The 57,671-nt window shown below is 46.3% G+C and carries 45 protein-coding genes (2 of these 45 cut by a window edge); 21 read left to right on the top strand and 24 right to left on the bottom strand.

Annotated elements, in window-relative coordinates:
- Positions 1–786, top strand: partial view of an HlyD family secretion protein gene (locus EKG38_RS15740; RefSeq protein WP_126521185.1) — the 3' portion only. 273 nt of this gene lie to the left of the window's left edge; the window shows 786 of its 1,059 coding nt (coding positions 274–1,059); the start codon falls outside the window, past its left edge; its stop codon occupies positions 784–786.
- Between the two features lie 209 nt (positions 787–995).
- Positions 996–2,084 (top strand): DUF2955 domain-containing protein, encoded by a 1,089-nt coding sequence (locus EKG38_RS15735; protein WP_126521252.1) that lies wholly within the window; start codon positions 996–998, stop codon positions 2,082–2,084.
- A gap of 152 nt (positions 2,085–2,236) precedes the next feature.
- On the opposite strand, the gene EKG38_RS15730 is transcribed toward EKG38_RS15735, so the two are convergent.
- Entirely contained in the window at positions 2,237–2,905 is a 669-nt protein-coding gene (locus EKG38_RS15730) for a Crp/Fnr family transcriptional regulator (RefSeq protein ID WP_126521184.1), read from the bottom strand.
- Between the two features lie 237 nt (positions 2,906–3,142).
- Between EKG38_RS15730 and deoD the strand changes: the two genes are divergently transcribed.
- A complete protein-coding gene (gene deoD, locus EKG38_RS15725; RefSeq protein WP_126521183.1) occupies positions 3,143–3,850 on the top strand; it encodes a purine-nucleoside phosphorylase in 708 nt (235 codons plus the stop codon).
- A gap of 183 nt (positions 3,851–4,033) precedes the next feature.
- On the opposite strand, the gene ushA is transcribed toward deoD, so the two are convergent.
- Positions 4,034–5,740, bottom strand: a complete 1,707-nt coding sequence (ushA, locus tag EKG38_RS15720; protein WP_126521182.1) for a bifunctional UDP-sugar hydrolase/5'-nucleotidase UshA — start codon at positions 5,738–5,740, stop codon at positions 4,034–4,036.
- A 421-nt stretch (positions 5,741–6,161) separates the two neighbouring features.
- Here ushA and EKG38_RS15715 point away from each other — a divergent pair, with 421 nt between their 5' ends.
- The 4 genes from EKG38_RS15715 to EKG38_RS15700 all read left to right on the top strand — a co-directional run bounded on the left by EKG38_RS15715 (position 6,162) and on the right by EKG38_RS15700 (position 8,762).
- Positions 6,162–6,581, top strand: a complete 420-nt coding sequence (locus EKG38_RS15715; protein WP_126521181.1) for a hypothetical protein — start codon at positions 6,162–6,164, stop codon at positions 6,579–6,581.
- A gap of 197 nt (positions 6,582–6,778) precedes the next feature.
- Positions 6,779–7,486, top strand: a complete 708-nt coding sequence (locus EKG38_RS15710) for a HupE/UreJ family protein (protein WP_126521180.1) — start codon at positions 6,779–6,781, stop codon at positions 7,484–7,486.
- Between the two features lie 87 nt (positions 7,487–7,573).
- Positions 7,574–8,269 (top strand): hypothetical protein, encoded by a 696-nt coding sequence (locus tag EKG38_RS15705; protein ID WP_126521179.1) that lies wholly within the window; start codon positions 7,574–7,576, stop codon positions 8,267–8,269.
- A gap of 190 nt (positions 8,270–8,459) precedes the next feature.
- Positions 8,460–8,762, top strand: a complete 303-nt coding sequence (locus tag EKG38_RS15700; RefSeq protein WP_126521178.1) for a YkgJ family cysteine cluster protein — start codon at positions 8,460–8,462, stop codon at positions 8,760–8,762.
- Between the two features lie 93 nt (positions 8,763–8,855).
- Here EKG38_RS15700 and EKG38_RS15695 read toward each other — a convergent pair whose 3' ends face one another.
- The 3 genes from EKG38_RS15695 to hypB all read right to left on the bottom strand — a co-directional run bounded on the left by EKG38_RS15695 (position 8,856) and on the right by hypB (position 12,833).
- Positions 8,856–9,197 (bottom strand): hydrogenase maturation nickel metallochaperone HypA/HybF, encoded by a 342-nt coding sequence (locus EKG38_RS15695; protein WP_012142277.1) that lies wholly within the window; start codon positions 9,195–9,197, stop codon positions 8,856–8,858.
- A 78-nt stretch (positions 9,198–9,275) separates the two neighbouring features.
- Positions 9,276–11,963, bottom strand: coding sequence for an FAD-dependent oxidoreductase (locus tag EKG38_RS15690; RefSeq protein WP_126521177.1), 2,688 nt, complete (start codon positions 11,961–11,963; stop codon positions 9,276–9,278).
- Positions 11,964–12,059: 96 nt separating this feature from the next.
- Positions 12,060–12,833, bottom strand: coding sequence for a hydrogenase nickel incorporation protein HypB (hypB, locus tag EKG38_RS15685; RefSeq protein WP_246033185.1), 774 nt, complete (start codon positions 12,831–12,833; stop codon positions 12,060–12,062).
- Between the two features lie 369 nt (positions 12,834–13,202).
- Between hypB and EKG38_RS15680 the strand changes: the two genes are divergently transcribed.
- Entirely contained in the window at positions 13,203–15,107 is a 1,905-nt protein-coding gene (locus tag EKG38_RS15680) for a diguanylate cyclase (RefSeq protein ID WP_126521176.1), read from the top strand.
- 33 nt (positions 15,108–15,140) lie between these two features.
- On the opposite strand, the gene EKG38_RS15675 is transcribed toward EKG38_RS15680, so the two are convergent.
- The 6 genes from EKG38_RS15675 to EKG38_RS15650 form a co-directional block, all read right to left on the bottom strand.
- A complete protein-coding gene (locus EKG38_RS15675) occupies positions 15,141–15,761 on the bottom strand; it encodes a DsbA family protein (RefSeq protein WP_126521175.1) in 621 nt (206 codons plus the stop codon).
- Positions 15,762–15,884: 123 nt separating this feature from the next.
- Complete coding sequence (locus EKG38_RS15670; RefSeq protein ID WP_126521174.1) at positions 15,885–17,315, bottom strand: alginate export family protein; 1,431 nt, start codon at positions 17,313–17,315, stop codon at positions 15,885–15,887.
- A gap of 30 nt (positions 17,316–17,345) precedes the next feature.
- Positions 17,346–17,918, bottom strand: a complete 573-nt coding sequence (locus EKG38_RS15665) for an ester cyclase (protein ID WP_126521173.1) — start codon at positions 17,916–17,918, stop codon at positions 17,346–17,348.
- Between the two features lie 42 nt (positions 17,919–17,960).
- Complete coding sequence (locus EKG38_RS15660) at positions 17,961–18,488, bottom strand: cytochrome b (protein WP_126521172.1); 528 nt, start codon at positions 18,486–18,488, stop codon at positions 17,961–17,963.
- Positions 18,489–18,513: 25 nt separating this feature from the next.
- Positions 18,514–19,125 carry a short chain dehydrogenase gene (locus EKG38_RS15655; RefSeq protein ID WP_126521171.1) on the bottom strand — a complete coding sequence of 204 codons (612 nt, stop codon included), beginning with the start codon at positions 19,123–19,125 and terminating at the stop codon, positions 18,514–18,516.
- A 226-nt stretch (positions 19,126–19,351) separates the two neighbouring features.
- Positions 19,352–20,242: a LysR family transcriptional regulator gene (locus tag EKG38_RS15650; RefSeq protein ID WP_185826875.1), complete on the bottom strand. Its 891-nt coding sequence runs from the start codon at positions 20,240–20,242 to the stop codon at positions 19,352–19,354.
- A gap of 193 nt (positions 20,243–20,435) precedes the next feature.
- On the opposite strand from EKG38_RS15650, the gene EKG38_RS15645 reads away from it, so the two are divergent.
- Positions 20,436–21,326 carry a glutathione S-transferase C-terminal domain-containing protein gene (locus tag EKG38_RS15645; RefSeq protein WP_126521169.1) on the top strand — a complete coding sequence of 297 codons (891 nt, stop codon included), beginning with the start codon at positions 20,436–20,438 and terminating at the stop codon, positions 21,324–21,326.
- 67 nt (positions 21,327–21,393) lie between these two features.
- Here the strand turns inward: EKG38_RS15645 and EKG38_RS15640 are convergent, their stop codons facing one another.
- The gene (locus EKG38_RS15640) at positions 21,394–22,275 is read right to left on the bottom strand and encodes a LysR family transcriptional regulator (RefSeq protein WP_126521168.1); all 882 of its coding nucleotides are present in this window, start codon (positions 22,273–22,275) and stop codon (positions 21,394–21,396) included.
- Between the two features lie 118 nt (positions 22,276–22,393).
- Between EKG38_RS15640 and EKG38_RS15635 the strand changes: the two genes are divergently transcribed.
- Positions 22,394–23,341, top strand: coding sequence for an NADP-dependent oxidoreductase (locus EKG38_RS15635; protein WP_126521167.1), 948 nt, complete (start codon positions 22,394–22,396; stop codon positions 23,339–23,341).
- A 92-nt stretch (positions 23,342–23,433) separates the two neighbouring features.
- Positions 23,434–24,090 (top strand): DsbA family oxidoreductase, encoded by a 657-nt coding sequence (locus tag EKG38_RS15630; protein ID WP_126521166.1) that lies wholly within the window; start codon positions 23,434–23,436, stop codon positions 24,088–24,090.
- Positions 24,091–24,130: 40 nt separating this feature from the next.
- Here the strand turns inward: EKG38_RS15630 and recD are convergent, their stop codons facing one another.
- From recD to recC, 3 genes are read right to left on the bottom strand one after another with little or no spacing between them, the layout of a single operon-like run.
- A complete protein-coding gene (gene recD / locus EKG38_RS15625) occupies positions 24,131–26,221 on the bottom strand; it encodes an exodeoxyribonuclease V subunit alpha (protein ID WP_126521165.1) in 2,091 nt (696 codons plus the stop codon).
- A complete protein-coding gene (gene recB / locus EKG38_RS15620) occupies positions 26,218–29,937 on the bottom strand; it encodes an exodeoxyribonuclease V subunit beta (RefSeq protein WP_126521164.1) in 3,720 nt (1,239 codons plus the stop codon). The genes recD and recB overlap by 4 nt, the downstream gene beginning before the upstream one ends.
- A 1-nt stretch (position 29,938) precedes the next feature.
- A complete protein-coding gene (gene recC, locus EKG38_RS15615) occupies positions 29,939–33,523 on the bottom strand; it encodes an exodeoxyribonuclease V subunit gamma (protein ID WP_126521163.1) in 3,585 nt (1,194 codons plus the stop codon).
- Between recC and EKG38_RS24975 the strand changes: the two genes are divergently transcribed.
- The 3 genes from EKG38_RS24975 (at position 33,522) to EKG38_RS15605 (ending at position 36,604) form a co-directional block, all read left to right on the top strand.
- Positions 33,522–33,731: a hypothetical protein gene (locus tag EKG38_RS24975; RefSeq protein WP_185826874.1), complete on the top strand. Its 210-nt coding sequence runs from the start codon at positions 33,522–33,524 to the stop codon at positions 33,729–33,731. The genes recC and EKG38_RS24975 overlap by 2 nt on opposite strands.
- Before the next feature lie 149 nt (positions 33,732–33,880).
- Entirely contained in the window at positions 33,881–35,155 is a 1,275-nt protein-coding gene (locus tag EKG38_RS15610) for an MFS transporter (RefSeq protein ID WP_126521162.1), read from the top strand.
- Positions 35,156–35,401: 246 nt separating this feature from the next.
- On the top strand, positions 35,402–36,604 hold the full coding sequence (locus tag EKG38_RS15605; protein ID WP_126521161.1) for a hypothetical protein: 1,203 nt from the start codon (positions 35,402–35,404) through the stop codon (positions 36,602–36,604).
- Positions 36,605–37,121: 517 nt separating this feature from the next.
- On the opposite strand, the gene EKG38_RS15595 is transcribed toward EKG38_RS15605, so the two are convergent.
- Positions 37,122–37,496 (bottom strand): VOC family protein, encoded by a 375-nt coding sequence (locus tag EKG38_RS15595; RefSeq protein WP_126521160.1) that lies wholly within the window; start codon positions 37,494–37,496, stop codon positions 37,122–37,124.
- Between the two features lie 395 nt (positions 37,497–37,891).
- Here EKG38_RS15595 and EKG38_RS15590 point away from each other — a divergent pair, with 395 nt between their 5' ends.
- A complete protein-coding gene (locus EKG38_RS15590; protein ID WP_126521159.1) occupies positions 37,892–38,740 on the top strand; it encodes an HDOD domain-containing protein in 849 nt (282 codons plus the stop codon).
- 237 nt (positions 38,741–38,977) lie between these two features.
- Here EKG38_RS15590 and EKG38_RS15585 read toward each other — a convergent pair whose 3' ends face one another.
- Positions 38,978–39,280, bottom strand: a complete 303-nt coding sequence (locus EKG38_RS15585) for a hypothetical protein (protein ID WP_126521158.1) — start codon at positions 39,278–39,280, stop codon at positions 38,978–38,980.
- 453 nt (positions 39,281–39,733) lie between these two features.
- On the opposite strand from EKG38_RS15585, the gene EKG38_RS15580 reads away from it, so the two are divergent.
- From EKG38_RS15580 to EKG38_RS15570, 3 genes are all read left to right on the top strand, one after another.
- Complete coding sequence (locus tag EKG38_RS15580; RefSeq protein ID WP_221767765.1) at positions 39,734–40,741, top strand: substrate-binding domain-containing protein; 1,008 nt, start codon at positions 39,734–39,736, stop codon at positions 40,739–40,741.
- Positions 40,742–41,499: 758 nt separating this feature from the next.
- A complete protein-coding gene (locus EKG38_RS15575; protein ID WP_246033184.1) occupies positions 41,500–42,558 on the top strand; it encodes an ATP-grasp domain-containing protein in 1,059 nt (352 codons plus the stop codon).
- Positions 42,559–42,589: 31 nt separating this feature from the next.
- On the top strand, positions 42,590–44,602 hold the full coding sequence (locus tag EKG38_RS15570; RefSeq protein ID WP_126521155.1) for a CocE/NonD family hydrolase: 2,013 nt from the start codon (positions 42,590–42,592) through the stop codon (positions 44,600–44,602).
- A 200-nt stretch (positions 44,603–44,802) separates the two neighbouring features.
- Here the strand turns inward: EKG38_RS15570 and EKG38_RS15565 are convergent, their stop codons facing one another.
- The 5 genes from EKG38_RS15565 to EKG38_RS24970 all read right to left on the bottom strand — a co-directional run bounded on the left by EKG38_RS15565 (position 44,803) and on the right by EKG38_RS24970 (position 47,326).
- Positions 44,803–45,105: a helix-hairpin-helix domain-containing protein gene (locus EKG38_RS15565; protein ID WP_126521154.1), complete on the bottom strand. Its 303-nt coding sequence runs from the start codon at positions 45,103–45,105 to the stop codon at positions 44,803–44,805.
- 101 nt (positions 45,106–45,206) lie between these two features.
- Positions 45,207–45,551, bottom strand: a complete 345-nt coding sequence (locus EKG38_RS15560) for a hypothetical protein (RefSeq protein ID WP_126521153.1) — start codon at positions 45,549–45,551, stop codon at positions 45,207–45,209.
- 73 nt (positions 45,552–45,624) lie between these two features.
- Complete coding sequence (locus EKG38_RS15555) at positions 45,625–46,125, bottom strand: Imm26 family immunity protein (RefSeq protein WP_126521152.1); 501 nt, start codon at positions 46,123–46,125, stop codon at positions 45,625–45,627.
- 103 nt (positions 46,126–46,228) lie between these two features.
- Complete coding sequence (locus tag EKG38_RS15550) at positions 46,229–46,549, bottom strand: hypothetical protein (protein WP_126521151.1); 321 nt, start codon at positions 46,547–46,549, stop codon at positions 46,229–46,231.
- A gap of 423 nt (positions 46,550–46,972) precedes the next feature.
- On the bottom strand, positions 46,973–47,326 hold the full coding sequence (locus EKG38_RS24970; protein WP_126521150.1) for a hypothetical protein: 354 nt from the start codon (positions 47,324–47,326) through the stop codon (positions 46,973–46,975).
- 316 nt (positions 47,327–47,642) lie between these two features.
- On the opposite strand from EKG38_RS24970, the gene EKG38_RS15540 reads away from it, so the two are divergent.
- Positions 47,643–48,602 carry an integron integrase gene (locus EKG38_RS15540; protein ID WP_126521149.1) on the top strand — a complete coding sequence of 320 codons (960 nt, stop codon included), beginning with the start codon at positions 47,643–47,645 and terminating at the stop codon, positions 48,600–48,602.
- A gap of 777 nt (positions 48,603–49,379) precedes the next feature.
- On the opposite strand, the gene narL is transcribed toward EKG38_RS15540, so the two are convergent.
- Together narL and EKG38_RS15530 are read right to left on the bottom strand one after the other, a co-directional pair.
- Positions 49,380–50,021, bottom strand: a complete 642-nt coding sequence (narL, locus tag EKG38_RS15535; protein WP_126521148.1) for a two-component system response regulator NarL — start codon at positions 50,019–50,021, stop codon at positions 49,380–49,382.
- 116 nt (positions 50,022–50,137) lie between these two features.
- The gene (locus EKG38_RS15530; protein WP_126521147.1) at positions 50,138–51,889 is read right to left on the bottom strand and encodes a histidine kinase; all 1,752 of its coding nucleotides are present in this window, start codon (positions 51,887–51,889) and stop codon (positions 50,138–50,140) included.
- A gap of 393 nt (positions 51,890–52,282) precedes the next feature.
- Between EKG38_RS15530 and EKG38_RS15525 the strand changes: the two genes are divergently transcribed.
- On the top strand, positions 52,283–53,887 hold the full coding sequence (locus EKG38_RS15525) for an MFS transporter (protein ID WP_126521146.1): 1,605 nt from the start codon (positions 52,283–52,285) through the stop codon (positions 53,885–53,887).
- 144 nt (positions 53,888–54,031) lie between these two features.
- Positions 54,032–57,671 carry the 5' portion of a nitrate reductase subunit alpha gene (locus EKG38_RS15520; protein ID WP_126521145.1) on the top strand. The gene runs 125 nt beyond the window's last position, so only the first 3,640 of its 3,765 coding nucleotides appear in the window; it begins with the start codon at positions 54,032–54,034; its stop codon lies beyond the right edge, outside the window.

Genomic DNA, 57,671 nt, shown 5'->3' with positions numbered 1-57,671 from the left:
GAGCAGACGCGAAAATCCAATGAAGAGCTGGATGCGTCTTTAGCAGCGGCTGAGGCTGATGTGAAAGCGATTAGTATCATAGCGTTACAGAAGCAAGCCGATGCCAAGCGGGTTAACTCTCTTTTCGACCGTCACGGTGTCTCACAGCAGCAAAAAGACAGCCTGGAAAGTGATGCTACGGCTGCGAAAGCGAACCTGCTGGCAAGCAAGGCCCGCCTGAAAGAGTTAACGGTACGCCGCGGCGAACTCGATGAAAATAACGTTAATCTTCGCGTTGCGTTAAATCAGCTAAAACAAGCTAAGTTAAATCTTTCTTACACTCAGGTCAGAGCCGAGCAAGATGGCACTGTGACTAACCTTCAACTTCAAGCCGGAGCCTACGCCAGCGCCGGACAACCTCTGCTTGCGTTGGTCTCATCAAAGATCGATATCATTGCCGATTTTCGTGAGAAGAGCTCAAGACGAGCAACAAATGGCAGCCGAGCCCTGGTCGCGTTTGATGGTGAACCCGGACGACTCTACCCGGCCCTTATTGCAAGTATGGATGCGGGGGTGAGTGTCGGTCAGTTTGATGCAAATGGGCAGCTTGCAACCCCCACAGAATCGAATCGATGGGTTCGTGATGCGCAGCGCATGCGCTTGCACCTGAATTTAGATGTGCCCTATCCGGACATGTTGCCATCCGGGGCGCAAGCCACGGTTCAGCTACTGCCAGATAATGCCGTTTTTGGTCTGCTTGCAAGAGTTCAAATTAGCCTGCTGAGTTACCTGCACTATATCTACTAGCGTACCCATTTTAAATTCCTGTTATTTGGTTGCAGTCTATTCCAGAACCGTGGGTTAACTCACTCTGGCTGCAGCCTTCTATCGGCTCAAAATAGTCCATGACTCATTCTCAGATGCGCCTTGTTCAGGCCCTTTAGAGAGACTCTTAAGATAAGGGGGGACTCGATGGGCTCATTTCTTACATTTATCAGTATTCCGGGAGAGAGATGATGAAATTATGGCATCACACGCTGTCTGAAAATGACATTCGCCAATGTCTTCGTATTGCGACGGGGGCGAGCATCGGCTTTTTCCTGTGCAAATTTTTTAACTGGAATTACGGCGTTTTCTTTACGGTAACCCCTATATTACTCTTGGGGATGATACCTAAAATGACTGGCCATGCCGCAAGGCAGTGCCTGGCTTCGGCGCTTGTGTGTGGGCTGGAGGTGGGGATATTAGGCGGCTTCTTTGGCGGTCACCCCGTGCAGATGTCTATCATCGTTTTCTTGCTGTTTTTATATAAATTTGCCTGCATGTCCAAGGGGAGTCTGTTTCTATTTGGTGCCAACGGTGCGTTGAGTTTAAGTATCATGCTGAACTTTGCCAGTTACCCCGGCACCGATCTCAACGAGCTGATTTTCACTAATCTCGGTGCGAGTATCTTAAGTGTGATGATCGCCTTCGCAATGACGGCGCTGATCCCCTGTATAGAAAACGATACTAGCACCAGTGCTAGCAACGACACAGCGACCATAGATCAGGCTAAAGCTCGACTTGTGCCAGAACCTAAGCCTCAGCCAAAAGCACGTAATCAGACTCGCCATGAAATGCTGATGGGCGCCACTATTGCGACCCTATCGTTTCTTATGTTTCAGGTGTTTAATTTAAGTGACTCGATGTCGGCTCAAGCCACAAGCGTGCTCCTGCTATTTCCTATGCATTGGAACGGAACCCTGGGATATGCAAGAAAGCGCGCCATGGGCACCATCTTAGGTGTGGCTGTCGGCCTGATAGGTTTGCTTCTCCTGTACAACTGGTCGGGAGAGCTGGTATTAGTTCTACCGGTATTATGGATAGGCTTAATGCTGTTTAGCTATACCCACGCCAAGGAGGGAGGGGGCTCTGGTGTCGGTTTCGGTGCGCTCACCACATTGGGTATTCTGTTTGGACAATATCTGACGCCGGATAACGATTTCTTCTTCAGTGCGCTATATCGGGTCAGCAGTATTCTATTTGCCATCGTAGCGACTCTGTTGGCGTGCTACCTTGTCCATCGTCTGCTTAACAGCTTCGAAGCGACTCGCTATGGTCAATGAAAGTATGGTTTTCGGGCTACGAGCCTGGAGTCGCGAGCTCTCTGGTTGATATGACCCCGTCGTGTGAGGTGGTGGACTAACGTGTACGGAACCTTATATGGAGTCCATGGATATCCTGGCAGGGGTGATTAAATCTATTGTGAGAATTTTGTCTAATTATTATTTTGGTTCATCGACAAAAAGGCGGTCAGTGCCTCAATGTCTTTAACATGTAGTTGATTATCAACCTTCTTAATGAGTGCCATATCAAGCAGTTGATTCACAACTCGGCTGTATACACGCTCTGAGCAGCCGAAACGTTCGGCTTCTTTGTAAACGTGAGAAAAGCTAACTGCAGGCTTTGCCCCTATAAAGCGTTGCTGAAAATCCCAGGCAATATTATAGATAAGAGGATGAAGAAAGCGGTTCATCGTCATCGTCATTCCGGCCTGATAACGGCTGGAGAGGGCCTGACTCATCCATATTCCAACACTTGGGTCGACCTGAAGTATCTCGGTCATTAATTTCGCGGGTAATACTTTTGTCTGTACAATTTCACTTGCTTTTACATTGAATTGGCATGGACTCGAGGTTAAGTATTCTACTTCACCGAAAAGGTGATGTTCGACGACGTTGAGCCCCAGATTATAGATTCGTCCGTTGTTAGCCGTATAATCTATGGTGAACTTACCAGACTCAACCCAAAAGAGTTCAAGGATCTCCTGCCCCTGATGAAGCAGATACTCGCAAGGGTAGAATACCTTAGCTTTAAGAGCTCGTAGCTCAATTTCCCTACAAAATATTTTAAAACCTTGTTGTGCTAATGAGTTGACCGAATCCATCTATACCTCAACATTGCCCATATCCAGCTAACCCTGTTATTTAATCATAGCCAATCCAATTACACCCAGACAAATGTCCTGAGAACTGGATAGCGTTATCGATAAGATAAAAATAATTTGGTCGAGATAACCCTCAGGTCTTCTGAGCAAGTCATCGATTTGATGCGTGATAATTCATAATTCATAACTCAAAACTCAAAACTCAAAACTCCTAACTCATAGAATAGAGGTGTAACCGTGACTCCACATATCAATGCAAGCTTAAATGATATTGCTGAAATTGTACTCATGCCGGGCGATCCCTTACGGGCTAAGTATATAGCAGAGAACTATTTAGAGGATGCCAGGCAAGTGAGTGATGTAAGAAATATGCTCGCTTTCACCGGCTTCTACAAAGGGGTTAGGATCAGTGTGATGGGCCATGGCATGGGGATCCCTTCCGTCTCTATCTATGCTCATGAATTGATCCATGAATACAGCGCTAAGAAGCTTATCAGGGTAGGGAGCTGCGGTGGGGTGGCCGAAGACATTAACCTTAGAGATATTATTGTTGTTAATGCGGCCTCGACGGGGTCTGGAACTAACAGGGCAAGGTTTGCCGGTTATGATTACGCTTCCGTTCCCGATTTCGAGTTGCTAAAAAGCTGCTGGCAAACTGCTGATGAGCTTCATACTAAGGTGAGGTTCGGCGGTATCTTTACCAACGACTTCTTTTATGGTGATCCTGACAATCTACTTCCGGCATTACAGAAAATGAATATTTTGGCGATGGATATGGAATCTGCGGCACTGTTTGCCATTGCTGCAGAGAACCGTGTGCAGGCTCTGAGTATCGTTACAGTCTCTGATCATGTCATCAAAGGTGGCGAGATGAGTGTGCTTGAGAGGCAGACAACCTTCAATCAGATGATGGTATTGGCACTGGAAACGGCGATAAGGGATTGATTAACAGCTACTAGTGTGCTTTTTTTGTTTTAAAGCGCACTAATGGCGACTCAATTGCTCCGCCTCTAACATTAAAAAAAATGCCACCGTTAAGGTGGCAAAAATAGGGGTAGTACAAAAATACCATCCCATGTAAGTATCCGGTCAGTTTAGAGACTTACTCGAAATGGTATAAAACCTCAATTATTCTGAAATTTTGCAACCTGTGACACTCTCGGAATTTTGGTAAACGATATCTCCCGGCACCGGAGCGAACTCCCCACTGGATATGATCTCCTTTTCAGCAAGGAAGTCTTTTAGTGCTTTTTCATCTGTGATCCCAAGATCCACAGGAGAGAGTTTAGGGTAGCTGTCTCCACCGGAAGCACTGTAGCTGGGTACGGTGAAGGTGTAGGTTGCATCATTACTGAACCCCTTACCGTTGATATCGCTGATATCGACCCGTTGCGCCTGACAATCTACGGTCATCTTGATGCCTGACAGTTGAGCATATCCGCCGGAGCCGACCTGTTTAGTGGCAACAACATTGAGGTAATCGGTAACCTCAGCTCCCGTGAACTCACTTAAGGTGATGGTATTGCCGAAGGGTTGTACCGTTAATACGTCACGGTAAGTAATATCGCCGGCTTCGATAGATGCACGAATACCGCCGGAATTCATTACCGCGAAATCGGCATTGACCAGAGCACGATTTGAGCGAGCGATAAGGTGTCCAAGCTCAATCTGTCTGTCACTTTCTCCGCGAGCCAATGTATCTTGTGTGAAGGCAATTTTCTCATCGAGTAGCTCCTCTCCCTCCTCTTTGAAAGGCTTAAGGAAAGCTTTGACATAAAGATCGGGCTTAATCTCATCGCCGACCAAAACACGATCGCCGTTCTCGTCTCTGATTTTTAAATTTACCGGGATTAATTGGTAACTTGCCAGATGAAGTTTGCCACCATAGAACTCAAAATTTGCTTGGCCTACATATTTGCCCCATTCATATGCCTGCATGATATGCGTTCCGTTTTGCTGATCGGGAATACATTCATCTCCGGGTTGGAAGTCGGCATAGTCATTCGTGCCGGATTCCATGCACACAGGGTTTTGTGAGTGACCACCGAAAACAGCTTGCAGTTGCCCCTCTGATAACGCTCTGGCCAGAGCTACATCACCGGGAGCATTACTGCCACTCTGTCCATCGGCATAGTGTCCCATGTGTGTCGTTGCAAAAATAACATCGGCCGCATTATTTTGCTCAATCTCGGCGATGACTTTTTTGATCTCATCTTTAGGATCGGTAAAGGTGAGATCACCGACTATATCCGGGTTACCTATAGTGGCGGTATCTTCTGTTGTAAGACCAATAACAGCCACTTTAAGGCCATTTATGTCGAAAATTTTATAGGCATCGAAATAGCGAACCAGAGATTCATCTCCCTCCTCATTGAGTTCTTTTTTATAAATATTTGCAGCGAGCCAAGGAAAATCAGACCACCTTCTTTGCTGTTCCACCACTGAGAGCGAGTTGTCAAATTCATGATTACCTACCGCCATCGCATCGTAACCTATGAGATTCATCCCCCGAAAATCTGGCTCCGCGTCTTGTAGATCTGACTCGGGAACCCCGGTATTGATATCTCCGCCAGAGAGTAAGATTGTTTCGCCACCATTTGAAGAAACCTGGCTGCGGATCCGTTCAACTAATGTCTTACGGGCGGCCATGCCATACTCGCCATGTTTGTTTTCCCAAAAACGCCCGTGATTATCGTTTGTGTGTAGTACGGTGAACTTTATACAGTTAGCTTCACCGCAGACCTCCTCTACGGCGGTGTTATCACTGTCACTACAACCGGCTAGTGCAGCTAGAATGGCTGCCGATATCAGGCTTTTTACTACTTTATGTTTCACTGTTGACCCCTTTTTCATTTGCTTTAAATTGATGAAGTTTTTAAAAATGGTCTTTTAGAAAATTGTGACTTTAGAAAACATTTGATTAACTCCGATGCTACTTTGTCGCAGGCATTATTTTCAGGACAATTGTCGGGTTTTGAGTGAAGTTTTGTTACGCCAGTGCTAAGGAGTAAAAGGTGGAATTAACAGAGGGATGAATAGAGATACTTGATCCCAGCCTGTTGCAGCCGCTGGATGTTTCGGTGGAGATCTGATTTAATGCTTTGGGCCGATGCTTAATGCGAATGCTCTCGAACTGTTCGTTATTGACTCATGCTTCCCAAAAGGAAAGCACTAATTGGAGTTAGACCTGTTTCATACTAAAACTCTCACATCCTTGCACACAGTGAATTCGCCTGCAGTGAATTCAAGAGAAAAAGTGCATTCTAAGTTAACACTGGCTATCTTGCTGGTGGTCTTGATGTGTCAGATTTTAGCGACGGGCTCCGCTTTTTCTGTTCAATATTCCGATGGCGAGCACCCTATGGGCATCGATGTGAATCATCATCATGTTCATGGCGTAAGTGAAAGCTCAGGTTCATCTGGTGATACTCTGGTCCATGGTCATGAGAATACAGCCTTCAATGCCACCGAGCCCGTTTTGGACTTTTTTTCAGAGCCAGTCTCTGAGCCTTTGGAAGCGGAGCATGAACACGCGAACCATTCTCATACCCCGTCGCATCCGCCGGTAGAGGCTGTTTTTATGACGAGCTTTTTCCAGTCTGAAACGCTTGTCGATGACGATATTTCTTACCTTAACTTACGTTACGCACCACCGATTCCCCCTCCGCACACTTAGCATCTACTCTTTTTAGCGAGCCTTCTCTTTCATACTCAGCAGTCACTTTATGGTGGACTTTATTTGTATTGAAAGGCGCTCGCCATAGCAAATTATATGGACATGTTTAAGGCCGCTTTATCGCTGACAGCTGTCCTGTATTTTACGGTTTAGTCCTCAATTTTCTGGATGAAAACCGACGTTTTGGAGTATGTGTAATGAGCCAGTCTTTGGCCCACACCATGAAATTAATGGTGAGTTTATTGGTGGTTTTCTTAGGAGTATTTGCTTCGTTTTCCCTATCGGCCCACGGGGTCGATGAGGATACCAAGCAGTTTTTAATCCTGAATGAAGGGGTATCGATTCTGCCCTTTATCTATATTGGTGCCAAGCATATGGTGACGGGATACGATCATCTGCTGTTTCTTGTGGGGGTGATCTTTTTCCTCTTCAGAAGCAAAGATGTATTGCTGTATGTCAGCCTGTTTACCTTAGGGCACAGCATCACTCTGCTATTTGGTGTTCTCAGTGATATTCAGATCAACGCCTACCTTATCGATGCCATCATCGGCTTCTCGATTGTCTATAAAGGTTTCGATAACTTAGGTGGTTTCAAGCGAATATTTGGCTTTCAGCCCAATACTAAGCTGGCCGTGATGATCTTTGGACTCTTCCATGGTTTTGGCTTAGCCACCAAAATTCAAGAGTTTAACCTTCCTCAAGAGGGGCTGGTACCCAATATTCTGGCGTTTAATGTCGGAGTGGAGATAGGTCAATTCCTGGCGCTGGGTGTGGTCCTTATCCTGATGAGTTTCTGGCGTCGTCACAGGAGTTACCTGCAGTTTTCTACTGCGGCAAATACCCTGTTGATGAGCGCTGGCATGATGCTGGTGGGCTTTCAGTTAACGGGCTATTTTACCGGTTAACACGCTTACTAAAAGGCACTAAATCAAACTGTTGGCCAGAGGCTAACAGAACGAATATGAGCTCATCTATGGGCCGAAGGAATTAACATGACAAAGAGCAATATGAATACAAACACGAGTAAAGAGTCAAACACAAATGCAAACAGTGAGCGAGTCAACGGGATCCCGGTTCATTCGACGGCGACCTTAATCAAGGCGAGCATCGGGGCAACGGTTATCGCCGCCGTGGTGTTCGTCACGGCGATTTTACCTGCCGAATACAACATCGATCCGACCGGCATAGGTCAGATGTCAGGTTTAACCTCTCTGGCACAGGCAGCCTCTTTATCTGCTGAACCTGCTATAAGCACTGATGCAAGTACCGGAACGGCCCAAAAGGAGGAGACAGTTATCGCCTTCGAACAGGGCGCAACACTTGCCAATGCGCCCTCTGTGGCAGAGATAGCAAAGATGCGTCAAACGGCGGGGGTGAGAAGCGATACCGTCAAGATTGATATTCCGGCTGGCAAAGGGCTTGAGTATAAGTTGCTGATGGACGAGTTTGTTCACTTAGAGTATGAGTGGAGTACGGAGGGCGAAGCGCTGTATTTCGATTTTCATGGTGAGCCCAAGGGCGATACCACAGGCTATTTCGAGAGTTTCTCCATCACCACCTCTGATAAGATGAAGGGCTCGCTCACCACGCCTTTCGCCGGTTCTCACGGCTGGTATTGGAAGAATAAAACTAACTCACCGATCACAGTGACCCTATCGACCAAAGGGGACTACACAATCAAGGGTTAAATCATTCATAGCTGATCACGGGGTAAGCACTCCTCAGATCCTGCTTTGACACTAATGCTCAAACGCAATGCGCACCGGCATCCGGTGCGCTTTTTTACGCTGTGGGGCCATTATATATTTATTGATTGTCCTTCCTTTAGGGTATTATACCCATCGATTATTGCGACGCTATTTCTGACTATTGAGCTTTATGACTATTGAAGTAACAAATTTACCCGATCCCCAAATGACCTGTTCAACTTGCCAGGCTTGTTGTTGCCGCCTCGAAGTGATGATTATCTCTGATACGGGTGTGCCGTCTGAATATATAGTCTCGGATGAGTTCAATGGTGACGTTATGGCTCGCTTGGATGACGGTTTGTGCATCGCGGCCGATCGCGACACCCTGTTATGTACCATTTACGAAAATCGTCCCTGGATCTGCAGAGAGTTTGAAATGGGCTCTTACGAGTGCAGCATCGAGCGTAAGAACATCATCACCTTAGATAAATAGTGTCCTTCTTGTTTGTCGTTTTTCCATCAGTTTGATATTTAAAGTGTAATTGAATAAGGGACAGAGCGTAACTCGCTCTTTCCAAGTGAGACATTACTGAGCGATGATCTCCTTGATGATAAACTCTTTGCCGCTGAGCAATCCCCACTCATCACTGTCGCAGTGCGGACATTGTGAACGATTTTCAATGATATTAAACACCTGATGGCAAGCTTTACAGAGTGCATTGGCGGGTAAAATCTCAATTTCTAACTTAGTCTTCTCGAGCATTGTGCCATCGACCGCCGCCGGATAGCAGGTTTGGATATAGGTGGGGATCATGGATGACAGCTGGCCGATTTGCAGCACTATGGTATCGACACTCTGCAATTGATTACTCTCTGCCACTTGAATGACTTTTTTAACGACTCCAATGACAACGCCTAGTTCGTGCATATCTGCCTCCTTTCTTGAGGGAAAACGATCGACTGTAACGGCCGGGACATGGTTTCATGACCCGACCGTTGCAGATCTCTAGTCAGTCATCAGGGCTTTAATGCGCTTGATGGGCGCATTGACCGCAATTTTGACTTTACGTTTCAGTGCGTGTTTTATGATGACTTTTTTTACCGTGCGAAGGTCGGCGCCATCGGCGTCATAGGCTCTGACCAAAGAAATTGCATCGAATTGGCACTTCGTCGTGCAGGCACCACAGCCGATACACATAAACTCATCGGCAACGGCAACACCGCATCCAAGACAACGCTCGGTTTCCTGCTGTACCTGCTCCTGAGTAAAGGTGCCGCGCAGATCTCTGAAGGTTTGCTTAGACTCCTTACCGTCAACATGATCCAGTGCCTGTCTCGGCGCGTTATCGAAGCCATCGAGATTCAGCTTATCTTTGTCGAATGAACGATAATCACGCTTAATACGGCCCAGTACCAGACTCTGACCGTGCTGAACATAGCGATGGATAGAGATGGCGCCTTCTTTGCCATGAGCGATAGCATCGATAGCAAACTGAGGTCCGGTTAACACATCTCCGCCGACAAAAATGTCCGCTTCATGGGTCTGGAAGGTATCTGGATCGGCCTGAACAGTTAGGTTGGGATTCAACTCCAGGCGACTGCCTGTAAGCAAGTTGCCCCAGTCCATAGCCTGTCCGACGGAGATCAACACATGATCGGCCTCCACCAGTGTGGTGGTCTTTTCATCGAAGCGGGGAGCGAATTTGCCCTGTTCATCAAATACTGACAGACACTTGGCGAATGCGACGCCAGTCACTTTTCCATCATGGGTGATGATACGTGTTGGCCCCCAGGAGTTGTTGACGGAAATATCCTCACTGAGCGCCTCTTCAACTTCTTCGACATGGGCAGGCATCTGATCCAAGCTTTCGAGGGTAAAGAGATCGACGCTGCTGGCGCCGACACGCGTCGCCGTTCTGGCGACATCGATGGCAACATTGCCGCCGCCGATAACAACGACCTTACCATCCAGATTATCTGTTTCGCCCAGATTGACCTGACGAAGAAAATCCACCCCGGTCGATACACCAATGGCATCTTCACCAATAAGACCTAAGCGTCTGCCTGCTTGCGCCCCGATAGCGAGATAGAATGCCCGGTAATCCTGGCCTCTTAACTCGCTCAGACTGATATCTTTGCCCACTTCGACGCCACATCTAAAGGTGACACCTAAGGCTCTTAATACCTCTATTTCGGCATTGATGACCTCTTTCTCGAGTCGATAAGAGGGGATCCCTAAGGTTAACATGCCTCCGAGTGCAGTTTGTTTTTCAAATACGGTGACCTGGTATCCTTCAATCGCCAGAAAATATGCGCAGGAAAGTCCCGCTGGTCCACTGCCAATAATGGCAATTTTTTTGTCATGGCTATGCTTAATTTCGGGAATAAAACGGGTTTTGGCATCGAGATCTTGCTGGGCAATAAACTTCTTTATCTCATCGATAGCAACCGGATGATCAATGTCTCCCCGTGTACAGTCGGACTCGCATTTTTTAGGACAGATCCGGCCACATACTGCGGGGAAGGGGTTTTCTCGCTTGATCAGCTCGAGGGCTTCACGGTATTTTCCCTGAGCCGCCAATTTGATATAGCCCTGAATACCGATATGGGCTGGACATTCAGCCTTACAAGGGCTGGTTCCGGCTTCAAGTACGACTTGCTTATTGGTGCGGTAATTGGGATTCCACTTATCCGGTCCCCAGTGGGTATCGTGGGGAAGATCTCTGTTTGCCGTTTTAGTCGGTGATGTCGAACACAATTTTTGACCTAACTTAAGTGCATTAGTGGGACAAACCTCGACACACTCGCCGCAAGCCACGCACTGCTCTGCATCGATTTTTACCACATAGTTGGAGCGGACCATATCCGGGTTTTGCCACATGCTGGCAAGGCGGAGCGCGAAACAACCACAACCGCAGCAATTACAGATGGCATGGGTCTCCCCGGAGCCATCGAAGTTTGGCATGCTATGCATCAAGCCATTTTCTTCGGCTTTTTTGATCACCTCGAACGCGTCTTCCCGAGTGATCTTTTTACCTCGGCCTGTGCGAATATAGTATTCGGCGGCGTGTCCCATCTGGATGCACATATCTTCTTTGAGGTGACCACAGCCTTCACCCATGGCCTCTCTCGATGTGCGGCAGGCGCAATCGGATAGTGAGAACAGGCTATTGTTATTCAGGTATTTGGATACCTCTTCATAGGAGGCGCTGCGGGTCTCGCCATCGATGGCTGTTTGAATGGGGATCACCCGCATAGGTCCCGAGCCCACGGGAATATTACCCGCGGCGAGTGGGCCCTTTTTCTTGCCAAAGGCATCGAAGGCGGCGCCGAGTTGCGGGAATTTTTGGATCAACTCTTTGTTATTGACGATCATCTCCATATGACCGGGTACCCAGACATCTATCCAGTATTTATCGACGCCATCGATCTCGTTGACAAAGGCGGCGCCGACCATGGCGACCTGCCAAAGAAGCTTGGCGGTCTCCTCTTCCGATTTTCCGCATACAGAAGCGACCTCTTGCGCGCTAAGGGGCTTACGCAAGGCTAAGCATAACGCCACTTCGGCCATGGGTTCGGTAACGATAGGCTCCAGGATGAGGTATTCGGGATCGCCTTGCTTAATTTCATTCCTTGAACCTCGCTTGGTTCGGCTGATCTTATTGGCGAGGTCTAATACTTTTTCTTTAACCATGCTTATGGCTCCAACAATAAATGGCGATTGACTGATGCTAGATCTCTACCGCACTTGATATGAGTTGCACTTGATACGAGTTGCAATAGATTTCAGTTATGTTTGATTCCACGCTTTGGCCTGCTTGCGCAGCCAATCGGTCCACTCTGCAATGCCTTCACCGGTTTTAGCCGAGATAGGGATAATAGTGATATTTGGGTTCAGCTTTCTGGCGCGCTGCTTTACCGCGTCGAGATCGAAGTCAAAAAAGTCGATGGCATCGATTTTGTTAATCAGCAACACATCCACTATCGAGAACATCAATGGGTACTTAAGGGGTTTATCATCCCCCTCTGGCACACTCAGGATCATGGCATTCTTAGCTGCGCCCGTATCAAATTCGGCAGGGCAGACTAAGTTGCCTACATTCTCCAATATGGCTAAATCCAGGTTGTCGGTGTTTAATCCATTTAGCCCCTGCCTGGTCATATCGGCGTCGAGGTGGCACATGCCGCCAGTGTGTAGTTGTATCACTCGGGTACCGGTTTGGGCTATGGTGTGGGCATCGACATCTGAATCGATATCGGCTTCCATGATGCCAATGTTCATTTCATCTTTGAGCGTTTCGATGGTTCTCACTAAGGTGGTGGTTTTACCCGAGCCAGGTGACGACATAAGGTTGAGTAGAAATACTTTCTCCTCTTTCAACTCGTCTCTTAGCAAATCAGCCTGAATATTGTTGTTTTCAAATACGCTTTCTTTAATTTCAAGAGTCTTAAACGTGCCCATCATTTTCCCCTTATTTAGAAACTGTTCCAACAAACGGGTGTCAGTCGGCTTGTTTACACCTGCCTTACATAAATGAGGGGGAGGTGTAGTATCGATCGACATTTGCTAGTTCTACTCGGTTAGAGTATTTACTCTATTAATGTTGTTAATTTACGGTTTTTGCTACTGTTCTGTTGTGATAATTCTCGCAAAACATGAATAATGAGAGCTGTGATTGAGACGGGGTCTTGTGCAAGTTATTGAGATGTAAGGGGAACTGTGTTTGCTGGGGGCGTTGGCGTAAAACTGGGTTATTATTACAAATGTGACGCTTCTTCAGACTTTTTAAGATTAAGAGAGGGGAGTCATACTTAAGAGCGGTCAGGCAACGGCTTATTTACTTCCAATTATCGAATATTTATCCATACTAAAAGTAGGCCTAATTATTGTAAGGGGTTAAAATCATGACACTAAGCGGTAAAAGGGCTTGATATGAAAGGTACTTTGGGTAGTTCAAATTCTTCCACCTCAATAATACGAAGACGGTATTATTGGATCTTTACGCTTTTTTTCCTGCTGTTTGGTACCTTAGTTGCGGTTATCACCTCTTTGATTAACTACAACATTCAATATACCAATATTGAGAGTGAGATCCGTGAAAAAGTGGCCGCAGAAAAGGCCGTTAAATATGAGCTGCTTAATGAATTTATGCAGCACGCAGAGAATGTTGTCGGGGCTATCGCGACTAGCGAGTTAACTCTCAAGTATTTAAGCAGTAACAGTTCCGATGCACGCTATAACCTTAATCACCTTCTGCTTGCCGCCACAGTGTCTAATGATTCATTTATGCAACTGCGTTTCATCGAGTCATCGGGAATGGAGGCCGTTAGAGTCGATCGAACTAAAGGTGAGGATATGCCAGTCATTGTCGCCGAGGAGAAATTACAGAATAAGAAAGAGAGATATTATTTCAGAGAGGCTGCCCACTTATCTGAGGGAGCATATTGGCATTCACACTTTGACTTGAATATGGAACACGGCCAGATTGAGATGCCTATTCGTCCCACATTTCGTATTGCGACTCCGGTATTTTCACAAAACCAGTTTTCGGGTTTGATTGTTGCGAACATCTCAATCGATACTCTCCTGTCCACACTCGGCGCATCATCCGATTTTGATGTCTATATCATAGATAAGGATGGGGAGTTTATTCTTCATCCTTCATATGTATTGGCCTGGAGTCGATACCTGCCAGACCGTCCTAACGTATTCACGCAGTTTCCTGAGTTCGGAAGTTCTGTTTTAGAGCTAAAAGATACCCGTGAAGGAGATCATTTTACTTTCTCGATAAGTGAGATACTCATGAACGACGATGAAGCGTTTGTTATGGCCGTTCCGCGAAAGAGTCTGCTCGCTAAATTCAAGAAAAATAACATGTTAACTGCGGGGCTTACCGCACTTACCGTGCTGCTGGTATCATTGGTTCTGTCGGGCTTAGTGGCTATAATTCCAGCCAGATTGCAGAGCAAACTGAGTGATGCGTATTTTAAGATTAAGAATTATGCCGAGATAATCAATCGATATGTCATCACATCATCGACAGACAGAGCGGGGCATATCTTGTCTACCAGTGCTGCCTTGAGTGAGGTGTATGGTTTTTCGGCCGAAGAGATGAAGGGAAAGAGACACAACATTGTCAAACACCCGGATACCCCAGCCGAAACCCATGAGGATATCTGGCGGACAATTTTGCAGGGCAAGACATGGCATGGGGAGATCAAAGATAAAGCTAAGAATGGTAGCAGTTTCTGGCTTAATCATGTCATTACCCCAGACTTTGACTTTAATGGGAAAATCACAGGTTTTACATCTGTAAGTCACGATATTACAGATAAAAAGGAGATCGAACGTTTGTCAGTCACCGACACGCTCACCGGACTCAATAACCGTCGTAGACTCGATGATCTATTCAGCCATGAATTTGATCGCTTCAATCGATATGAACGTCAGTTTGCCATGATCTTGCTCGATGTCGATCACTTTAAACAGGTCAATGATAAGTTTGGCCATAAGGTGGGTGACAAGGTCCTGATCGAGATGGGACAGCTCTTGGCTCTGAATGTGCGCAAGAATGATCTGGTGGGTCGATGGGGCGGTGAAGAGTTTCTGCTTATCTGTCCCGAAACCTCCATCGATGGTGCGATAAAGCTTGCTGAAAAAATACGAATAATCATTGAAGAGACGGATTTTCCTGAGGTAGGAAATGTGACCGCCAGTTTCGGTGTGACAGCCTCGATAAAGGATGACAGCGACGAAGATATGTTTATTCGGGCAGATAATGCCTTGTATACGGCTAAGCGCGATGGCCGTAACTGTGTCGTTCACTTAACATTATGATTTGAGAATGTTCAAATCTTTATGTAAATGGCTTTAGGTTATCGCATCTGTTATTGCGCTAAAGCTTAACTGCCAGTCTTGGTAGTCGAGCGCTATCGGCGTTAACTGTCCCTTGTCCCCGAGCACCAGCGATGGAAACCCTCTAATGGGAAACTGTTGCACATTCGTTATCTCTTCCATCAGGTGTTGATTTACGCTTTTACCCAGCATCTGCTGTGTAAACCAGGCTGCATCAAGCCCGATAGAGGCGGCAATGCTAACTAAGGTTTCCATATCCGAAGGATTTTTCGCCTCAAGATAGTAGGCATGTTGAATGCCCTGAACCATGGCTTGTTCAAGATCTGCCTCTCTGGCAATCAGTGCCGCGCGGCAAGCAGGATAGGTCGAGCGTCTTGGTAGGCACAACGTCCAGAAATCGAAGTTAAACTCAGTACCCAATTGTGTATGGATCTTACGCCAGGTTTGCTCCAGAAAACGCTGCATATTGTGTGGCATAGGTTCATCGGAGTCGCTCGCCAGGCCACCGAGTCGATACTCAACCTTTATTCCCGCTTTTTCCAGCTCAGTTTTGAGCCTGGCCCAAGTCGGATCGTAACCCCAGCACCAGCTACACATAGGATCGTAAACGTAATATAAGACGGTTTCTTTTGTCATTGCTGGTTATTGCCTATCTAGGAGAGGTGAGGGTCAAAGGGGGAAGATTAAATCAAATACGGGCGATTTCCCAGTTGTTAACTGCGATGAACATTACTTCGCTACTGAGTAGCGTTGGCTTATCTAAAAACGCAATCCCATAGAAAGCATGAAAAATTCAGAATCTTGGCCACCGGCAGCCGTGATAGCTTCGCCGGCGAGGGTGTTTACATAGGCCGCCTGTAGCGTGATAAAGTTTGACGGTTTCCATTGAGCTACCAAATTTATCTGGTAACCGTATGATTTGTTATCCGTTTCATGAGATGAAATCGCGGGGAAGCCTGGGTAGAGATATACCCCGTCCTTGAGTGAGTCTCGCCACAGGTAACTGACTCCGGTGAATAGAGTGATCCCTTCATCGGGGGAGAACTCTAGATAAGGCTGAATATCCCACATATTGGCCGGCGCAAAAATGGCGGCCTCTGATACGTACGCCGCATTTGGGAAAAGGGCATTATAGGTACCTAAGGAATTATCATTTTTATCGCTATCACCACTGGCGTAATCGAATCTAAATCCAACTTTTGGAGACCAGCTAAATACATGACCTAAGTTATAGGAACTGTCGGTGGCAAAGCCTAAGGCAGAAATAGTACCGCTACCGAAATCTCCAAATTGATAGGTCAGCTCATAATCAAAGTTGAAATATCCTGTTTTGCTCCACCATCTGGCTCCAATACTTTGGCGTTTCTCGTCTGCTATGCCCTGCTCGAAAATGGCATGGTTTCGCTCAAATCCAAGATAGAATAGATCCAGGTTATTGCCTTGAGTCCACTTCATTACTGAATTGAAATATGCCCCATAGAGTTTAGCACCCTCACTCGAACTATCCTGAAAGGCCGCTTCATTGGGCCTGACTTCTTGCATATAGAGAAGCTCGGCAATGGTGTTAGCACCTAATTTATGGGAGAACCTCACACCATCGAATGCACGTCGTTGGTTTTTTCCTTCTCGAATTCCGGTCTTTTTGCCGCCGCCGAGAATGAGCTCCTGTCGGCCCACCCGAACATTTAGATCGTGAAATTTCCAGTCGATAAAGGCCTGCTGCAGATCAGTTTCGGACTCGGCGAAAGGATCTGCACTATTGTCGAGCCCTTGCTCCTTATAGTTGGCCAGCTGCATAAACACACGGGTCTGCTCAAACTGCAGATCGGCATGTAACATAAAGCGATGCAGGGCCGAATGGGTGGATGAATAAGATTTCAGTCCAAGCTTTTGATTGGAATAGTTTTCATAGCGTAAACGGTAATCACCACCAAGAGTGATGTAAGTTGGATACCTGTCAGATAGCGCGATATGCTTTATCGCCGCTAGAGGATCCTTATTAAAACTGGTGTCCGGAAAATCCCGATAGTCTTCTAACCAACGGAAGAAGTGTAACTGCTCGCCCACGTAGGGCGAGCTGTCTTCGGCTTGGGCGGCATTGACCAGCATCGCCAGCAAGAAAATCTTACTAAATACCAGGACGAGTGCCTTATTAACATTTGGAATCAAGTTTACACTTTGCTTCTTCATGAGTTATCCCAAGCCTTTGTTGGTGAATAATTAATCGAGACCGATTTGACGGTTCCAGTCGGCGTTGTCCCAGAAGAGATACTCCTCGGCGATACGACCATTCTCCCAACGCGCGATGGTGGCTATTTTGATGCGAACCTTCTTGTTTGTTGGCTGTAAAACAGTACCGTTGGGTAAAGTGAATGGCTTAACCCACTTTCCTTCGGAGATACTGATCCCTGCGGTCCACTCTCCGAAACCGAAGCCGACGATATGTTCGGCAACTTTGAAATCAAAGGTGTCAAAAAGAAAATCAAGCTCCTCGGAATGTGGTGGGAAAGGGGATGTTTGAGTCCCATCTGGATTGTGAACGATGACATTATCAGCGTGGATCTCTCCGATGCGTTTCATGTCTCTGTCGTTGAAAGCGACGAGATCTAATTCATCGAATATGGCCAAATGTGTCGCTGTTTGAGCTCTTTCAGCCTTGTGAGTGTCGACTTGTGCCTGCAGCTCGGCAATCTGGGCTTTTAGGTCGGCAACGCTCTCTTCGGCCAATAAGTTAGTGCTGGTGGCTAAACCGGCGAGTAATATGGCAAATAGGGTGACATTAATTTTCTTCATGGTGTTATCTCCGTTATTTCTAAACAGTGGTTAAGGTGTGTGTTAAATAATACGATTAAGCACATCATTTTCTTTATCAAATAATCGGTGTTTTAACGCGCCAGCGACATGGGCAAAAATCAGTACAATCAACAGATATGAGGCCGTTCTATGGAGCTGATTAACGATTTCAAACACAGACTTGTTGTCTTCAAATAGCTCAGGCAATAAGAGGCCAAAAAAGTGTACGCCAGAGCTGAACTCGTAAGTACAAGACTGTACGTAGCCCAGGATTGGGACGATAATTAATAAAGCATACAAGCTGTTATGGGCTACTTTGGCAGCTAACTTTTCGTGTACTGGCATGCCTTTAGGGAGCTCTGGCAAGTTATGGCGTCTACGGTTAATTAGACGTAGCAATACGATTAAAAAGGCCAGCACACCAAAAGACTTATGCCAGAAGTAGAGCTCTTCTGAAAACGCCATATTGTCGACTTGAAATGGTGTCATATAGATGCCCAGTGCAAGTAGACCTATGATGAGTAACGCGCTTAGCCAGTGAATGGCTCTGATTGAAGCTGGATATTTCATTGTGAAAACTCTCTTAAAAAATGGATTAATCGTTTGCCGGCAGAGGTAGACCACCCCATGCTCGAAAAACTTTTCCGCTTGCTTGGCCTTCAATGGAATCCACATAGTAAGCCGCCACTTGCTCTGCACTCACCAATCCCTTAGCGACACGTTCCGCTTCCACGACCGGAGCCGGGCTGACTACGTTTAAGCGCAGGCCAGGTTTAAGCCAAGGAGCACTCTGCTGTACGAAGGTATCGATTGCCGCATTAAAGGGCCCGGTAGCCATGCTGTACGGATTTGGGTAGTGGCTCAAAAAGCCACTGGTGAGGGTGATAGAGCCACCTTCGTTGAGGTATTTTTCGGCATAACGCACCAGGCGAAACTGTGCAACCAGTTTACGTTCGGCGCCATGGCGAAACTCATTGTCTCCGATTTCATTCAGAGGTTTAAAGATACTGTCGCCACCGACGGCCACGACGATGGCATCGAGGTTGGTCACTTTTTCAAACACAGATTGGACCGCGGCTTCATCACTATAATCGGCAATATGATCGCCGCTGCGTGAGCCCACGCTAATGACCTCATGTTTTGTCGTCAGTTGTTTAACAACCTGACGACCAATTTTGCCTGAGGCGCCAAATACTAATACTTTCATCCATAGTTACTCTTGTGATTGGTCGATGGAGTCAGTATAGGAGTAGAGGATTGCTTTGATAATGGGGGGTAATTGAAATAAACTTTTTCTAAAATGAGAAAAATAAAATTTTGGTTATCTAGAACTAGTTTTTTGTTATCTCGTACTAATGGCTATTTTTAGTGGGAATAGCCAGCTTAGATTTTTGGGATAGCAACAATCGATATGTGATGACCACCTATTGACTCTATTTTTCGGAAAGATTCTTAGTTAAGTGATCGATGAAGGCTTTGGTTGCCGGGTTTGTCGCCCCTTTTTGGTGGTAGAGCAGTGAGATATAAAAGTCATCGATCGCATACTCGGGTAATAATTCAACCAGCTGGCCATTATTAATCAAATCGTTAACGAAAATTTCCGGTAGTTGGCTAACTCCTATTCCATCGGTGCATAGTTGAGCGATACATTCGGCATTATTGATGCTAAGTGGGCCATAAACCGGCACACTCAAATTGTCGCCTCGTAGAGAGATGAAGTCCCAACGCTTAGCGTTTCCGATAGATTTATCGATTAAACAAATATGCCTGCTCAAACTCTCAGGTGTCGATGGTGCACCGTGTAGTTCGATGTAAGCGGGGCTGGCAACGACGCGTAATCTCATGGATTGTAAGCGTTTGGCGATAAAGTTGGAGTCGGGTAATCTCGATACTCGCAAAGCCAGGTCAAATCCCCCCTTGACCAGATCATCAAAGTCATCATGCAAGATCAGTTCAATGTTAATACCGGGATACTCGATGTGAAATGCCGGAAGAAGGGGACTGAGCAATTGTTTACCAAAGATTATCGGCGAAGTGATTTTAATCGACCCCGTCATGGTCTTATGATCCAGATTAGTCGGACTTTCCAGTTTTTCTACACTGTGAATAATCTCTTTGATCTGTTCATAATAGAGTCGTCCCTCCTGACTCAGTTGCAGGTTTCTTGTCGAGCGGTAGATCAACTTGCGATCGAGCCAATGTTCAAGTTGGTTGAGATTTTTAGTGACAACTGAGTTGGCGATACCGAGACGACGTGCCGCAGCTGACATGGTGCCTTCTTCGACTACTGCCGAGAAAATAGTCATTGCCTTAAATTTATCCATACTCTCCTGACTCATCTTTCTTATTTTAGAAAAAGTATTTTCATACTTACTCTATTTATAAACCAAATCAAGCTTTCTATACTGAATGACATTCAGATATATGCTTGCATATAGAGGGTATACAATGACAAGAAAAATCCTCATGAATGAATGTAGCGGTTTAGATCTTAGGTTTAATCTGGGGAGTTAAGTGATGACTTATATGAAAAAAGGCTGCTGGTTACCCGAGGGGGACACCGAAGGCCTGGTATTTGTGGATACATTCAATGATTTTGGCGAGATTGAGCCCCATCGGTACCATCTGTATGTGTCACTGGCTTGTCCCTTCGCCCACCGGGCCCTCTTGGTTCATAGCCTGTTAGGTCTTGAAGAGGTGATCTCCGTGTCGAGCGTATCGCCCAAACGTTTTGATAATGGTTGGGCATTCGATGAGGAGTTTAGTGATCCCCTGTTTAATGCCACTCACCTGCAAAGTATCTATACCATGGCCAAGCCAGATTTTACCGGACGTATAACGGTACCTGTGCTCTGGGATAAAAAAAGACAAACCATTGCCAGCAACGACTCGGCAGGTATTGCACATTGGTTGGCTCAACAATGGCAATGTTTTGCAAAGAATAAAATCGATCTGCTGCCTGAAGTTAATGAGCCAAGTGTTTCGGTCTTGTCAGACTGGATAAATGAGAAGGTCAATTTGGGCGTATATGGCGCAGGATTCGCAACGGAACAAGCTGGCTATGAAAGGGCATTTGAGTCAGTATTTGATGCGTTAGACCTATTGGAACTTAGATTATCTAACCGCATTTTTCTTCATGGCGACAGTTTAACCATGAGTGATATTCGGCTTATCCCCTCCTTGTTAAGGTTCGATAGCGTGTATTACTTCCACTTTAAGTTGAACAAAAAGCGTATTCAAGATTACCATTATTTATGGCGTTATTGTCGAGCTGCGATGGATATCGAAGCGATAGCGAAAACTGTCTACCTTGAGCACATTAAAGCACACTATTTCTATACTCATGATCACCTCAACCCCAGTCGTATCATTCCTGTTGGTCCCGATATCGATTGGCGTTTATCTTAAGGCTTAATTAGATGCTAAATGATAAAGTTCAAGGCCGAATAAGATAAAAACTCGACCCATTTGTCATTTATTTTAATCTATCGGCGATCATATCGATGAATGTCCGTAATGCCGGATTCATCTGTTTATTGGGTGGAAAGATGAGATTAACGGGTGCCGCTGTTTGTGATTGATGGGGCAGCAACTCTACCAGTTCACCTGTTTTAAGATATGGGTCGATAAAAAACTCAGGGAGATAGACGATGCCTAGGCCACTAAGCGCGAGATCCCGGAGTAGCTCGGGATCATTAGAAAACATTTTCCCCTCAACCGCGACAGAGATATTTTTTTTATCTTCAACAAAGGGCCATTTAGTTTGGTGGTCGGGAACAGTATCGATTAAACATTCATGGTGACGGAGTTCATAGGCCTGTTCCGGCGTTCCATACTGTTCGAGATAACTCGGCGCAGCTGCCAGCTTTAGCTTAATTGAAGACACTTTCCTGGCAATCAGACCGCTGGAAGGTAAATTTCCGATCCTTACGGCTAAATCATAACCCTCTTCGATTAAGCTGACTTTCCGATTTAGAAATAATGAGTGAATTTTGACTTTGGGGTGCAGGCTCATAAACTCGACCATCAGAGGTTTGAGAACGAATGCCCCCCAAAAACTTGGCGCTGTTAATCTCAGCGTTCCTCGAAGTTCCTGTTGGCTTTTTACTGCCAAATTTTCCAGTAGGTCTACCCGGTCAAGAATGTCTTCAATTTTCTCCAGATATAGCTTCCCCTCTTCTGTCACGGTGAGGCTTCTCGTAGTGCGATAGAGTAACTTTACATTAAGCCATTGCTCAAGTTCAGTGACGTAGCGACTGACAGCGGAATTCGCCAGTTGTAACGATTCTGCAGCCTTTGAAAAGCTATTTTTCCGTGCCACCTCACGAAAAATGACCATACCCCGTAATTTATCCATTTAGCCTCACTTTATTCTAAATTAAAGAATAATCATTTCTTTTTAAGTCTATTAATCATTATCGGTGATAAATGTACACTGATTTCGTCAACAATGAAATGAATACTAAGGTGAGAAAATGAAAGCAATTAACGTTACGGCTTATGGTGATATTAATGATGTGGTTACTATTGTCGAAACCCCTAAACCTGAGGTTAAGTCAGGTACTCTACTGATCCAAGTTGGAGCAGCAAGCATCAACCCACTGGATAATCTTATTCGTGCCGGTTATATGAAAGAGATGATCCCTATGAGCTTTCCCTATGTAATGGGCAGCGATGGTGCGGGCACTGTGGTTGAAGTGGGCGCCGGAGTGGAAGGGTTTTCAGTCGGGGATGAGGTGTTTTTCAGACCGGATTTTTCAGAGGCGGCGACCTTTGCGAACTTTCAACGGGTAAGTGTTGACAGTGTCGCGCTAAAACCTGTGAGTCTGTCTGTTTTAGCCAGTGCTGCATTACCTCAAGTTGCCTTAACGGCTTATCAGGCATTACTCGCCGGCGGCAAGATTGAAGGTAGTAAAGTGCTTATTCATGGCGGGGCGGGGGGCGTAGGGTCACTGGCTATTCAGCTGGCGAAAGTACTGGGTGCAAAAGAGATCATTACCACGGCAGAGAGCGAGTTTGAGTCCCGTTTACGCTCATATGGCGCCGATACGGTTATCGATTTCAGGAGTCAGGATTTTAGTGAGCTTGTCAGCGATGTCGATATCACTATCGATACTATCGGTGGTCAGGTGCAGGAAAAATCTATCGGGATAGCTAAACATGGCGGTTCGGTGATCACCTTGGTTGGCGCTATGTTTGAGGAGTTAGCGGCCGAAAAAGGTGTCGCGCTTGAACTTTTGTTCCATCACGCTAATGGTCAACACCTTAAATGGATTGCAGAGCAGGTGGATGCCGGAAATTTATCGGTTCAAATAGACACGACTTACGCTATTTCGAGTGTCTATGATGTTTATGCCGCGCTGTCTTATGTTGAGCAAGGCAAGGCTCGTGGAAAAGTTGTATTAGATATGAGTGATTTCTAATCCAATCTTTGCTTATTCGGTTATTTCTGTGGCCATTATTGGCCATATAGGAATAGCAGTAATGATTCATCTATTTTTAATTTGAGGTATCTATGAAGCCTAAAAGAGTTAGGGTTGATTTTTTTCATGACGTCGTCTGTAGTTGGTGCTACGTCTTATCGCCTCGGCTACGAATTTTGGCCGAGGAGCTAAATCTGGATGTTTATCATCACAGCTTCGCGTTATCTGCGACATATAAACATATGGAAAGAATGTTCGGTTCTAAAGCCAATGCCAAGAAAGAGATCCTGAACCATTGGCAGCAATGCGCTAAGGTCGAGGATCAAAAACGCATTAACGTCGAAGGAATGCGTCAACAAAGCTTCGAATATCCTCTTTCTATGCCGGGTTTACTCGGGTGTAAGGCTGCAGAAAAACAAGCGGGTCAGCAGGGGCATTGGGACTATTTCGATGCGGTGCAACGTACTCACCTCACCGATAATAGAAATATTGGTGATAACGAAGTGCTTGTCGATTTGGCTCAGGAGCTGGGGTTAGACATAGCGCGGTTTAAGTTAGATTTAAACTCTTCAGCATTACTGGAAGAGGTAGAGCAAGATCGGCTACTGGCGCAGGATTATGGCATTAATGGTGTGCCTTGTTTGGTCATCAATCAAGGTTGGATTATATCCGGCGCTCAACCATTAGATGAGTTGCGTCATCAGTTGCAACAAATACATCTTGGGATAAACGCCGAAGACTTTGCTTAAGCTTTTCGTCACAGTCATTTAAACTTGGCTTCAGAGCCGTTTAAATCTGGCTCCACAGTCGTCTTGCAAGCCCCGACGAACGTTGAGTGGCCTGCAGGCTGGCATGTTCGAAAACGGCTTGTGAGCCCAGGCAGGTAAAATGCTGCTTGGCGCGAGTGATAGCCGTATAAACCAGCTCCTTCGTCAGTAGCTGTTTTTGGGCCGGGCTAGGCCAGATGGGGAGCACGAGCGCCACATTGGCAAACTCACTGCCCTGGCTCTTATGTACCGTCATCGCAAAACAGGTATCGTGGCTCGGAAGGCGCGCGGGCAGCACCTTTAAGATACTGCCATCGGCTTGAATAAAGTGTGCCATCAACCTTGGAGTGTGCTTCGCGGCATTGCCATCCTCGGCTGAACGTTGAGGTGAATTTTGAGATGACATATCGGGCAGTATAAGGCCAATATCGCCGTTAAACAGACCCAGATTATAGTCGTTGCTCTGAATGATCACCGGACGGCCCAGATAAAACTCGGTGTCGGCACCGATAAGTTTTGCCTGTTTCAGCGCAGTGGTAACGCCTTGATTGATGCCATCGACGCCATACTCGCCCGCGCGCATGGCGCATAAGACTCGAAACTCGTTATAACAATCGATGATCTCAGAGGCATCCTTGCTGCAATCTTTAGCCATCTCAAGGTAGTGTCGGTAATGACTCACCGCTTGAGTCAGTAATTCATCGAGCCCCGAATTGCCTGCATTGGTTTTAAGATGCTCAATCCACTGCAGCTCATCATATCCGGTTTGCCATACCTGCATAATTCGGTCTTTGTCCGAGTTATTGACCGCAGCAGCCAGTTGACCTATGCCTGCATCCCCTTTAAATCTGTGGCTGTGCATCAGCATACACAGGCTATCGCCAATCTTAGGTGACGGGCTGACAAAGGGGCTAAGATCAAACCCTGATAATGTAGAAAGATACCCGGCATAGTCGCTCGAATATCGCATCTGCCATTTGGCATCACTGGCATTCGTTCTTGTTTCTTGCTGTTTCAATCCTGCACAGATATCCGCCAGCACGGCGCCGGCTTCTACCGAGGCTAACTGGTCTTGATCGCCCAGTAGAATGAGCCTTGCATGTGCGGGGAGCGCCGAGAGCAGTTTGTGCATCATGGGCAGGTCGACCATAGAGGCTTCATCGACGACTAACAGATCCAGCCTTAGAGGGTTATCTTTATGGTGCCTGAATTTGGGGGAGTTCGGGATCACACCTAGCAAGCGGTGTAGGGTGGAAGCCTCCTCCGGCACCCGGCTTAAGCTGGTTAAATCTATCTTGTCGGCGAAGGGGGCAAGTTCCTGTTTCAAGCGCACCTTCGAGGCCTTGATTGACTCGCTCAATCGCGCAGCAGCCTTACCCGTAGGCGCCACTAACCGTATGGTCATTGCCGCTTGCTGAGTCAGTAAAAATAGCAACTTAGTTACCGTGGTGGTTTTACCCGTGCCCGGGCCTCCGGTTATAACCGCCAAACGTTTGGTAAAGGCTGTCGCCGTTGCTATTTTTTGCCAGTCAAAGTCGGTGACGCCCATCTCATCGCTTTGGGGGAACAACATCTCTAATGTGCTGCTGATAGCACTTATATGAGTATTGATCTCTGTGGGCCGCTCACTCACTTCAGCATCGGCTAACTGGGTGAGGTAACTCGCGACTTGAGTCTCGAACTGATAATAGCGCTGCAGGTAGAGATCGCCGTTATCTAATATTATCGGCGTTGAAGGTGAGTTGGCTTGCTCCAAACCCGGTGAACTAATCCCATTGAACTGCAGTAATATCTCAATAATTTCATTGTGGCTACACAGTATCTGACAATTTGATATCGGCTCCTGCATCGGATTATCGAGCATAATCTGATGTATCGGCAGGCAGGTGTGCTGCTGAGAAAGCTGTCGACTCAATAGGGCGCAAATAAGCAGAAACAGTTCACTATATACGTGGTCATCGTGTTCGTTAAGCGTATCGACTCCTGCCTTGTGTAGATTAACCCTATGTAGCTGAGCCATCTCGAGTGCAAAGTGCCTGTCGAGTGGTGTGATTAATCGCTCAGATTCCCAGACTTTCAGCAGGGCTTTGATTGGCTGTGTTGACTGGATCATCGCTTAAGCTCCGTCTGTTCTATTTGCGCTTGTGCTGTTTGGGCAGGTTGAGCATCTGATTCAGTTTGCTCATCGTCGAACAGAGTATCGATTGACTCGATAAGCGCCCTAGGCGGCTTATCATAGAAAACTCCAGACATAGGGGCATCCACGGACATACCTCGCAAGAAGAGGTAATAACAGCCGCCAATATGCAGGTCGTAGTCGTAATCAGGCATTCTCAGGCTTAAAAATCGGTGTAGCGCCAGGGTATAGATGATGTACTGCAGATCGTATCTATGGCTGCGGATCGCGCCGCCCATGGCATCGAATCCATAATGAGTGAAATCATCGCCCAGGTGGTTAGACTTATAGTCGGCGATATAAAATTGACCCTGATGCTCGAAGGTCAAATCGATAAAACCTTTCAGCATTCCTTTGAGCGACTCAAAGTTAAGTCCCGCGCTGTAGCCATACTCTTCGAGTAACGCATTGAGCTTATCGGCCTTTAGCGACGCGATTGGCAGGTAGAACTCCATCTCCACCAGTTTCTGGTTATTGGTTAATTGAGCAAGTTTGAGTGAGCCATCCTGCACGAGGGGGGCATCGAGCAGATCCAGATACCAGTGTGTCAGCACATCACACCAGCTTTCATCTATGCCATATCTCTCCATGGCGACAGGTAACTGTTCGGTTAGATCATTTATCGCTTGGGTAAAGTCAATCAGCTCGAGCACTAAGTGCATAAAGCTACCGGCATTGGCGCCACGCTCGAAGGTGAAGCGAGACGGCACAGGGTCCAGTTCATCCTTGATCTCTTCGAGTTCCGGAAAGGATTCATCATCCGCCCCCGGCAGCACCCGCTCATGAGGCAAGTCTTTTACCAGACCCGAATAACTGCCGACACGCCATGGGGTGTAGTGTCGACGTTTAAGTACTTTAGGTGCTAGTAACTCTTGTTCAGCAGAGACATTCTCTAAGGCTTGGGTCGAGATATCATCCGCCATCTCACAGACACTAATCGCCTCACTCATCAGGCGTTTTGCACATGTTTCAATAAGCGAAAACTCACAGGCCTTATCTTCTATACCCAGCAGATAGCCGATGCCGGTTTCGTGGAGTTGACTGGTGATCCCTGCTTTCTTAGTGAAGCGGCTGTGGTTAGCAATATAGAGGTAGCACTGATAGACGGGGCGAGTCATGGCGACATATAACAGGCGCAGATCCTCGGCGAGGTTTTCCCGCTTATGTCGCTCCCACCCCTCATCGCTCTGCTCTATGTCCCACACCAGCTGATTATTTTCATGGTAGAGCATAGGCGCAGGCTTACGGCGATTATCCCGGGCTAAACTGACGAAGGGGATAAAACAGACCGGATACTCGAGTCCCTTACTCTTATGTATGGTGACAATCTGTACCAGGTTCTGCTCACTTTCGAGTCTGAGCTGCGCCTCTTCATTGGCATGGTTCTCGATAAGGGCTTGCTCGTACCAGTTGACCAGGGCACTTATCCCATCGAGTTCGGTGGCCTTTTGCTGCAGCAGTTCGGCAAGATGCCTGAAATCGGTTAGACGGCGCTCACCATCTTCGCTTTGCAGCAGGCGTTCGATAAGCTTGGTTTCGTTGGCCAAATTTAGGAGTGCGGGCATGACGCCGCGTCTTAGCCAGTTATGATGCAGGCCATCAAATTGCTCCAGCAGGGTTTGTCTTACCATCTCATCTTGGTTAAACCCGTGAATAGCCAGGGCGTTATAACCGAGCAGGGAGGTCGCTAAGGCCGAACGCAGGGCGCGCTCATCTTTGGGCGTGGCGAGCGCGTGCAGTATCAGCGCCATTTCGCGGGCTTCCAGGGTGTTAAATACACTGTCTCTACTCAGAAATACCGCGCCAATTTGCCGGTTTGATAGTGACTCTTTGATAACCGCGGCTTCATTTCGGTCACGGACCAGCACCGCGATATCTTTGGCTTTGAGTGGCTTTTCACTGATTGTACACTCGCCATTTTGCGATTCGGTGAGCAGGCGTGCGATCTCAGCAGCCGCATCTTCGGCTAAACGCTTTCTGGCGGTAGTTTTATTCAGCCCTTTTTCGGGATCTTCGCTAAGCAGTTTAATTTTCAAGGCCGACGTAGCGCTCGATTTCTCGAGTAATACTTTTTTGTCGGCAAAGGGTGAGGGCTGCACCGATTCAAATGGAATGGCCTCGCTGATAAAGGCATCATCACGATTCTCAAACAGGGCATTGACCGCCAAAATCATGTTACGGCTGGAGCGATAGTTAGTATCGAGATTATAGTGCTCGGATGTTTGCTCGCGCGCCTGAATATAGGTGTGTATATCGGCGCCCCTGAAGGCATAGATCGCCTGTTTCGGGTCGCCAATCATCAACAGACTCAGATTTTTCGATGAGGTTCCTGCAGTGGCTTCATTAATGGCTATCAGCGAGTCACCAGAGCCTATCGCATCGACAGAGGGCTGTTGATAGATCCGGTTGAAAATAGCAAATTGCAGTGGATCGGTATCCTGGAACTCATCGATAAGGGCCACAGGAAAACGCTTGGCGATGGTGTTTGCCAGACTTATTGCTTGTCCACTCACCTCATCCTTGTTTGGGCGCAGGGCTTGCTCGAGGGTGAGCAGCAGATCGTCGGGCGTCAGCAAGTTACGCTCTGACTTTTGTTGGGCAAAGCGGGCCGAGATGCCGTTTCGTGCACAAAAGAGAAAGCTTGGAATAAAATCTTTGATAAGCGCGCACAGGCGCTCGATATGATCGAGTACCGGCGCTTGCTCCGGCGTGGGCACTTCGCCGCCCTTGTTAAGCTTAAGCTCACTCAGTGACAGACTCTCCATCACTTTCAATGACGGTAAACTGCTACTGTATTTGCACCAGTTATCCATGGCATCAAGCATTACCGCGAGCTTAGGATAAGCGTCCGCCTTTTTTCCGAACCTAACGCCGCTCAGTGGTAAAGCATGCAGCAAGGTCTCGATAGCGTCTCGCTCGCGGGGCCAGATAAGCTTTAGACGAGTTAAACTTTGTGTGAGCGCATCTTGCAGCTTATTGAACGCCTGTGGTACTGGCTGAGCGCTGGCTTGGCTTGCGCCCAGCAGGGGTCTTAGCTGCTTGGATAGTGCATCGGGATCGGCAAATTTCTTTTGAATGATCTCGGCCAGATACTCGGGTAATGGATAACACTGCTCACGCCAGAAATCGCGTACGGCGTGGTGCAAAAATTCGCTGTCATCTAAGGTGAACTCTGACTCGAACAACAGGGATGACTCAAATGCCATGTCGGCCAGAATACGCTGACAAAAACCATGTATGGTAAAGATAGACGCTTCATCGAGTGACTTCAAAGCCAGATCAAGACGCTTAAGTGCCAGATGGCGTTCACTTTCGGGCGTGAGTCTATAGAGTGATTCAATCAGTTCATCATCGGTTTCCAGACCGATAAAACGGCGGTAGGCAAGCTGAATTTTACGTCGAATTCGATCCCTTAACTCACCCGTGGCGGCATTGGTAAAGGTCACCACCAGGATCTGCTCGCAGCTGAGTGGTTTCTCTATCTCATGGCCCAGCAACAGACGCACATACAAACCGGCGATGGTGAAGGTTTTACCGGTTCCTGCGCTGGCTTCAATTAAGCGGCTACCGCCAAAGGGCAGGGTGAGAGTATCGAGTGGCTTAGAGCGGCCTTTAGTCACGCCAGGGCTAGCTTCTGTATGAGTCGATGACATATTAACAGCCTCCTTCGACGAAACTTGCAAGCTCGCTGAGCTTATCTTTGTGATAGAGACTGAGCATTGGGCTTAGCAGTGACATGGCAACCTGTCCGAATTCATCTTCTTTAAAATCTTCAGGGAAACTAAACAGACGCTGGTAATGAGGCTCGAAGCCTTCACCGAGCTGGCTCTGTTCATCTTTCCATTGGCTTTGAGCTTCCTTGAGTTTATCGCTGTGATCCCCCTCGGCTTCGACATAGGCGAGGGCGGTTCTGGGCATAAACATCAAGGGATGGACTTGTCCCGATTGGAAATAACTCAGCCATAGACTCAGTTGCGCTTTTGCCTGCTCGGCAGTGACAGCGTGGAAGGCATGGAAGTGGCCGATATCCAGTAGGTAACTGATGTGTTGCTTGCCGTTCGCTTGGCTATCAATAGCCTGCTCACTCCCCTTCATAGTGCCGATAGCCATAGCACTTATACATAGATGCCTTATGTAGACTCTGATCAAATCGCGGCCATTGGCGGTGCCGGGTCGATAGTTAACTAATCCCTTAGCGCAGAGATCATCGATTCGCCCCACTAATGTAATGGGCTCATTTAGGTCATCCGATGGCGTGAAGGCAAGCTCGATTTCCTGAGAGCGCTGGTTTTCGCCCTGAAGATAGATAGCCCGGCCAATTAAGGGCTTAATGTCATGCAGATACTGGTTAAGCAGGAGATCATCGAAAGGTTTCAGGGGCAGCTCGCCACTGGCTTTTAAACGTTGCAGCAGATCTTCGCCGGGGAGCTCTAAGCCTTGAGAGATGGCGTTATCGAGTAAGTTTGCCTGCAGTTTATACCGCTCGAGGGCGTTCAGACTGAAAGGCTCATCGTTATCATCGGCCTGAATATTCAGGCCTAAGTCGACCTTAAGGCTTCGATTGAAAAAGTATTGCGCCGGGTTTCTGAAGAAACGGATAAGCGCTGAAACCTCAAGTTCGTTCTCCTCCATAGAAGTGGTAGTCAGACTCTCTTGCTCAATTTTCTGGCCGGGTTCGATAAAGCGCGGAGTTTCATCGCTAGTATCGGTCGATATTGTCGGGCACCACTGGGCGGAGTAACTTTGTTTAAGTTGGGGGGCATCACCATTGTCAGGCAGATAAAGCCGCTCATCGAAAGGCTGCAGTGGCTGCTCTATCAATAACTGCTTATGGATAGCGGCCTCAATGGCTGGAATATCGGGCTCATGGTTTTGGCTGTGCTTAGATTGAGTGTGATCTATCTCTTCCGGCAGGTAACAGAGCTGGCAATATTCAACCAACTCTGAGACCAGCATGGAGGGGATCCGCTCAGAGTTATCGCGCTCACTGTGGCCGATATAACTGATGTAGAGTTGCTCTCTGGCCGAGAGTATCGCCTCTAAAAACAGGTATCTGTCATCTAGCCGACGTGAACGGTCGCCTTTTCGGGGGCCGAACTGTGCCACCAGATCGAAACCGACCGGGTGTTGTACTCTTGGGTAGATCCCGTCATTCATGCCGACTAAGCACACCAACTTAAAGGGGATGGAGCGCATTGGCATCAAGGTACAGAAATTGACGCTACCGGCCAGGTAGCGTTGGCCGACACGGGATTCACTCAAGGTGCTGTTAAACCAGTTTTGCAGCACCTGGGTATTGAGTGGCGTGACTTGTCCGGCCTCATTAAGCTCAGTTTTAAGCTTGCTGATGGCCTCGCGTATCGCTTGCAGCTGTTGCTGCTCCTCATCATCGACCTCATAAAAGTCTTCGAGAAGCTGCGCTAACTGACCCATGCGCTCCTCTATCGAGCAGTGTTGAGCCAGTTGCTGCTGATACTCATCTAAGGTTTCGATGAAGTTGAGTAGTTTACCCAGGGCTTGGGCCGATTGCCCTTCAATACCTTCGACCAGCAGGGTGTCATGATAAAGCGCTGCATCGTCACTGAAGGCGTAGCCTAAGATGAGACGCTTGATGCCAAAGGCCCAGGAGTTTTTGTCGAATGCGGGCATCGATTGGGCCGCACGGCTGGCTTCATCCCGGCCCCAACGAACGCCGGCTTGTTCGAGCCAGTGGCGTATCATGGACAGGGCTTCATCATCGAGCTCGAATCGTCTGAGTACGGCTGGCACCTCTAAGATCCCCAATATATCGGTCAGGGCGAAACGACTCTGATTGATGGCCAGAATATGCAAGAAGCTGTTGATCAGGGGCGATTCCTGCGCCGCGCCGCGATCGGCGATGGCGTAGGGGATGTAATGAGCGCCCTGTTTGGCCGAGAACACCGCATCGATATAAGGCGCGTAAGCCGCCACATCCGGCAACATGATGACGATATCTTTGGCAAGCAGGGGATCGTTTGGATCTGCAGGCTCACGGGATAACATCTCGAGCAGGTGATCGTGCAGCGTCTCGATTTCACGCAGCGGGCTGTGACAGCTGCGAAGTGTCAGCGAGTCGTCGTCTTTAGTGAGTACGCGGCGATCATCGAGCGTCAGATACAGAGAGGCATCGGGGCCTAAGCTTCTGTTGCGGGTAGTCAGTTCGAGAATATCGTGCTGAACGCCACGAAGTAGTGTCTGAGAACCATTGACCAGCGGGTCTTGGTAACATTCGAAATTAAAGTTGGTGTGCTCCTCCGGTAGCTCTAATATCAAGTCCAAAAGTTCACGCCCCATCTTACCGTTATTGGCGAGCAGGGGGTTACCCACCTCGAGCTTATCTTCCCATAAGGCTTCGAGTTGATTCCTGTTGGCGTACTCAAGCGCCATACGAGCGCGCAAACGAGGGTCGACAATATCGCCCCAGTAGTGCTGACAGGGACTTAAATTCAGCATGATCACATCGATACGCTTAGCCAGATGATAGAGCACATCTAAGGTTTGAGGCGCCATGGAAGAGATACCGAATACAAATAATCGTCGAGGGAGGCCATCGAGACAAGTATTGGGATCGTCCAGTGCATCAAACAGAGATTGATGCAGGTTAGCTCTGTGGTAGCGGCTCTTGTTGAGACGCAGGTTATTAAACTCGATAAGGGCTCGCCACAAGATGGGTTGCCAGGCTTGGGTCGGAGATAACTTGTCATTTTTAGGTGGCAAGGTCGGCTCATTGGCTTCCCATGCTGCTATCCAGTCGGGACGATAGACCAAGTACTGGTCGAAGATATCGGCTATTTGGCCGCACAGTTGAAACAGTTTTAATGGATCTTCTTGTAAAGCCTCTGTCGCTTCATCTGGGTTGTGAGCGGCATTGAGATAGTTGTTAAGCGGTGCAAACTCATCGATCTGCAGTAGCTCTGGCAGCAACTCCATCAGCTTCCAGGTCATGGAAGGCTTGGTAAAGGCATTTTCCTTGGGTACATCGGGCAACAGGGTGTGGCATAGCTGCCAGATAAAGCTTGAGGGCAGGGGGAATTCAAGCGCCGCCGCTATCTTGTTCTGTCTTGCTATCTCGAGTCGGAGCCAGGTGGACATGCCGGGGCTTTGGACTAACACCTGCTCAGGCATTAACAGGGGCATGCCGGGAATTGGCGTCTGTAGCTCGGTCGCGAGTTGGGCCGAGAGTGCTTCCATTCGATTAGACTGTACAAGATAGAGCATGAATATTCCCAGACAAAGAAACGATAGGCATTCGGGTGAGTTGATTCACCATCTGATAAGCCAACTATTCTATGTGTTTGGCATGGTAAGTCCACTGAAACTAACGGCAATTAAGGTTAACCGAGCAGGTTTCGGCTATCTAGAACTGATGCTGGGAGAAAGGGCGCCTTATCTTGTTCGCGCAGTGAGTGTATCAAATAGAAAATAGCTGTTTTATTATGTTTATAATATGTAAAATTTGATGTGGAACATCAAATTAGGTTAATGATAATGGATTGGGTTGGTTTTTAATCAGATTCAATTAATATATGGAACAGACGTATAGGTTTTTACTGGAACACTCATTTCGGGAACATTATGGATATTCAACTGCGTCGCTCTTATCAGGCTTTAACTCTTGCCACCTTGGCCTTTGCTGCATGTTTCTCTGTCTGGACCTTGTACTCTATTATCGGTATAGAGCTCAAAGAACGTTTAGACCTAAGCGCCACCGAGTTCGGTTTTTTGTTGGCTGCGCCGATTTTTACGGGCGCTATCTTTCGGGTACCCGTGGGGTTTCTTGCCGAGAAGTACTCCTGTCGTAACCTTTTCTTCTGGCAGATGTTGCTCGCCGTTCCACCTCTGTTTTACCTGCCCCAAATAGAGACCTATTCAGGTTATATCTGGATTGGCTTCGTGCTCGGACTAACAGGGGTCTCATTTACCATCGGGATCCGCTATGTCACCGACTGGTTTGAAACTAAACGTCAGGGTTTTGCGCTGGGGGTGTTTGGTGCGGGTAATGCGGGCGCCGCAATCACCTTGGTTTTGGTGCCTTTTATTGTCGATATCTTCGGTTGGCAACAGATAGGCTATGCCTACGGGGTAGGTATGATCTTTATGGCGGTCCTGTTTCGTTTGATGGCGCCTGAAGTGAATGAATATTATCAGAAACAGCGTGACAGTCATGATATGGCGTTTCATATGGCGCCACTCAAAGATCTGCAGGTGTGGCGTTTCGGACTCTATTATTACTTCGTATTTGGCAGTTTCTTAGCGTTAATTCTCTGGCTGCCCCATTATTATGTCTCCGCTTATGAGCTTTCACTGACTCAAGCTATGGCGTTGACCTTACTCTTTGTGACCAGCTCGAGCATGGTCAGAGCCGTGGGCGGTTGGTTTGCCGATACCTATGGGGCGAGGGCGGTGAATTGGACCGCCTTTTGGATCTGTATGGTGTGTCTGTTCTTTTTGAGTTATCCGCCGACGACCATGATCATCCACGGTGTATCCAAAGATGTTGAAGTCTCTTTCGAAGTGAATGTTTGGCTGTTTACCTTGTTGATTTTTATCATAGGTATCGCCCAAGGATTTGGCCGAGCCAGCGTGTATAAGACTATCTATGATTACTATCCACATCATATGGGCAGCGTGGGGGGCATTGTCGCCGCCATCGGTGCATTAGGGGGATGTACGCTTCCTATCATGTTCGGTTTTGCCGTAGATCTGATCGGCGTCTACAGCGCCTGCTTTATGCTGCTCTATGGTGTGTTGGCGACCTGTATGGTGGTGATGTATCTGGCGCTAAGGGCCGAGCGACATCAGAAGCTGGTGAGAGAGGCGATAGCCAATAACTTTCTGGAACAAGACTAGCTTAGACAGAATTAGCTTAGAAAATAAATAGCTTAGAGCAAGACAAACACATAATAAGATATGTGAGCGGAAATCAACGCATAGTCTCGGTGTTTTTCTAGATAGTCGGAGTTTGATTTAAAGCGTTAAAGCCAGTCAAGTAACATGACTGGCCTTTTTAGTTTTTTTGCTTCTGACTTTGTTACATCATAAATAATTTTGGTAGATTGAACTGCCGTTATTAAAAAATAACGAAAGGACTCATTGATGCGACACTTTTTACGCGCAGTTAAATGGATTTTAATGGCCTTACTGGCTATCCCAATCAGCCTCTACTTCATTGTGCTGCTGATCAATATGCAAGATGAAGCCCCTTCGGAGCAATCGAAGCGTAACTTTGCCCAAATAGCCGATAACGAACGCACACTGGCTCAAAATCTTGATAACAATGCCTATATTTTAGCATTGGGGTTTAATGTGCCCAAGGACGCTGCGCCAATGGCTGAAGGCGTAAAGCGTCTGCACCTACTGCAAAGCTTAGGTATTTGGGATACAGTTAATGCCAAGCAAACAGCACGCTTTGAGCTGCCAAATCTACCGCTGGAATACTGCCTTGGTCAAGATGATTTCTTGCTGGCTTGTAAATTTAACATTGAACAAAAGAATAACCTTGAACAGGAGAAAAACCTTAAAATCCTGTTAGCCGAAAATCGGTGGATAATCGAGCGGTATCAGCAGATGCTCGATATGGGGAACTGGCAAGAAAGCACCCATTATAATGTATTTATACCAGGCCTATCCTGGCAACACCTGTTTAGCGCACAGAAACTCTATCTCCTCGATGTTTATGAAAAGGCTGGCACCAAAGCACCCAACTTAATTTCACTGGCCATCGACCAAGATATGCTGTTTTGGCAGAGGATATCTGCAGATACCCATTTACTGATCAGTAAAATGGTAAGCAAGGGCGCTATGGAAATAAATATGAAACTGGGTGAGCTAATTATTACTCAGTTACCGCAACAGCAGCAACTCGCTGCAATACCACAAAGCTGGAAAAATCCCATGCCACCTCAAGTATTATCGCTAAACAATGCCAAACTGGGTGAGTGGCACTACTTCACCAAAATAGCACACGCAACCCAAGTGGTAGATGATACAACCGATATGGCAACACAGGTCGCCAAGTTTCTGCTGCTCCCACTGATGCAGCAACAAGATACCGCAAATCGCTATGCCGATATATTAGTTGGCACTGCCGATATGAAAGAGTGCCCTAACGACCTAACAGTGGATACTATCAGCCAATACATTTATAACCCGATGGGAAAATTTATACTCTGCTCTGGTATTCCTTCATTTCAAACCTATCAAGAAGGCCTCAATGAACTCGAATACAAAAGAGTCAGTCTAGTTCGAGACTTAAACAACAAACCCCGGACAAAGCAAGCACTGCACAATAACAGATAAGGATAGGGGCGCTGCTATGCGCGGCCTATCCTATTTGTATGGCATACAACCATCAATATAAACCATGGTGTAAAAAAGAATTTCAATTTCCACTTTACGAGATAAATAATAACCCCATATTGGGTTCCAGTATCGTCAAAATAAATGAGTCAGCACCTAGTGAACGGTCAATCATATTCCTCAATGAGCCAGAGCCTCCAAGAGGTATACCATCTACGCTTTTTACATATTCTGATAAGGATATAGATCTAGTGATGCGTATTTTGTCCGTTTGAATACCTTGTATACGCCCAGCATGGGTATGAACAAATGAGGTGACTTTCCATTATACATAAGCTCTGTAGGAAGGCCTCCGCTCAATAACATGCTGTTGTTAAAGGTTAACCACTAGCGAATCTAAATAACTATGACATCCATTGTTATTTCTACCTGAGCCGGAAATTTGGTTCACTGTTTCTTTGATAGCTATGAAAATATAGTAGGTAGTGTGGCTTAGGCCATAGAGGGAAACCTGCTTTTAATCCGGTTCGTACATAATGTGCAGCTTGTTGCCATCCAAGTCGCGGCAGTAAGCACCGAAGTAACGTGGACGATACCGGTAGCCTGGGGAACCTTCGTCCGCTCCGCCAAGCTCCAGGGCTGTCCGGTGGAACTCCTCTACGGCGTCGTTGCTCTTAGCCTTGAAGGTCACCTGAGTACCATTGCCAAGGGTCGCCGGCTGTTGATCAAAGGGTTTCAATATCCAAAAGCAGCTCGAGCCCCCGGGAAGCCCGTAACCGATCTCGTCGTCCACTTCCATAGTGCGCACCATGCCCACCGTGCTCAGCAGGCGATCGTAAAATGCGCCCGCACGGGGGAGGTCGTTGGTGCCAAGGCAAATTCCTAAAAGCATGTAGTTTCTTCCTAAAAAAATGGGATGAAGGCCGAGTTATTGAACCAGCCAGTAATTAACGGGGATGAGCTCCCCTCAAAGCTCACCAACAACACTAAAAAATAAATCCAGTATTGCTGAATTCAGGTATTTTGGGAGTCAGTACAGTGAGAAAGTGTTTTATGAGTTTTGATATTTTCACTTTGGGCACTAATTTAACATTGTAAACTGGCGTGAAGAAAGTGGTTAACATGTTTTTCTATATGTTCTGCCGAGCCATACGCTTAACGGCGACTGAAAATCTGTCAATAAGTTGGGGAAAACGTGTTCTATTTGCATACTATTCTTCAATGGCATTGAACAAATCAACTCGTTAACTATTATTAGTATTACCCTATCCGTATAAGGTGAATCAAATGTCAAAGTCACCTCTTGATTACGCCAAGCAAGCGCAAGAATTATGTGTGCTATCTGATGTTTATATTACATTGAATCGAATGTTATCGAGTGATGGTTGCAGTATGGAGCAGTTGGCCGAGGCCATTGCCTATGAGCCTGCTATTGCCGCATCTATTTTAAAAATCGCCAATAGTGCTATGTTCAGTATGCCAAGAGAGATAGACAGCCTTTCTAAAGCATTAGTCCTGCTTGGCATCAAGGAGGTAAAAAAACTGGTGAATGCTTATGGGGTTACCGCGGCATTTTCTAACATCAATCCTAAAGTTGTAGATATGGATAAATTCTGGGAGATAAGTGTAGATTGTGCCTTGATTTGCCAGTATTTTGCAAAAAATAAGCATACTCCCCATACTGACAACATCTTTTTGTCCGGGTTATTTCATAACTTGGGAATGTTGGCCATTGTCCACAGCGAGCCGGATAAAGTCAGATATTGTGAGGGCTATGATCGCGATGAGACACCTTGGCTTCGCCAGAGTGAGGTGTTTGGTTTCACCTTTGCAGATTGTACTACCGAGTTGTTAAAGCTGTGGAACTTACCGGACACCATCATACAGCCCATTACAGAGTTTAATCGTGCAGAGGATGAACCCTTGCCTGACAATAGCAAGTTGCTTTACATTGCTTCGCGTTTAGCCGTGATTAATGCCGAACCAGGGGTATATGCTAAGGAGGCGTTAATCAATCCGGATATTTTGGATGATCTGGGTATTAGCTCAGATGAGATAAACGAATCGCTTGAGTATTGTAATTTGCAAGGGATACAGCTTTTAGCGACTTTTCCGATACAAGGCAGAAAGAGATAAAAAACGAGAGGTGGTTATCAAAAGCCATAGCTACAAAAGCCATAGCCACCCATTATCAATCAACAACATATTGAGTCTATAGCTAGTTATCAACGCTTTACATATCGACAAAACTAACTGAACAAGTCAACGGCACATTCAAAGCTGATTATCCATAGAATGTGTCGCTTTAAGAGGGAGATAATGGATCTCTGACAAGGGTACCCAACCCCTGAGTAAAAGATAAAACATAAGGTATTATTGCTTGCACTTGTAAATAACTGCGACGACTTTTGTCTCCTCACCTTCATCAACGTGTAACCATACGATATGAGTACCACCTATCTCTTCGCCATATTTCATCGCTTGGTTTTTCGCTTCTCTTAATGCAAATTCGCCTGTTCCTTTGCCTCTGACCATTGCAAAACTATCACAATGAGTCACTTCAAAATCATAAGCTTCATTAATCCGGTAGTACAACTCGCTGGACTCCTGATTACTATCCCAAAGTGTACAACCAGTAATAAGAAAAGAGATACCCACGACTATAAACTTAAACACGAAATGAAACCTTATTAGTAAGCTACGGCGCAAAAGGTATAACAGTTATGTATTTTTATATATGTTGGTTCTGACACACCTTGTTAATAATGTTCATTCTCTTTGAAAACAAAGTAATATACAGTCAATCAATGTAAATGATTGAAAATTTATCAGGGCATAGAGTAAAGGCGGGAGATGACAACTGACTATTTGGGAGACATTTTTGTATTGTTAGAGATACTGAATGACTTCAGCATCTCTGTAGCTGTTTGGGGGTTGTAGCTATTTTGATGCGCCTGTGACCGCCTTGGTGTATTTGTAACTATTTTGGTGTGCCCGTAGCTGTTTTGGGCTAGTCTATGGTGCTTAGGCTAGCATGTTGTGGAGACTAGCGTGTTATGCAGAATAGTCTTCTCTCAGCGATTGAAAGTTGAAGGTTAACTAACTATCTCATTATTTATAGGAGAAAATTTGGTGAGATTATCGATAATACTCTTAGTATTTACCATGTTGCCACTATGTTCAGCCAGTGGGAAAGATCTTAAGTTCGCAGTTGTTCCAAAGTATTACAGTGTTTTTTTTGAACAGAGCAAACATGGTTGTAAGGATGCAGCCACTCAAATAAAAGGCGTCGAATGTATATATCGGGGGCCTGAAAAAGCGAGTGTTAGAGTACAGGATCAGATTATTTCACAACTTATCGATGAGGGGATTGATGGCATCGCTGTAGCCGTTACACAGTCCAAATTCCTCGCAGAAAATAGTATTCAAAAAGCACGAAATGCTGGAATACCTATTGTCACTTATGACTCAGATTTTGACGTTCAAACCCTGGGAAAGTATAAAAAGATACGCTCAACTTATATAGGGACAGATAATTTTCAGTTTGGTAGAGCCTTAGGGGAACAACTAAAAATACAGCGCCCCAATGGAGGAACATTAATTATTCAAACCGGACGTCCAGACTCTCCAAATTTGAATCTTAGAATTATGGGGATCCGTTCTGCTCTGTCTGGCAAACAATATAATACTCCTCCCGGGAAAATGCTCCTAAATGATAGAGGCTGGACCGAAGTAAGAGATCCTTTTATTAATTTTGATCAGCTTTCAAGGGCGGTAAAGCAGATGGAGTCAGTGGTACAGGGAAGACGATTAAAAGCGGACTCCTTTATTGCCGTTGGTGGATGGCCTCAAAATGATGAAGCCCTTTATCGAAAAATGATCGCCCCTTTTAAAGAGAAGCTTGAGCGTAAAGAGATGATAGTGGTTATGTCTGATGCATCAGATCAGCAGTTAGTCATGTTACGAGACCACCTTGCTCATGCAAATATTGGCCAAAACCCTTATGAGATGGGGAGGCAAGCCATTTTAACACTGCATAATATTGTAAAAAATCAAGATTACGATGAGTTTATTCACACCCCTATTAATCTGTGTACCCAAGAGAACTACAGTACCTGCACCCAACACAATTTATAAATTGCCTACTGGGGCGGGTTTGAAAGGGGCCTAAGATCTGCTGTTAGCTGTCCCGTTTTAGTGTCTTGTTGTAGGGTTCGACTACTCAAATGGTGGTTTTAGAATAACTTTGACACCCATAGTTATTCATTAAACATCAGGCCTTTCGGCATATCTTTACGCTAGCTCCCAACAAAGGGCTGTAGTGATGTAGGCATAACAAATCCTCCTCAACAACTCTCACTCAAGCTAAGTCAAGGGATCTGTCTCTGACAATTTTGTGTGTCTTAGTTATTTGTCGTAATGGTCTAATGAAACTGCAAGGGTTTACAGCTTCTAATAAGCAAAATCTTATAGGCTTAACTGTGCCTGAAATTAGGCTTTTTTTTCAATTATTCCAAGATGCGACAGAACCATTTTTTCAGTAATAGACATAAGAATGGGCACCAACTATGCTCATATATATTGTTCAGGGAAACGATACCGGGAGCGCATGGTGCTCGGTATTTATGTCAATGAAGGGGTAGATAACGAAAACAGAGGGCCGAGCAGTGAAAAATATTTTTGTCTTTGGTGCGGATGAGTTCAATCTTTCCCAGATGCGGTCGCTCGAGGCTGCCCGGGAGTATTGTTTTCATGAGCTTTATCAATATGGTGAGGTAAAGACAGGAAAGGAATTTCCGGTCAAAGCCTTGTATGAAGGTGCTCTTGAACGACTGGAAAGGTACTCCGGCTCCGTAAATGCCATTGTCGGCTACTGGGACTTTCCGGTTAGCACCATGCTTCCAATATTGTGTCAATCCTTAGGCCTGTCTTCCCCCAGTTTTGAAGCGGTGCTCAAATGCGAACATAAATATTGGAGCAGGCTGGAGCAGCGCCGGGTGATCCCGGAATATATCCCAGATTTTTGCGTAGTTGATCCTTTTAAGGATGATTATCACCAACAGATCACCCTCGATTACCCCTTCTGGCTCAAGCCAGTGAAAGCGGTTTCATCATTCCTTGGGTTTATGGTGCGTAATGATAACGAACTCGAAACGGCGATTGAGGAGATACGCAAGAAAATCCACTGCTTTGCAGCGCCGTTCAACTACCTGCTGCAATTTGCTGATCTTCCAGATGATATCGCCGATATTGACGGGTATCACTGCATCGCCGAGGGGATCATCTCGCGTGGCCAGCAATGCACGCTCGAAGGCTATGTCTTTGATGGACAGCTATGTGTCTATGGGGCCGTCGACTCGATCCGCGAAGGTAAGCACAGTTCCAGCTTCTCTCGCTATCAGTATCCATCATCGATCCCACAGCCTATCCAAGACAAAATGATCGCCGTCACCGAGCGCTTTCTTACCTATATCGGCTTTGATAACGGCCCGTTCAATATTGAGTATTACTGGGAGGAGGAGAGTGACCAGATTTGGTTGCTGGAGATCAATACCCGCATTTCAAAGTCGCATTGTCCATTATTCCGCAACGTCGATGGCATGTCCCACCACCAGGTAATGCTGGCTCTGGCCTTGGGGAAACAGCCTGTGTTCCCGCATCGTCAAGGTCCATATCGGTACGCGGCCAAGTTCATGTGGCGGGCACATTCAGATGCTATGGTTAACAGGGTGCCGACAGAACAAGAGGTGCAGGCCGTTACCCGCCGCATCGCCGGTACCGAGATCCAGCTGCATATTCGAGAGGGTATGCATCTGTCTGATCTTAATTATCAAGACAGTTACAGCTACGAGATCGCTGTAGTTTTTATCGGCGGCGATAGTGAGCTGGAGCTGTTGCAGAAATACCGTGATGTGCAAGAGGCGTTGCCATTGGAACTCGTACCGCTTTCCTAAATCACATGCATGATAATAACATGGGGGAAATATGACGGTTGTCGAACACTTCACACACAAAATCCGACAGATCGAACACTGCTGGATCCCGATGGCCGACGGCATTCGATTGTCTGCCCGTATCTGGATGCCCGAGGGCGCAGAAACTAAGCCTGTACCAGCGATTTTTGAATATATTCCTTATCGTAAGCGTGATGGGTCGAGATTACGCGATGAAACCATGCATCCTTATTTTGCCAGGCACGGCTATGCCTGTATCCGTGTCGATATCCGTGGAAGCGGCGACTCGGAGGGCGTGCTGACCGATGAATATCTGCAGCAGGAACTCGATGACGGTGTCGCTGTTATTGAGTGGCTGGAAAAACAGCTATGGTGCGACGGAAGCGTCGGTATGTACGGTATCTCCTGGGGGGGATTCAACGGCCTGCAGATTGCGGCGATGCAACCGCCACAGCTTAAGGCTATCATCAGCGTTTGCTCTACCGATGACCGCTACGCCGATGATGTGCACTATATGGGAGGCTGCCTGCTGGGAGATAACCTTTCCTGGGCCTCGACTATGTTTGCATATAACTCCCTGCCGCCGGATCCGCAAATTGTCGGTGATAAGTGGCGCGATATGTGGTTTGAGCGCCTTAAAGGCAGTGGCTTGTGGCTGGATACCTGGCTTAGTCACCAGCATCGTGATGAGTACTGGCAACATGGCTCCATCTGCGAAGATTTCTCCAAGGTGCAGACCCCGGTCATGGCGGTGAGCGGCTGGGCCGATGGTTACAGTAACGCGGTTTTTCGCCTGATCAGCAATCTGACTGGTCCGAGGCAGGGGCTGATTGGCCCCTGGAGTCATAAGTATCCCCATATTGGCGTGCCCGGTCCGGCTATCGGCTTTTTGCAGGAATGCCTGCGTTGGTGGGATAAATGGCTGAAGGGGATTGAGACCGGCATTATGGACGAGCCTATGCTGCGGACATGGATGCTCGACAGTATGCCTCCGTCGACTTTTTACCATCAGCGCTATGGTCACTGGGTAAGTGAGCCCTCCTGGCCGTCACCCAATATCGGGACGCTTGCCTTCAAGCTTGATAAATATCGTCTGGTAGGCGAGGACGCAGAGGTCGAAGAGGAGGAGCTGTGTTTGCAGTCACCATTGAGCAACGGCCTGTTTGCCGGCAAATGGTGTTCATATAGTACGACTCCGGATCTGCCCCATGATCAGCGTGAAGAAGAAGGTGGCGCATTAATTTTCACAACCGATCCTCTCGACACTGCACTTGAGATCATGGGGGCCCCGGTGATCGAGCTGGTTTTATCGGCCAGCAAACCAGTGGCGATGGTCGCTGTTCGGCTATCTGATGTGCACCCTGATAACAAGAGCACACGGGTAACTTACGGCCTGCTGAACCTGACCCATAGGGACAGCCATGCCAAGCCGACGCCGCTGGAACCGGGCAAGCGCTATCGTGTAAAGCTGCAGCTTAACGATGTAGCCCAGATCTTTCCCAAGGGCCACCGGATCCGGATTGCTGTTTCCTCGTCTTATTTCCCATTGGCCTGGCCTTCTGCTGAGTCGACGCAGCTCAGGATCTACACAGGTTGTAGCCGCTTGATATTGCCTACCCGAACTCCACGTGTAGAGACTATCACTTTCCCTGAAGTAGAGGCTTCAGCCAGCGGTGCCAAGGAGCAGCTCAAGGAGGGCCATCATAACTGGCGGGTGATCCGCGAGTTGGATAAGGATCTGTCTACCTTGGAGGTCATTAACGACAATGGTACTTACCGGCTTGAAGATATCGATCTGATAGTAAAGCGCGAGACGAAAGAGTGGTACTCCTATCAGTGCGATGACTTCCAGTCCCCGAAGGGCGAGACTCTCTGGCGGTGGGGATTTAGGCGAGGTGACTGGTCGGTAGAGACTGTCACCCGTACCATACTGCACTGCGATGAGTTCTATTTTTATCTGGATGCAGAACTCGATGCCTATGAGGGTGACAAGCGAGTGTATTCACAAAACTGGAACCTTCGCATTAAGCGTAATTTAGTTTGATGCCAGGGCCTGTTGATCTTTCACAGCCTCTACCCAAAGGGCAGGGGCTATGTTTCCCGCTAACTGCGTTGTCAGAATATGAATATTGATTGATATTATTGAATTCTGCTGCCTTGATATCATAAATAATTGCCTGCAGCAGGAAAGTGTAGCGACAATTTCGGGTGTCTTTGTTGTTTTTTGTCCTTTTGAGTGACTTGTTATGCGATATCCTGCTTCGCAGCTAGCACTATCTTACGCTCCGCCGTGTAATCCCACCAAGCCTTTGGTTCATCACCATTGATAAAGCATGTAACTGAAATAAAAACATCAATGACACACGGATCATGTCTGCTACCTGTTAAAATGCAGAGCCTCTCGTACATTTCATACGGGTCCAGCCCCACGAGATCCTCGGGTTTCTCTATACCAAGTAGCTCAAGGTCAGCGGCGCCTGCCTTACCTATATTTGGAAGATCTGTAAGCTTCCTAATATTTTCACGGACAACTCTACTCGGATTCATGATTCGCCTAACGCCCATTTAAGGGGCTGATAATAGTTTGCTAAAATTGTGTAGCGCAGCGAAACCGAGCAAACTGTTAGCAGTCCCGCTTTAAATTCTTGTTATGTGTTGGCTGACAACTTACTGTAAATCAGTTGTTTTTTAGTTTCAGATTTACAACTATCAAATTGTTCAAATAAACCAAACCAAAAAAGCCGTTCATTCATTGTCATGCCACCGATGTTTCCGATTGCACTTGTGCTGAAAGATGACCACAGCTTATAAAGGTGATTATGAGTTTCTTCACTCTCAATCCAAGAGTGACCAAAAAACCTTTCTATGGTCGATTTAAGTTGAACCACATTTTCATCATTAAGCTTCCAATCTTTCAATACGCCCAACAACTTAGCAACATCAGCGTCGCTATCGTATTTTTGGACTTCGTTGACAAATTCATCGTAATTCATAGAAACACATAACGCCCTGCTAATAAGTGAACCATGTGCTGGCGGGCGATTTGCGCAGCAAATGGCATGACAGCTATGGTGAATCTGGATTTAGCAGCTTGTTAAGAGGCAATTTATACCTCAAATTCTCAGGTTTTTTGGCATCTTTCCATAATATAGTATCGAGATAATCTGGTTCGAACCAGTCATCCCAAAACTCAAGAGCATAGTACGCATTAAGAAACTGGTTCATAATTCCTGAACCGTGTATTTCTGCACCGATCCACCCATTATCTCTGCAATCTTCATGTGGAAATGAAATACTGGATATAACTGGCTTCCTATTTCCTAGCACTTTCCAAATACGTTTAGTAAGAAGATCCTTAGTTGTAAATTGGCAAGCTATTAACTTCGTTTCATTTAGCTCAAAAATTTCATCCATTGAAGGATAATGCTGAAACCTAATCTTAAAAAAAGCACATGTAATTGAGTTAAGGACTTCCGCCTCACGCCCAACAACTTGGCCAATTGAAAATGTCCCATCACTTAACTCAACACTAAAGATATTTCCTATATCCCAAGTTTTCTTAGCCACTTCCCTTTGCCTCCTAACGCCCTAATAATGGGCTAAAAATTGTTTTCCAAAATGTTGAGGAACGAAAACAGCAAACTGTTTTTAGTCCGTATTTATTAGCTTGTTAAGTGGTAAATTCTTCATTAGGTGATTCTAGTAATTCAACCTCATCTAGTTCACACATACCATTACCACCATCTAAATAACGCAAGCCTAAATATACTAACTCACCTGCTTGCTCAGCTTGGATTACTACAGCAGGTGTTCTTTCATATGTTTCTTCGTCAATTTGAATCACACAGGTTGGAAGTGCAGCATCGCAAGCTACACTTCCATAAGGGATATAAAAAACTGCATTTCCATTTTCTACATCTTCTTCAGTTGCTACCCTTCCTGAAATAAAAGGAAGGTTCTCCCATTCTTCAGGTGTGAATGATTCCCACATGCAGGCTCCTTGCCATTTAACGCCCTCGTTAATGGGCAAATGATTGTTGGCTAAAATAAGCGACGAAGGAGCAAACAGTAAACTGTTATTTGTCCTTATTTAACAGCTTGTTATGTGTGCATTACTCTATGTTTTAAGCTTGCTTTTAGACACTCTATTTCTTAAGTTATGAAATAGAGAAGCAAAAATAAAACTTGTCGATAATAAAGTTAAGCACAAGAGCTTTATACCAATAGATTGCTCTTCGATAAATGCATTTAATATTGCAGAAGATAAAATAAAGCCCAATAGATAGTAATTTTGTAGACTATTCACAGTAATTCCCTGTACACATAACGCTTACAATAAATGGCACAGACGAGTTGGCTAAAATTCGCGAGGTACGAGCGCAGCCAGCGAGGATGTGTCCAATTAATTGTTTTGTTAGTTTTGCTGCTGAACACGTGTATTTGTTCTGATTAGCCAAATTATACTATATAAGCCGCCAAAGCCTGGAATCGCATGGCACAACATTGATGGCATCCTAATTAGCTCTGAAAATTTTGGCATGAAGAAAAACGACCTTTGAAATTTAATTTTAGGTGCTAGGTAAGATAATGCTGATTGAATATGGAATCGAATAAAAGTCAGTATTTGTCGAAATTGCACACCCAACAAAAGTACAAATAATTCTAACCCTATAGCGTCTAAAAACAACGCAAGCATTATAGTATCAGGCCTCACAAGGAGAAGGCAAACAACTCCAATTGTAGCGTATTTAAAAAGTCTTTCTTTCATCAACATACCCTATTAAAAACTAACATTTGTATAGTGCGCATGCGCGTTTACCTCATTAGACCAGTAAAATTGCATATCGCTAATTCATTGTATTTTATAAACTTAACAGGTTTTCGTCTGATATACCATCAGGCTAAACGCGCATGCGCGTTTTCCAAACCTATTATCAATACTTAAATACCTCTAAGAGGCTGATATTAAGTAACATTATATCAATCAAAAACTACAAATGCGCATAATCCAATCAATTACTAACTTGAAATCTGACCAAAATCAATAATACTGTATGCATATACAGCTTTTGTGGGAGGGTGTTGTGATGACCAACAGTCCATTTCTTCATCGAGTTCAAGAAGAGATGCGTATGCGTGGGTATAGCATCAGAACCGAAAAAGCCTATTTGTATTGGATAAAAGCATTTATCAATTTTCATCATAAACGTCATCCCGATACGATGGGTAATAATGAGGTGGCACAGTTTTTAACCTTTATCGCTAATCATCGCAATGTTGCAATCAATACTCAAAAAGTAGCGCTTAATGCATTAGTGTATTTGTATCAAAAACATCTAAAGCAAGAGCTGGGTGATTTAGGGTTTCGCTATGCCAGTAAACAGCGCCAATTACCTACCGTCTTATCCACATCAGAGATATCTCTGCTGCTAAATCAGCTGTCTGGACGTAATAGGTTAATCCTTGAACTACTATATGGCAGTGGATTAAGAATTTCGGAGTGCTTAAGATTACGTATTCAGGATATCGATATAGAGCGCTGCGCACTCATAGTTAGAAATGGGAAAGGTCACAAAGATAGACAGACAATCCTCAGTCATAAGTGTGCTGTTAAGTTGCCCGCATATATAAACGCAGCACATGCTATTCAGCTTAAGGACAATAAAAATGCTATCGACCCTTCTTTGCCGAATGCGCTAGAACGTAAGTATCCTAATGCGTTTAGGCAAGCTGGATGGATGTTCATTTTCCCCTCAACGACCACCTGTGACAATCCATACACTGGTACTCATTGTCGACATCATCTGCACCAGAGTGTCATTCGCAAAGCACTTGGTGCAGCAGTACGAAATACTAATATTGTCAAGCGTGTCACTTGCCATACCTTCAGGCACAGTTTCGCAACACATCTACTACAAGCGGGTCGGGACATTAGAAGTGTTCAGGAACTACTTGGACACAACAATGTAAATACAACTCAAATTTACACACATGTGCTTGGCCAGCATTACGCTGGAACAGTGAGTCCGTTAGATAGTCTGTAACATAGGTTCACTTAACAAAACAGTATGGGAAAATGTATTGCAAAGAGACAAACAGTAGAACTGACTCGAAAGGGGGTAAGAGCAAGTTAGGTAATAATGTTGAATCGAAGAGGGGATTTTCTTGTAAATTACCAAGTGCAGATGCGGCTGCGAGCCTCCAAAGCAAGGCCGAAAAGCTCCCTACATTTTACGGCATTCCCACCATCTGACCCATAGGGGTATGGAAAATGTCTTTGAAGCGTAGGGAACGCTTAATACCATGGCAGTCAGATTTACTCGCGGCAACTCGCTGAAGTATCTGCACATACGTCGTTCATTCACATCCTTGTGATCACGACATTTTTGCATCTCTGCACGGCACTCACTGGAAGCGATAAGTAGCAATGAAGGTTCGGACGCACAAGCTGGATCCTGAAACCAGTTCAGGATGACAGCTAAATATGAATGTAATTAGCCTTTATTCGAAATTAGCGACAGAGCCTAATCGAAGAGAGAAAGTAACCCAGTGTAGATGCGGTTGTGAGCTTCCAAAACAAGGATGTTTTGGCTGAGCCCACATGGAGGTGTTCACGGCGACTCACAGAAGTATCTGCACTTTAGGCGCACCGCAGGTGATAGATAACCACGAAGGGTCGACTTCCAAGCTGGATCCTACTTTTTACCAACGAGAAGAGTTCAGGATGACAACAGAAGAGACAAGAAAAGTTCAGGATGCCGGCTAAATATGAATGCAACCAGCCTTCATTCGAAGGCCGCAGACATTCGAAGGCTCCAGACTTAATGACTTATCTTATGCTCCACCGCCCATACGGCGGCTTCCACCCGGCTCTTGAGTCCCAGTTTCTTCAACAGGTTCTTCACGTGAACCTTAACCGTGGTCTCGGCGATGCCGAGCTTGTTGGCGATATCTTTATTGCTCTTACCCGCCGCGATAAGCTTGAGGTTTTGTAGCTCACGTTGAGTGAGGTTTTCAAGTGGGGAGACTTTCTTACTGTTGGGTCTTAAGGATCTTGCCAGAATTTGGGTCAGAGGGTTGCTGATCACAAATTCCCCCTGTATGGCGAGATTGATTTTCTCGATTAACTCTTCAGGCTCTGAGTCTTTCAACAGGTAACCATCGGTATTGAACTTGATGGCCTGCAGCACATCGCTTTCGCTGTCTGATACGGTGAAGATGACAATTTTACTCTGCACTTCGGCGCGTTTAAGGGCGATTAAGGTGTCTATGCCGCTTAAGCCCTTCATGTTGAGATCGAGTAAGATCAGATCCGGCGAATGCTTTATGGCAAGGCTTATCGCCTCATCCCCCGAGCCTGCCTGTGCGACAACGTCCAGGTTATCTTCTAAGGAGATAAGTTGGGCCAAACCTTGGCGTAGAGTGGGGTGGTCATCAACCAGTAATATTTGTGCTGTAGTCATGTTTCATCTTCTTTATTCTAATAATAAGGAGCTTATAAGCTGCTTAGAAGGCGATAGATCCAAGTTAAGCTTCAATGTCTCTGACAAAGCGGTTATCTGTTGGGCTAATGTATACACTAATGAATAAACTCCAGCAGCACCTTAGTGCCGTTAGGTGAGTTGGGTTCAAAGGCTAAGACCGAATTCAGCGACTTTGCGCGTTCTTTCATGATACCTAAACCAAAATGACCTTGCTGTTCAAGATTACTTGGCAGACCCCTACCATTATCCCAAATTGCCAGTTTAATCTTGTCATCTTCTTTAATCAGATTGACTCCGGCTAAGCTTGCTTCTGCATGCCGGTGTACATTCGATAAACTCTCTCGAATGATCTGCAGTACGTGTATTTCTTGATTTGCCGTCAGATAATTTTGCGGTATTTCAAATTTTAATTCAATGGCATGTTGGCACTTTTCGGCAAACTCCGCCACTGTGCCTTGCAGGGCATTTTCCAGAGAGGGATCATCGAGTTTGAGCCTGAAGGTGGTGAGTAATTCCCGTAACTGCAGGTAGGCATGATTTAAACCCTGCTTAATATCATTGATGGTTTCATTGACCTGCTCTTCGGGGAGCCCTTTTTGCATCTTTCGCGTTAACAGACTCATCTGAACCTTAAGAAACGAGAGGGACTGGGCCAGAGAGTCATGCAGTTCTCTGGCGATAACGGCACGTTCCTCGGCAATGAGTAACCTGTTTTCGGTGTTTTTCTTCTGCTCAAGCTCGATGGCGGTTGCGACTATGTCGGCCATGGCTTGAAGCAGTTGTTTCTGCCAGTCTTCAGGCGTTTCATGTTTAGGCACCTGCCAGACGATATCGCCAAAAAAACGGCCCCGTTTCTCTAACACAAACTGGTGAACATCCATATATTGGTGATCTATGGTGTTGGTTTTGGCCTTATAAAAAGTAAGATTGTTAATACTCTTTTCACAGAGCACGATCGAGACCTTTCCGTAACCAAGTACTTGTACCAGTTCCTGAATTATCTTCTGATCGATCTGATGATATTCATAGTTAGATAAGTTACTTGCTGCGCGATACAAGACCTCGAGTGATTGGTTACTCTGGGTGAGTTCCTGAGTCTTTTTATCTACCCGGTCTTCAAATTCCTGATAGGTATTTTCAAGTTGTTTTGACATATGAGCGATGGTGCGAGATAGCAGACCCAATTCATTGTCGGCGATATGGTCTATCTTGATATTAAAGTTACCTTTACCCGCTTCTGAGGCGACTCTGACCAGCTGTTTAAGCGGTATTATCAGCGAGCGGTTGAGTTTGAATAATACCAAGGCGCTGACGATAAGAATTGAAAAGAGGGTGATCCCCTGAATTAAGCGTAATAAGCTTAATTTTTTCTCCGATTCCATCTGTAACAAGTTGACCAACTTGTCTATTTTGACGGTAAAGCGATCGAAATCCTCGACTGACGTGGTTTGGGGAGATTGCTTGATGTCATCCCACGATGACAATATTTTTTGATGCTGAGCGATCACTTCCGGGTCATCTATGGTACTGGCTATCCCTCCAAAGAACAGATGCGACAATTTATTTTCAAATACCTGGATCTCTTGAGAAAGGATGGGCCGGCTATCATCTTGAACTATCAAATTAGCGCGTGAAACCCGTATTGCCTGCATCCTCATCGAGCCGGCTCGATTTATCCGTTCGGCATCACCGCTGAGACTCTCAGTCACTAAGATAGAAGAGATCATGCTAACCAGGCCTAAGGTAATAATAATAGCCATAAATTGGCCGGCGGAGGCAACGAGTGATGAGCTGCTCGTTGGCTCGTCGATATAGAGTGATTCGCCAAGGTTTTGTTTTATTTTCATTTCACCAACTTCATCATTAACCCAGTGTTACACCAATGGTTATTTGTTTGTTTTATGTTACTACTACTTAATAGTTTAGCGTACTCACATTTCCACACAAAAAGTAAGTAATCTATTGTAAATCAATTAAATTCAGCATGTTACCTTGATATTTCAACTAGTTCTTTAGTAGTAGTTTTGTGTGAGCCAGTGCAAACTTGCGTGTTCAAACATGATCTGGATCAACTTGCGTTTTTGCCGTAGTGATACCTTCATCGTCGCAATAACAATATTTGAATGTCAACTAACAAATTAACGCATTCAATAAAGAAGAATAAATTTAAGAATGTTTTCGCCTCTAATTCAGTCGGGATACGAAATAGAGAATAACCTTATGATCAGTTGGAGAAAGTAATGTCTGATATCAAAAAATGGGACGTAGAAGATCCCAAGTTTTGGGACAGTGAAGGGAAGAAAGTTGCCAACCGCAACCTTTGGATCTCTATCCCAAGTTTGTTATGTGGTTTCGCAGTATGGTTGTACTGGGGCATCATCACCATCCAAATGTTGAACCTGGGCTTTCCATTTGCAAAGTCTGAGCTATTCACATTGATGGCGGTTGCGGGCTTAACCGGGGCGACATTACGTATCCCCAGTAGCTTCTTTATCCGTCTATGTGGTGGGCGAAATACCATCGTCTTTACTACGGCATTGTTGATGATTCCGGCAATCGGAGCGGGTATCGCACTGCAAGATAAGAATACGCCGCTTTGGGTATTCCAGGTGCTGGCACTGCTTTCTGGTTTTGGTGGCGGTAACTTCGCCTCATCGATGTCAAATATTAGTTTCTTCTTCCCTAAGAAGCAGCAAGGTTTAGCCTTAGGTCTTAACGCGGGTCTGGGTAACTTTGGTGTGACGACCATGCAGATCTTAGTGCCGTTATTTATGACTTTCGGTATCTTCGGCGGTGAGCCGATGGAGCTGGTTAATACTTCGGGTACCTTGATTGGTAAAATTCCTGCGGGTAGTGACGCCTGGATCCATAACGCGGGTTACATCTGGTTACTCTTCTTAATTCCGTTAGCGGTAGTTGGCTGGATGGGAATGAATAACATTAAGGCCTCTCATGTTACGCCAGAACTACCAAGCCCTGCAGGGTCTTTTGGTATTATCTCTGGCATGCTTGCCATTGGATTTTTGACTTCAATCTTCGGTCTGTGGTTGATGCTTCCAGAAAAAGTGGGTGGTTCAGGTTTCGGGATCAGTAAGTGGATCGTACTTCCTATCGTTATCGCACTGACCGTGTTCCTGCTTAAGCTTATCCCGGGTCAAATCAAGGGTAACCTATCTCGTCAGTATAAGATTTTTAATAACAAACACACTTGGGTGATGAGTATCATCTACACCATGACCTTTGGCTCATTCATCGGTTTTGCTGCAGGTTTTGGTCTCTCCATTAAAGTCATATTCGGTTACCAGCATGTGTTGGTCGACGGTGTCATGAATCATGATATCGCTAACCCCGACGGCCCTAGTGCACTGATGTACGCCTGGATGGGGCCTTTCATCGGCGCGTTAATTCGTCCTGTCGGTGGTTGGATTGCAGACAAGATAGGTGGCGCTAAGGTGACACAGATCTGTGCCGTTGTGATGGTCGCCAGTGCCTTGGGGGTTGCTTACTTTATGCAAGCTGCCTATGCATCGCAAACACCACAAGAGTTCTTCGTACCTTTCTTAGTGCTGTTCCTTATCTTGTTCGCCGCTACCGGTATTGGTAATGGTTCGACGTTCCGTACCATCTCTATGGTATTTGATAAAGAGCAGGCGGGTCCGGTATTGGGTTGGACATCAGCCGTTGCAGCCTACGGTGCATTCATTATTCCTAAGGTACTCGGTGAGCAGATAAAACTGACTACACCTGAAAATGCACTCTATGGTTTCGCGGTGTTTTATGCGGTTTGTATCGTCATCAACTGGTGGTTCTACCTACGTCCAGGTGCTGAGCATCATAACCCTTAATTATAAGATTGTTATGTTAAGAGAGTCAGCTTGGAACGACTCTCTTAGTTATGTGCATCTATAAATAATAAAAATTGGTGACTGACGTTTAGTTTTATATCTGAAACTAAGTCGCCGTCAGTCATAGGTCAATGGAGTAATAAGATGAGTAATTTTCTTGATCGCTTACAGTTCTTAAAAAAGAAAACGGGCGAGTTTAGCGATGGCCATGGTGATACCACCAATGAAAGTCGTGAATGGGAAAACAGTTATCGCCAACGCTGGCAGCACGATAAAATCGTTCGCTCTACCCACGGTGTAAACTGTACCGGTTCCTGTTCTTGGAAAATCTATGTAAAAAATGGCTTAGTAACCTGGGAAACTCAGCAAACTGACTACCCACGAACTCGTCCGGACCTGCCAAACCACGAGCCTCGCGGTTGTCCTCGTGGCGCAAGTTATTCTTGGTACCTCTATAGTGCCAACCGTCTTAAGTATCCAAAAGTACGTAAGCCACTGCTTAAGTTGTGGCGTCAGGCCCGTGCGACACAAAACCCTGTCGATGCCTGGGGCTCAATCGTTGAAGATAAGGCCAAGTCGGATTCCTATAAATCTAAGCGTGGCTTAGGTGGCTTCGTTCGTTCAAGCTGGGATGAAGTCAACGAAATTATTGCGGCGGCCAACGTCTATACCACCAAAACCTATGGACCGGATCGTGTCATAGGTTTCTCGCCGATCCCGGCTATGTCGATGGTTTCTTATGCGGCCGGTGCTCGTTACCTGTCTCTTATCGGTGGTGTTTGTCTGAGTTTCTACGACTGGTACTGTGATCTGCCGCCTTCATCTCCAATGACTTGGGGTGAGCAAACCGACGTTCCTGAATCTGCCGATTGGTATAATTCTAACTACATTATTGCCTGGGGCTCAAACGTACCTCAGACTCGTACTCCCGATGCGCACTTCTTTACCGAGGTTCGTTATAAGGGCGCCAAAACGGTTTCAATTACACCGGATTATGCCGAAGTTTCGAAACTGACCGATGAGTGGCTCAACCCTAAACAGGGCTCAGATGCGGCTTTGGGCATGGCATTCGGTCACGTTATCTTAAGAGAGTTCCACCTCGATAACCCGAGTGAGTATTTCACTAATTACGTTCGTCAATACACCGACTTCCCTATGTTAGTCGTGCTGGACAAGCATGATGATGAGTCGCTTAAATCGACCCGCTTCCTGCGTGCATCAGATCTGGCCGATAATTTGGGTCAGGGAAATAACCCTGAATGGAAGACGATCGGTATCGATGAAAATTCCAATGAATTTGTCTCTCCAACCGGCTCTATCGGTTATCGCTGGGGTGAGAAGGGCAAGTGGAACATCGAAGAGCGTGAAGGTAAAGACGGCAATGAAACTAAGCTGCAGCTGTCATTAATTGGCGGCGATGTTTCTGCGGTTGCATTCCCCCATTTTGCGGCAGATGACACCAACAAGCATTGGGTCTCTTGTGAGCATGATGATATTCAGGTCAGAAACGTACCGAGCAGAAAAGTCATCGCGGCCAATGGCGAAGAGCTTATTGTCGCGACCGTATATGACTTGATGATGGCGAACTATGGTCTTGACCGTGGTTTAGGTGGTGGCGGCGTTGCTACCAGCTACGATCAAGATATTCCGGGTACACCTGCGTGGCAGGAGAAGATCACTGGGGTTTCTCGTGACAAGGTGATCAAGGTTGCACGTGAGTTTGCAGATACTGCAAACAAGACACACGGTAAGGCCATGATTATCGTTGGCGCTGCAATGAACCACTGGTACCACATGGACATGAACTATCGTGGCCTAATCAACATGGTAATGATGTGTGGTTGTGTGGGTCAGTCGGGTGGTGGTTGGTCCCACTATGTGGGTCAGGAAAAGCTGCGTCCTCAGACAGGTTGGCAGCCATTAGCATTTGGTTTGGATTGGTCTCGTCCTCCACGCCAGATGAACGGTACCTCTTTCTTCTACAACCACTCTTCGCAGTGGCGTCATGAGAAAGTGAGTATTCATGAAGTCTTGTCACCATTGGCTGATAAGTCTGAGTTCTCTGAGCATATGCTTGATTACAACATCAAAGCGGAGCGTATGGGCTGGTTGCCATCGGCACCACAGCTGAATATGAACCCACTGCGTCTGGCTAAACAAGCTAAAGAAGCGGGCATGGAGCCAAAAGAGTTTGCCGTTAAGCAGCTTAAATCCGGCGACTTGAAATTTGCCTGTGAAGCTCCGGATTCACCTGAGAACTTCCCACGCAACATGTTTATCTGGCGTTCTAACCTTCTGGGTTCATCGGGCAAGGGTCATGAGTATATGCTCAAGTACCTGCTTGGCGCTAAGAACGGCGTGATGAATGACGATCTGGGTAAGCGAGGTGGATTCAAGCCTGAAGAGGTTGAGTGGGTCGATGAGGGCGCTACCGGCAAACTCGATCTTGTGACTACTCTGGATTTCCGTATGTCATCCACCTGTATGTTCTCAGACATTATCTTACCGACCGCATGTTGGTATGAAAAAGATGATTTGAACACATCAGATATGCACCCATTCATCCACCCGTTATCGACGGCTGTGGACCCTGCATGGGAAGCGAAATCAGACTTCGAGATCTATAAAGGGATCGCTAAAGCCTTCTCTGAGGTGTGTGTGGGTCACTTAGGTGAAGAGACTGACTTTGTCACTGTGCCTATGCTCCATGATACTCCCGGTGAGCTTGCTCAACCATTCGATGTTAAAGATTGGAAGAAGGGCGAGTGTGACCTTATACCGGGTCTGACCGCACCAAATATGGTTGTGGTTGAACGCGACTATCCAAATACCTATAAGAAGTTCACCTCTTTTGGCCCGGCTTTAGACAAGCTAGGTAACGGCGGTAAGGGTATTAACTGGAATACCGATGATGAGATTTTACTGCTTGGCGATCTTAACCATCGCAATACCGATGAAGGGATAAGTGAAGGTCGTCCAATCATCGAATCTGCTATCGATGCTGCCGAAGTCATCTTAACGCTGGCGCCTGAGACCAACGGTGCGGTAGCGGTTAAAGCTTGGGAAGCATTGAGCGAGTTTACCGGAATCGACCATACTCATCTGGCTAAGCCTAAGCAGGAGGAGAAGATCCGTTTCCGTGATGTACAGGCACAGCCACGTAAGATTATCTCTTCGCCAACCTGGTCGGGTCTGGAAGATGAGCATGTGAGCTATACGGCGGGTTATACCAACGTTCATGAGCAGATCCCATGGAGAACCATCACGGGTCGTCAACAGTTCTATCAAGATCATAAGTGGATGCAGGCCTTCGGTGAGCAGTTTGTCTCTTACCGTCCACCTATCAATACCAAGACTATCGATATGGTGAAGGGCACTAAGTCGAACGGCAATAAAGAGGTGGTACTGAACTGGATCACGCCACATCAGAAGTGGGGTATTCACAGTACTTACTCAGATAACCTCTTGATGCTGACCCTTTCACGTGGTGGTCCGATTATCTGGATGAGTGAGATAGATGCCAAAGATGCAGGTATCGAAGATAACGATTGGATTGAAGTATTCAATGCCAATGGTGCCATCGCCTGTCGCGCCGTGGTTTCACAGCGAGTCAATCAGGGCATGGTGATGATGTATCACGCTCAAGAGCGAATCATTAACGTTCCAGGCAGTGAGATGACGGGGACCCGTGGTGGTCACCATAACTCGGTGACGCGTATCGTGATGAAGCCAACTCATATGATTGGCGGCTATGCACAGCAATCTTGGGGCTTCAACTACTACG

This window comes from Shewanella canadensis (assembly GCF_003966225.1).
Taxonomy (GTDB): domain Bacteria; phylum Pseudomonadota; class Gammaproteobacteria; order Enterobacterales; family Shewanellaceae; genus Shewanella; species Shewanella canadensis.
The sequence above is the reverse complement of the archived record's forward strand: the minus strand, read 5'-3'. Positions and strand labels throughout refer to the sequence as shown.

Bases quoted from the DNA above. Each gene is read 5' to 3' on its own strand.
- EKG38_RS15590 (WP_126521159.1), top strand. From the start codon at position 37,892: ATGTCAAAGTCACCTCTTGATTACGCCAAGCAAGCGCAAGAATTATGT.
- EKG38_RS15630 (WP_126521166.1), top strand. From the start codon at position 23,434: ATGAAGCCTAAAAGAGTTAGGGTTGATTTTTTTCATGACGTCGTCTGT.
- EKG38_RS15570 (WP_126521155.1), top strand. From the start codon at position 42,590: ATGACGGTTGTCGAACACTTCACACACAAAATCCGACAGATCGAACAC.
- EKG38_RS15565 (WP_126521154.1), bottom strand. From the start codon at position 45,105: ATGAATCCGAGTAGAGTTGTCCGTGAAAATATTAGGAAGCTTACAGAT.
- EKG38_RS15595 (WP_126521160.1), bottom strand. From the start codon at position 37,496: ATGCTTTTAGGAATTTGCCTTGGCACCAACGACCTCCCCCGTGCGGGC.
- EKG38_RS15560 (WP_126521153.1), bottom strand. From the start codon at position 45,551: ATGAATTACGATGAATTTGTCAACGAAGTCCAAAAATACGATAGCGAC.
- EKG38_RS15730 (WP_126521184.1), bottom strand. From the start codon at position 2,905: ATGGATTCGGTCAACTCATTAGCACAACAAGGTTTTAAAATATTTTGT.
- EKG38_RS15670 (WP_126521174.1), bottom strand. From the start codon at position 17,315: ATGAAGAAGCAAAGTGTAAACTTGATTCCAAATGTTAATAAGGCACTC.
- EKG38_RS15550 (WP_126521151.1), bottom strand. From the start codon at position 46,549: ATGTGGGAATCATTCACACCTGAAGAATGGGAGAACCTTCCTTTTATT.
- EKG38_RS15700 (WP_126521178.1), top strand. From the start codon at position 8,460: ATGACTATTGAAGTAACAAATTTACCCGATCCCCAAATGACCTGTTCA.
- EKG38_RS15735 (WP_126521252.1), top strand. From the start codon at position 996: ATGAAATTATGGCATCACACGCTGTCTGAAAATGACATTCGCCAATGT.
- EKG38_RS15655 (WP_126521171.1), bottom strand. From the start codon at position 19,125: ATGAAAGTATTAGTATTTGGCGCCTCAGGCAAAATTGGTCGTCAGGTT.
- EKG38_RS24975 (WP_185826874.1), top strand. From the start codon at position 33,522: ATGAATATTCCCAGACAAAGAAACGATAGGCATTCGGGTGAGTTGATT.
- EKG38_RS15650 (WP_185826875.1), bottom strand. From the start codon at position 20,242: ATGGATAAATTTAAGGCAATGACTATTTTCTCGGCAGTAGTCGAAGAA.
- hypB (WP_246033185.1), bottom strand. From the start codon at position 12,833: ATGTCGATCGATACTACACCTCCCCCTCATTTATGTAAGGCAGGTGTA.
- narL (WP_126521148.1), bottom strand. From the start codon at position 50,021: ATGACTACAGCACAAATATTACTGGTTGATGACCACCCCACTCTACGC.
- recD (WP_126521165.1), bottom strand. From the start codon at position 26,221: ATGATCCAGTCAACACAGCCAATCAAAGCCCTGCTGAAAGTCTGGGAA.
- EKG38_RS15695 (WP_012142277.1), bottom strand. From the start codon at position 9,197: ATGCACGAACTAGGCGTTGTCATTGGAGTCGTTAAAAAAGTCATTCAA.
- EKG38_RS15680 (WP_126521176.1), top strand. From the start codon at position 13,203: ATGAAAGGTACTTTGGGTAGTTCAAATTCTTCCACCTCAATAATACGA.
- EKG38_RS15660 (WP_126521172.1), bottom strand. From the start codon at position 18,488: ATGAAATATCCAGCTTCAATCAGAGCCATTCACTGGCTAAGCGCGTTA.
- EKG38_RS15605 (WP_126521161.1), top strand. From the start codon at position 35,402: ATGCGACACTTTTTACGCGCAGTTAAATGGATTTTAATGGCCTTACTG.
- EKG38_RS24970 (WP_126521150.1), bottom strand. From the start codon at position 47,326: ATGAAAGAAAGACTTTTTAAATACGCTACAATTGGAGTTGTTTGCCTT.
- EKG38_RS15675 (WP_126521175.1), bottom strand. From the start codon at position 15,761: ATGACAAAAGAAACCGTCTTATATTACGTTTACGATCCTATGTGTAGC.
- EKG38_RS15665 (WP_126521173.1), bottom strand. From the start codon at position 17,918: ATGAAGAAAATTAATGTCACCCTATTTGCCATATTACTCGCCGGTTTA.
- EKG38_RS15640 (WP_126521168.1), bottom strand. From the start codon at position 22,275: ATGGATAAATTACGGGGTATGGTCATTTTTCGTGAGGTGGCACGGAAA.
- EKG38_RS15705 (WP_126521179.1), top strand. From the start codon at position 7,574: ATGACAAAGAGCAATATGAATACAAACACGAGTAAAGAGTCAAACACA.
- EKG38_RS15645 (WP_126521169.1), top strand. From the start codon at position 20,436: ATGACTTATATGAAAAAAGGCTGCTGGTTACCCGAGGGGGACACCGAA.
- EKG38_RS15635 (WP_126521167.1), top strand. From the start codon at position 22,394: ATGAAAGCAATTAACGTTACGGCTTATGGTGATATTAATGATGTGGTT.
- EKG38_RS15525 (WP_126521146.1), top strand. From the start codon at position 52,283: ATGTCTGATATCAAAAAATGGGACGTAGAAGATCCCAAGTTTTGGGAC.
- EKG38_RS15530 (WP_126521147.1), bottom strand. From the start codon at position 51,889: ATGAAAATAAAACAAAACCTTGGCGAATCACTCTATATCGACGAGCCA.
- recC (WP_126521163.1), bottom strand. From the start codon at position 33,523: ATGCTCTATCTTGTACAGTCTAATCGAATGGAAGCACTCTCGGCCCAA.
- recB (WP_126521164.1), bottom strand. From the start codon at position 29,937: ATGTCATCGACTCATACAGAAGCTAGCCCTGGCGTGACTAAAGGCCGC.
- EKG38_RS15690 (WP_126521177.1), bottom strand. From the start codon at position 11,963: ATGGTTAAAGAAAAAGTATTAGACCTCGCCAATAAGATCAGCCGAACC.
- EKG38_RS15575 (WP_246033184.1), top strand. From the start codon at position 41,500: ATGCTTCCAATATTGTGTCAATCCTTAGGCCTGTCTTCCCCCAGTTTT.
- EKG38_RS15610 (WP_126521162.1), top strand. From the start codon at position 33,881: ATGGATATTCAACTGCGTCGCTCTTATCAGGCTTTAACTCTTGCCACC.
- EKG38_RS15710 (WP_126521180.1), top strand. From the start codon at position 6,779: ATGAGCCAGTCTTTGGCCCACACCATGAAATTAATGGTGAGTTTATTG.